The organism is Microbacterium sp. B19(2022), assembly GCF_012030385.1.
GTDB classification, from domain to species: Bacteria; Actinomycetota; Actinomycetes; order Actinomycetales; family Microbacteriaceae; genus Microbacterium; species Microbacterium oxydans_B.
This window is the reverse complement of sequence record NZ_JAAUVO010000021.1, coordinates 1-54,367: the sequence shown is the minus strand read 5'-3', so window position 1 is coordinate 54,367 and position 54,367 is coordinate 1. Positions and strand designations below refer to the sequence as shown.

63 protein-coding genes (1 of these 63 cut by a window edge) are annotated in these 54,367 nt (G+C 69.1%); 34 read left to right on the top strand and 29 right to left on the bottom strand.

The window, feature by feature from the left end; genetic code table 11:
- On the bottom strand, nt 1–277 hold the start of the coding sequence (locus HCX50_RS16850) for an MMPL family transporter (RefSeq protein WP_167635124.1). 1,856 nt of this gene lie to the left of the window's left edge; 277 of the gene's 2,133 nt are visible here — the first part of the coding sequence; the start codon lies at nt 275–277; the stop codon falls past the left edge of the window.
- 203 nt (nt 278–480) lie between these two features.
- On the opposite strand from HCX50_RS16850, the gene HCX50_RS16845 reads away from it, so the two are divergent.
- From HCX50_RS16845 to HCX50_RS16810, 8 genes are all read left to right on the top strand, one after another.
- On the top strand, nt 481–1,467 hold the full coding sequence (locus tag HCX50_RS16845; RefSeq protein WP_167635123.1) for an aldo/keto reductase: 987 nt from the start codon (nt 481–483) through the stop codon (nt 1,465–1,467).
- Nucleotides 1,468–1,497: 30 nt separating this feature from the next.
- Nucleotides 1,498–2,151: a YigZ family protein gene (locus tag HCX50_RS16840; protein ID WP_167635122.1), complete on the top strand. Its 654-nt coding sequence runs from the start codon at nt 1,498–1,500 to the stop codon at nt 2,149–2,151.
- A 70-nt stretch (nt 2,152–2,221) separates the two neighbouring features.
- Entirely contained in the window at nt 2,222–3,142 is a 921-nt protein-coding gene (locus HCX50_RS16835) for a J domain-containing protein (protein ID WP_029264336.1), read from the top strand.
- A gap of 31 nt (nt 3,143–3,173) precedes the next feature.
- Nucleotides 3,174–3,830, top strand: coding sequence for a histidine phosphatase family protein (locus HCX50_RS16830; protein ID WP_337750010.1), 657 nt, complete (start codon nt 3,174–3,176; stop codon nt 3,828–3,830).
- 56 nt (nt 3,831–3,886) lie between these two features.
- On the top strand, nt 3,887–4,852 hold the full coding sequence (locus HCX50_RS16825; protein WP_167635121.1) for a squalene cyclase: 966 nt from the start codon (nt 3,887–3,889) through the stop codon (nt 4,850–4,852).
- Between the two features lie 79 nt (nt 4,853–4,931).
- Nucleotides 4,932–5,354 carry a Fur family transcriptional regulator gene (locus HCX50_RS16820; RefSeq protein ID WP_029264333.1) on the top strand — a complete coding sequence of 141 codons (423 nt, stop codon included), beginning with the start codon at nt 4,932–4,934 and terminating at the stop codon, nt 5,352–5,354.
- Between the two features lie 66 nt (nt 5,355–5,420).
- On the top strand, nt 5,421–6,890 hold the full coding sequence (locus HCX50_RS16815; RefSeq protein WP_167635120.1) for a catalase: 1,470 nt from the start codon (nt 5,421–5,423) through the stop codon (nt 6,888–6,890).
- A 166-nt stretch (nt 6,891–7,056) separates the two neighbouring features.
- The gene (locus HCX50_RS16810; RefSeq protein ID WP_167635119.1) at nt 7,057–7,857 is read left to right on the top strand and encodes an alpha/beta fold hydrolase; all 801 of its coding nucleotides are present in this window, start codon (nt 7,057–7,059) and stop codon (nt 7,855–7,857) included.
- A gap of 128 nt (nt 7,858–7,985) precedes the next feature.
- Here the strand turns inward: HCX50_RS16810 and msrA are convergent, their stop codons facing one another.
- Both msrA and msrB read right to left on the bottom strand, forming a co-directional pair.
- Entirely contained in the window at nt 7,986–8,531 is a 546-nt protein-coding gene (gene msrA / locus HCX50_RS16805; RefSeq protein WP_167635118.1) for a peptide-methionine (S)-S-oxide reductase MsrA, read from the bottom strand.
- Nucleotides 8,528–9,016 (bottom strand): peptide-methionine (R)-S-oxide reductase MsrB, encoded by a 489-nt coding sequence (msrB, locus tag HCX50_RS16800; RefSeq protein WP_091030668.1) that lies wholly within the window; start codon nt 9,014–9,016, stop codon nt 8,528–8,530. Before msrB ends, msrA begins: the two co-directional genes overlap by 4 nt.
- Nucleotides 9,017–9,172: 156 nt before the next feature.
- Here msrB and HCX50_RS16795 point away from each other — a divergent pair, with 156 nt between their 5' ends.
- Genes HCX50_RS16795 through pnuC form a run of 3 tightly spaced genes read left to right on the top strand, consistent with a single transcriptional unit; the run spans nt 9,173 to nt 11,357 of the window.
- Nucleotides 9,173–10,090, top strand: a complete 918-nt coding sequence (locus HCX50_RS16795; protein WP_167635117.1) for a DUF808 domain-containing protein — start codon at nt 9,173–9,175, stop codon at nt 10,088–10,090.
- Nucleotides 10,091–10,113: 23 nt separating this feature from the next.
- The gene (locus HCX50_RS16790; protein WP_091030662.1) at nt 10,114–10,641 is read left to right on the top strand and encodes a GNAT family N-acetyltransferase; all 528 of its coding nucleotides are present in this window, start codon (nt 10,114–10,116) and stop codon (nt 10,639–10,641) included.
- Between the two features lie 2 nt (nt 10,642–10,643).
- Nucleotides 10,644–11,357, top strand: coding sequence for a nicotinamide riboside transporter PnuC (pnuC, locus tag HCX50_RS16785; protein ID WP_167635116.1), 714 nt, complete (start codon nt 10,644–10,646; stop codon nt 11,355–11,357).
- A 49-nt stretch (nt 11,358–11,406) separates the two neighbouring features.
- On the opposite strand, the gene HCX50_RS16780 is transcribed toward pnuC, so the two are convergent.
- The 6 genes from HCX50_RS16780 to HCX50_RS16755 all read right to left on the bottom strand — a co-directional run bounded on the left by HCX50_RS16780 (nt 11,407) and on the right by HCX50_RS16755 (nt 17,141).
- Entirely contained in the window at nt 11,407–12,144 is a 738-nt protein-coding gene (locus HCX50_RS16780; RefSeq protein ID WP_167635115.1) for an amino acid ABC transporter ATP-binding protein, read from the bottom strand.
- A complete protein-coding gene (locus HCX50_RS16775) occupies nt 12,141–13,007 on the bottom strand; it encodes an amino acid ABC transporter permease (protein ID WP_091030652.1) in 867 nt (288 codons plus the stop codon). Before HCX50_RS16775 ends, HCX50_RS16780 begins: the two co-directional genes overlap by 4 nt.
- Nucleotides 13,004–13,858 carry a transporter substrate-binding domain-containing protein gene (locus HCX50_RS16770; RefSeq protein ID WP_167635114.1) on the bottom strand — a complete coding sequence of 285 codons (855 nt, stop codon included), beginning with the start codon at nt 13,856–13,858 and terminating at the stop codon, nt 13,004–13,006. Before HCX50_RS16770 ends, HCX50_RS16775 begins: the two co-directional genes overlap by 4 nt.
- A gap of 75 nt (nt 13,859–13,933) precedes the next feature.
- Complete coding sequence (locus HCX50_RS16765) at nt 13,934–14,362, bottom strand: cupin domain-containing protein (protein ID WP_167635113.1); 429 nt, start codon at nt 14,360–14,362, stop codon at nt 13,934–13,936.
- A complete protein-coding gene (locus HCX50_RS16760; protein ID WP_167635112.1) occupies nt 14,359–15,702 on the bottom strand; it encodes an amidohydrolase family protein in 1,344 nt (447 codons plus the stop codon). Before HCX50_RS16760 ends, HCX50_RS16765 begins: the two co-directional genes overlap by 4 nt.
- Nucleotides 15,699–17,141 carry an adenosylhomocysteinase gene (locus HCX50_RS16755; RefSeq protein ID WP_167635111.1) on the bottom strand — a complete coding sequence of 481 codons (1,443 nt, stop codon included), beginning with the start codon at nt 17,139–17,141 and terminating at the stop codon, nt 15,699–15,701. Before HCX50_RS16755 ends, HCX50_RS16760 begins: the two co-directional genes overlap by 4 nt.
- Before the next feature lie 99 nt (nt 17,142–17,240).
- On the opposite strand from HCX50_RS16755, the gene HCX50_RS16750 reads away from it, so the two are divergent.
- From HCX50_RS16750 to HCX50_RS16720, 7 genes are all read left to right on the top strand, one after another.
- Nucleotides 17,241–17,801 carry an AAA family ATPase gene (locus HCX50_RS16750; protein WP_337750002.1) on the top strand — a complete coding sequence of 187 codons (561 nt, stop codon included), beginning with the start codon at nt 17,241–17,243 and terminating at the stop codon, nt 17,799–17,801.
- 60 nt (nt 17,802–17,861) lie between these two features.
- Nucleotides 17,862–18,110 (top strand): type II toxin-antitoxin system Phd/YefM family antitoxin, encoded by a 249-nt coding sequence (locus tag HCX50_RS16745; RefSeq protein ID WP_029264316.1) that lies wholly within the window; start codon nt 17,862–17,864, stop codon nt 18,108–18,110.
- Entirely contained in the window at nt 18,107–18,364 is a 258-nt protein-coding gene (locus HCX50_RS16740) for a type II toxin-antitoxin system RelE/ParE family toxin (protein WP_167635109.1), read from the top strand. Before HCX50_RS16745 ends, HCX50_RS16740 begins: the two co-directional genes overlap by 4 nt.
- A gap of 86 nt (nt 18,365–18,450) precedes the next feature.
- A complete protein-coding gene (locus HCX50_RS16735; RefSeq protein WP_205829328.1) occupies nt 18,451–19,836 on the top strand; it encodes an LLM class flavin-dependent oxidoreductase in 1,386 nt (461 codons plus the stop codon).
- A 67-nt stretch (nt 19,837–19,903) separates the two neighbouring features.
- Nucleotides 19,904–20,113, top strand: a complete 210-nt coding sequence (locus HCX50_RS16730) for a type II toxin-antitoxin system HicA family toxin (protein ID WP_167381543.1) — start codon at nt 19,904–19,906, stop codon at nt 20,111–20,113.
- Nucleotides 20,114–20,124: 11 nt separating this feature from the next.
- On the top strand, nt 20,125–20,532 hold the full coding sequence (locus HCX50_RS16725; protein ID WP_105712105.1) for a hypothetical protein: 408 nt from the start codon (nt 20,125–20,127) through the stop codon (nt 20,530–20,532).
- 109 nt (nt 20,533–20,641) lie between these two features.
- Entirely contained in the window at nt 20,642–21,184 is a 543-nt protein-coding gene (locus tag HCX50_RS16720) for a dihydrofolate reductase family protein (RefSeq protein WP_167635107.1), read from the top strand.
- A gap of 33 nt (nt 21,185–21,217) precedes the next feature.
- Here HCX50_RS16720 and HCX50_RS16715 read toward each other — a convergent pair whose 3' ends face one another.
- Both HCX50_RS16715 and HCX50_RS16710 read right to left on the bottom strand, forming a co-directional pair.
- Nucleotides 21,218–21,394: a hypothetical protein gene (locus HCX50_RS16715; protein WP_047522894.1), complete on the bottom strand. Its 177-nt coding sequence runs from the start codon at nt 21,392–21,394 to the stop codon at nt 21,218–21,220.
- Nucleotides 21,395–21,403: 9 nt separating this feature from the next.
- On the bottom strand, nt 21,404–21,775 hold the full coding sequence (locus HCX50_RS16710) for a DUF4406 domain-containing protein (RefSeq protein WP_167635106.1): 372 nt from the start codon (nt 21,773–21,775) through the stop codon (nt 21,404–21,406).
- Between the two features lie 54 nt (nt 21,776–21,829).
- Between HCX50_RS16710 and HCX50_RS16705 the strand changes: the two genes are divergently transcribed.
- Nucleotides 21,830–22,576: a DeoR/GlpR family DNA-binding transcription regulator gene (locus tag HCX50_RS16705; protein ID WP_167635105.1), complete on the top strand. Its 747-nt coding sequence runs from the start codon at nt 21,830–21,832 to the stop codon at nt 22,574–22,576.
- Nucleotides 22,577–22,607: 31 nt separating this feature from the next.
- Here HCX50_RS16705 and HCX50_RS16700 read toward each other — a convergent pair whose 3' ends face one another.
- Entirely contained in the window at nt 22,608–23,780 is a 1,173-nt protein-coding gene (locus HCX50_RS16700; RefSeq protein WP_167635104.1) for an exo-beta-N-acetylmuramidase NamZ family protein, read from the bottom strand.
- Between the two features lie 4 nt (nt 23,781–23,784).
- Nucleotides 23,785–24,651 (bottom strand): MurR/RpiR family transcriptional regulator, encoded by an 867-nt coding sequence (locus HCX50_RS16695; protein WP_244175903.1) that lies wholly within the window; start codon nt 24,649–24,651, stop codon nt 23,785–23,787.
- Nucleotides 24,652–24,800: 149 nt separating this feature from the next.
- Here HCX50_RS16695 and HCX50_RS16690 point away from each other — a divergent pair, with 149 nt between their 5' ends.
- The 5 genes from HCX50_RS16690 to HCX50_RS16670 are packed head-to-tail and all read left to right on the top strand — an operon-like array spanning nt 24,801 to nt 29,672.
- Nucleotides 24,801–26,087, top strand: a complete 1,287-nt coding sequence (locus tag HCX50_RS16690) for an ABC transporter substrate-binding protein (protein ID WP_091030604.1) — start codon at nt 24,801–24,803, stop codon at nt 26,085–26,087.
- A 54-nt stretch (nt 26,088–26,141) separates the two neighbouring features.
- A complete protein-coding gene (locus HCX50_RS16685; protein ID WP_091030601.1) occupies nt 26,142–27,098 on the top strand; it encodes a carbohydrate ABC transporter permease in 957 nt (318 codons plus the stop codon).
- Entirely contained in the window at nt 27,098–28,015 is a 918-nt protein-coding gene (locus HCX50_RS16680; protein ID WP_136041938.1) for a carbohydrate ABC transporter permease, read from the top strand. The genes HCX50_RS16685 and HCX50_RS16680 overlap by 1 nt, the downstream gene beginning before the upstream one ends.
- Before the next feature lie 10 nt (nt 28,016–28,025).
- A complete protein-coding gene (locus tag HCX50_RS16675) occupies nt 28,026–29,003 on the top strand; it encodes a serine hydrolase domain-containing protein (protein WP_337749994.1) in 978 nt (325 codons plus the stop codon).
- A 39-nt stretch (nt 29,004–29,042) separates the two neighbouring features.
- On the top strand, nt 29,043–29,672 hold the full coding sequence (locus HCX50_RS16670; RefSeq protein WP_167635102.1) for a hypothetical protein: 630 nt from the start codon (nt 29,043–29,045) through the stop codon (nt 29,670–29,672).
- A gap of 27 nt (nt 29,673–29,699) precedes the next feature.
- Here HCX50_RS16670 and HCX50_RS16665 read toward each other — a convergent pair whose 3' ends face one another.
- Together HCX50_RS16665 and HCX50_RS16660 are read right to left on the bottom strand one after the other, a co-directional pair.
- The gene (locus HCX50_RS16665; protein WP_167635101.1) at nt 29,700–30,617 is read right to left on the bottom strand and encodes a TY-Chap domain-containing protein; all 918 of its coding nucleotides are present in this window, start codon (nt 30,615–30,617) and stop codon (nt 29,700–29,702) included.
- Nucleotides 30,618–30,682: 65 nt separating this feature from the next.
- Entirely contained in the window at nt 30,683–31,405 is a 723-nt protein-coding gene (locus HCX50_RS16660; protein ID WP_205829327.1) for a MerR family transcriptional regulator, read from the bottom strand.
- Nucleotides 31,406–31,466: 61 nt separating this feature from the next.
- Between HCX50_RS16660 and HCX50_RS16655 the strand changes: the two genes are divergently transcribed.
- From HCX50_RS16655 to HCX50_RS16630, 6 genes are all read left to right on the top strand, one after another.
- Nucleotides 31,467–31,913: a DUF6194 family protein gene (locus HCX50_RS16655; protein WP_167635100.1), complete on the top strand. Its 447-nt coding sequence runs from the start codon at nt 31,467–31,469 to the stop codon at nt 31,911–31,913.
- Nucleotides 31,910–32,440, top strand: coding sequence for a putative immunity protein (locus HCX50_RS16650; RefSeq protein WP_167635099.1), 531 nt, complete (start codon nt 31,910–31,912; stop codon nt 32,438–32,440). The genes HCX50_RS16655 and HCX50_RS16650 overlap by 4 nt, the downstream gene beginning before the upstream one ends.
- Nucleotides 32,441–32,494: 54 nt before the next feature.
- On the top strand, nt 32,495–33,172 hold the full coding sequence (locus HCX50_RS16645; protein ID WP_167635098.1) for a response regulator transcription factor: 678 nt from the start codon (nt 32,495–32,497) through the stop codon (nt 33,170–33,172).
- Nucleotides 33,165–34,481 carry an ATP-binding protein gene (locus HCX50_RS16640; protein ID WP_167635097.1) on the top strand — a complete coding sequence of 439 codons (1,317 nt, stop codon included), beginning with the start codon at nt 33,165–33,167 and terminating at the stop codon, nt 34,479–34,481. Before HCX50_RS16645 ends, HCX50_RS16640 begins: the two co-directional genes overlap by 8 nt.
- A 78-nt stretch (nt 34,482–34,559) precedes the next feature.
- Complete coding sequence (locus HCX50_RS16635) at nt 34,560–35,390, top strand: PepSY domain-containing protein (RefSeq protein WP_167635096.1); 831 nt, start codon at nt 34,560–34,562, stop codon at nt 35,388–35,390.
- Nucleotides 35,391–35,513: 123 nt separating this feature from the next.
- Nucleotides 35,514–35,741 carry an RNA-binding S4 domain-containing protein gene (locus HCX50_RS16630; protein ID WP_167635095.1) on the top strand — a complete coding sequence of 76 codons (228 nt, stop codon included), beginning with the start codon at nt 35,514–35,516 and terminating at the stop codon, nt 35,739–35,741.
- A 9-nt stretch (nt 35,742–35,750) separates the two neighbouring features.
- On the opposite strand, the gene HCX50_RS16625 is transcribed toward HCX50_RS16630, so the two are convergent.
- Nucleotides 35,751–36,203 (bottom strand): hypothetical protein, encoded by a 453-nt coding sequence (locus HCX50_RS16625; protein WP_167635094.1) that lies wholly within the window; start codon nt 36,201–36,203, stop codon nt 35,751–35,753.
- Between the two features lie 98 nt (nt 36,204–36,301).
- Nucleotides 36,302–36,925, bottom strand: coding sequence for a LysE family translocator (locus HCX50_RS16620; RefSeq protein ID WP_167635093.1), 624 nt, complete (start codon nt 36,923–36,925; stop codon nt 36,302–36,304).
- A 98-nt stretch (nt 36,926–37,023) separates the two neighbouring features.
- On the opposite strand from HCX50_RS16620, the gene HCX50_RS16615 reads away from it, so the two are divergent.
- Nucleotides 37,024–37,479, top strand: a complete 456-nt coding sequence (locus tag HCX50_RS16615; RefSeq protein ID WP_029264299.1) for an Lrp/AsnC family transcriptional regulator — start codon at nt 37,024–37,026, stop codon at nt 37,477–37,479.
- A gap of 37 nt (nt 37,480–37,516) precedes the next feature.
- Here the strand turns inward: HCX50_RS16615 and HCX50_RS16610 are convergent, their stop codons facing one another.
- From HCX50_RS16610 to HCX50_RS16590, 5 genes are all read right to left on the bottom strand, one after another.
- Nucleotides 37,517–37,915 carry a hypothetical protein gene (locus HCX50_RS16610; RefSeq protein WP_051662217.1) on the bottom strand — a complete coding sequence of 133 codons (399 nt, stop codon included), beginning with the start codon at nt 37,913–37,915 and terminating at the stop codon, nt 37,517–37,519.
- Nucleotides 37,912–38,811 (bottom strand): RNA polymerase sigma-70 factor, encoded by a 900-nt coding sequence (locus tag HCX50_RS16605; protein ID WP_167635092.1) that lies wholly within the window; start codon nt 38,809–38,811, stop codon nt 37,912–37,914. The genes HCX50_RS16610 and HCX50_RS16605 overlap by 4 nt, the downstream gene beginning before the upstream one ends.
- A gap of 22 nt (nt 38,812–38,833) precedes the next feature.
- The gene (locus tag HCX50_RS16600; RefSeq protein WP_272953122.1) at nt 38,834–39,604 is read right to left on the bottom strand and encodes an SDR family oxidoreductase; all 771 of its coding nucleotides are present in this window, start codon (nt 39,602–39,604) and stop codon (nt 38,834–38,836) included.
- 100 nt (nt 39,605–39,704) lie between these two features.
- Nucleotides 39,705–40,295 carry a hypothetical protein gene (locus HCX50_RS16595; protein WP_167635090.1) on the bottom strand — a complete coding sequence of 197 codons (591 nt, stop codon included), beginning with the start codon at nt 40,293–40,295 and terminating at the stop codon, nt 39,705–39,707.
- On the bottom strand, nt 40,292–40,813 hold the full coding sequence (locus tag HCX50_RS16590; RefSeq protein WP_167635089.1) for a carboxymuconolactone decarboxylase family protein: 522 nt from the start codon (nt 40,811–40,813) through the stop codon (nt 40,292–40,294). The genes HCX50_RS16595 and HCX50_RS16590 overlap by 4 nt, the downstream gene beginning before the upstream one ends.
- A 163-nt stretch (nt 40,814–40,976) precedes the next feature.
- On the opposite strand from HCX50_RS16590, the gene HCX50_RS16585 reads away from it, so the two are divergent.
- Nucleotides 40,977–41,714, top strand: a complete 738-nt coding sequence (locus HCX50_RS16585; protein WP_167635088.1) for an SDR family oxidoreductase — start codon at nt 40,977–40,979, stop codon at nt 41,712–41,714.
- A 59-nt stretch (nt 41,715–41,773) separates the two neighbouring features.
- Here the strand turns inward: HCX50_RS16585 and HCX50_RS16580 are convergent, their stop codons facing one another.
- From HCX50_RS16580 to HCX50_RS16570, 3 genes are all read right to left on the bottom strand, one after another.
- Nucleotides 41,774–42,712, bottom strand: a complete 939-nt coding sequence (locus HCX50_RS16580) for an alpha/beta fold hydrolase (RefSeq protein WP_237682555.1) — start codon at nt 42,710–42,712, stop codon at nt 41,774–41,776.
- Between the two features lie 70 nt (nt 42,713–42,782).
- Nucleotides 42,783–43,526: an alpha/beta fold hydrolase gene (locus tag HCX50_RS16575; RefSeq protein ID WP_167635086.1), complete on the bottom strand. Its 744-nt coding sequence runs from the start codon at nt 43,524–43,526 to the stop codon at nt 42,783–42,785.
- 36 nt (nt 43,527–43,562) lie between these two features.
- Nucleotides 43,563–44,513 (bottom strand): alpha/beta hydrolase, encoded by a 951-nt coding sequence (locus HCX50_RS16570; protein WP_091030541.1) that lies wholly within the window; start codon nt 44,511–44,513, stop codon nt 43,563–43,565.
- A gap of 208 nt (nt 44,514–44,721) precedes the next feature.
- On the opposite strand from HCX50_RS16570, the gene HCX50_RS16565 reads away from it, so the two are divergent.
- Both HCX50_RS16565 and HCX50_RS16560 read left to right on the top strand, forming a co-directional pair.
- Nucleotides 44,722–45,477, top strand: coding sequence for an SDR family oxidoreductase (locus HCX50_RS16565; protein ID WP_091030537.1), 756 nt, complete (start codon nt 44,722–44,724; stop codon nt 45,475–45,477).
- Nucleotides 45,478–45,575: 98 nt separating this feature from the next.
- Nucleotides 45,576–46,331 carry an SDR family oxidoreductase gene (locus HCX50_RS16560; protein WP_091030532.1) on the top strand — a complete coding sequence of 252 codons (756 nt, stop codon included), beginning with the start codon at nt 45,576–45,578 and terminating at the stop codon, nt 46,329–46,331.
- Between the two features lie 58 nt (nt 46,332–46,389).
- On the opposite strand, the gene HCX50_RS16555 is transcribed toward HCX50_RS16560, so the two are convergent.
- Genes HCX50_RS16555 through HCX50_RS16540 form a run of 4 tightly spaced genes read right to left on the bottom strand, consistent with a single transcriptional unit; the run spans nt 46,390 to nt 54,338 of the window.
- Nucleotides 46,390–48,909, bottom strand: coding sequence for an FG-GAP repeat domain-containing protein (locus HCX50_RS16555; protein WP_167635085.1), 2,520 nt, complete (start codon nt 48,907–48,909; stop codon nt 46,390–46,392).
- 51 nt (nt 48,910–48,960) lie between these two features.
- Nucleotides 48,961–50,478, bottom strand: a complete 1,518-nt coding sequence (locus HCX50_RS16550; protein WP_167635084.1) for a beta-L-arabinofuranosidase domain-containing protein — start codon at nt 50,476–50,478, stop codon at nt 48,961–48,963.
- Nucleotides 50,471–53,047: a family 78 glycoside hydrolase catalytic domain gene (locus HCX50_RS16545; RefSeq protein ID WP_167635083.1), complete on the bottom strand. Its 2,577-nt coding sequence runs from the start codon at nt 53,045–53,047 to the stop codon at nt 50,471–50,473. The genes HCX50_RS16550 and HCX50_RS16545 overlap by 8 nt, the downstream gene beginning before the upstream one ends.
- A 19-nt stretch (nt 53,048–53,066) precedes the next feature.
- On the bottom strand, nt 53,067–54,338 hold the full coding sequence (locus HCX50_RS16540; RefSeq protein ID WP_167635082.1) for an ABC transporter substrate-binding protein: 1,272 nt from the start codon (nt 54,336–54,338) through the stop codon (nt 53,067–53,069).
- Nucleotides 54,339–54,367 lie beyond the last annotated feature (29 nt).

Genomic DNA, 54,367 nt, shown 5'->3' with positions numbered 1-54,367 from the left:
CGAGTGCAGCGAGGTCTGCATCGCCGAGGCGTCCGCCGTCATCGCGAGCCGCGACCAGCAGCACCGCGTGCTCGTCCGCGTCGGGGAACTGCTCGGCGAGCGCCGCCGCCCGAGCCGATTCGGAGTCCGGCGGAGCCACGTCGTTGCCCGAGGGGAGCGATGCGCGACCGAGCGCGCCGAGGAGCGCCGTGAAAGCCACGACCGCGATCAGCAGGGAGATCCACCCGCCGCGTCGAGAGGTGAGCCACAGCGGAAGGGAGCGGAGGGTGCGGAGCATGGGTCCAGTCCAGCCGCGACGGCGCCGAGGAGGATCGGGCGGGAGGGTGAGACGCGTCTCCATCGTTCGATGGATGCTCCGTACCGCCGCGGGAGGTTCCCGCGAACGGGGTTCCCTCAGGCCCTCCCTCATCGCGGCCTCCGGGCGTAGCGTCGGATCGACGGCCGCGGATCGCATCCGCGGCGAAGACGAAAGGACAGCTCATGCACACTCGCACTCTCGGACAGGGCCTCCAGGTCTCGGCGGTCGGACTCGGCTGCATGGGGATGTCGCAGAGCTATGGCCCGAACCCCGGCAGCCGCGACGACATGATCGCGGTGCTCCGGTCGGCGGTCGACCACGGCGTGGACTTCTTCGACACGGCCGAGGTGTACGGACCGTATGTGAACGAGGAGCTCGTCGGCGAGGCGCTCGAGCCGATCCGCGACAGGGTCGTCATCGCGACCAAGTTCGGGTGGGACATCCAGGAGGGGAAGAGCGTCGGGCTGAACAGCCGACCCGACCAGATCCGCCGGGTGGCCGAGGCATCGCTGCGGAGTCTGCGCACCGATGTGATCGACCTCTTCTACCAGCACCGCGTCGACCCCGACGTGCCGATCGAAGACGTCGCCGGCACCGTGGGCGAGCTGATCGCCGAGGGCAAGGTGCGCCACTTCGGACTCTCGGAGGCTTCGGCCGACACCATCCGCCGCGCCCATGCCGCGCATCCGGTGACCGCGCTGCAGAGCGAATACTCGCTGTGGACGCGCGAGCCCGAGGCCGAGATCCTTCCGGTGCTGGCCGAGCTCGGCATCGGGTTCGTGCCCTTCAGCCCGCTCGGCAAGGGGTTCCTGACCGGCACGGTCGACACCGCGGCGGACTTCGCGGCCGGCGACATCCGCGCCACCATCCCGCGCTTCACGGCCGAGAACCGGGCGGCGAACCAGGCGCTCGTGGCGCACGTCGCCGAGCTGGCCGCGACGAAGGAGGCCACCCCGGGCCAGATCGCCCTCGCCTGGCTGCTCGCCCAGCAGCCGTGGATCGTGCCCATCTCCGGCACCCGGCGCACCGCGCGCATCGCCGATAACGCGGGCAGCACCGCCACCGCGCTCTCCGCCGACGAGGTCGCCGACCTGTCGACCCTGGCCGCGCGCATCGGTGTGGCCGGCGACCGCTACAACCCGCAGCAGATGGCGTTCGTCGACCGTTGAGCCGCCGACGGCCTCGGTATCGTGAGGCGGGTGACCTCCGCCCGCAGCTACCCCGCGACCATCGCGTCCGCGGTCGAGCACGAGACGGTCATCCGCAAGTCGCGCTTCCTCACCCGCATCGAGCCGGTCTCGTCGGTCGAGCAGGCCGATGCGGTGATCGCCGGCATCCGCAAGCGGGCCTGGGACGCGAACCACAACTGCACCGCGATGATCACCGGGCTGCTCGGCGACCAGGCGCGGTCGTCGGATGACGGAGAGCCCTCGGGCACCGCAGGCATCCCGATGCTCGAGGTGCTGCGGCGCCGCGAGCTGACCGACGTGGTCGCGGTCGTGACCCGGTACTTCGGCGGCGTGAAGCTCGGGGCGGGCGGGCTCGTACGGGCATACTCCTCGGCGGTGTCGGAGGCGCTCGACCTGGCGGCCCTCGTGCGGAGGGAGGCGCTCCGGCAGGTGACACTCGAGGTGCCCCACGCGGATGCCGGGCGCTACGACAACCTGCTGCGCGAGTGGGCGGTGCATCACGGTGCGACCCTCGGCGAACCGACCTACACGGCGACCGCAACGCTCGAGCTGTGGGCTCCGGAGGCAGAACTCCCCCGGCTCGCCGACGACCTGGCCGCCGCATCCGCGGGAGCGGTCATCCCCGTGCTGGGCGTCGAGCGCATCGTCGACGTCCCCGACTGAACCCGGCGGGAACGGCGAAACCACAAGATCCGGCGGATATCCTGGATGCCGCGGTCGCGGAGGGAGAGCGATGTTCGACAGTCCGCTCTCGGCTTCGGCCTACGAGATCCTCGAGGTCGACCCCGGCGTCGATGACGTCGAGCTGCGCCGCGCCTACCGTCTGCGCCTGCGCCAGACCCACCCCGACACCGGTGGAGACGCCGCGATCTTCATCCAGGTGCAGCGCGCCTGGGAGCTGATCGGCACTGCCGAGGGCCGCGCCGCCTACGACCGCCGAACCGGTGTGACCCATGAGGCGGGCTCCGAGTGGAGCGGATGGCGGCCGCCGCCGACACGCACCGACACCCGCCCTCGCGCCCGGTCGTACGGCCACCCCGGTGGCTGGCGCCGTGAGCGCTATCTCGACCTCATCCGCGAATGGGCCGGCCGTGGCGTCGAGGTCCCCGATCCCTACGACCCCGCACTCGTGCGCTCGGCGCCTCGGGATCTGCGCCGGCTCCTCGCCGATGCGCTGGCGGAAGAGGCGACCGCGCGCACGGTGTCCGACCTGGGCATGGGCTTCACGGTGTGGCACGACGTCGCCGCGGGAGCCACCGCCGACGACAAGCTCGACCACGTGGTGCTCGGCCCGTCGGGTCTGTACGGCGTCATGTCGGAGGACTTCGGCGGGGTGGTCGGCTTCCGCCGCGGCGAGATCACCGGTCCGAGCCTCGGCACCCGCGCGCCCGTGACCGCCGCGCTCGGGCGGATGCGCACGGTCGCCAAGGCCGCCCGTGTGAAGTTCGGCGGTGCGATCATCGTGCTCCCCGACGACGACCTCTCCCAGGCGGTCACCCCGCTCGGCACGACCCGGGGCGTCCCGGTCGTGGTGGTGCGGCGCAGCGCGCTCGCGATGGTGCTGCGTCAGGGCGTTCCACAGGCGCGGGCCATCGGCGGCAACGAGCTGTTCGACGTGCGCACCCGACTGCAGCAGACCGTCCGCTTCGTCTGACTCCGACGCCGGCGGGGGTTACGGTGTCGTTGTGCCCGCAGACGAACCGATACTCGAACACCCCGCCCCCGAAGCACCGGCCGGAAAGCTGATCCTCCTGCGCCACGGCGAGACCGAATGGTCGCGGACCGGGAGACACACGGGGCTCACCGACATCCCCCTCACCGCGCGGGGAGAGGATCTGGCCCGTCGCGCCGGTGGGCTCGTCGCGGACTACGACTTCTCCCTCGTTCTGACCTCTCCTCTCGTCCGTGCGCAGCGCACCGCGGAACTCGCGGGCCTCCACGCCGAGATCGACCCGCTCCTCGTCGAGTGGGACTACGGCGGGTACGAGGGTCGCACCACGAAGGACATCCGTGCGGAGCTCGGCTACGGCTGGAGCACGTTCACCCACGGAGTGATCCCCGGACGCACCCCCGGCGAGACCGTGGAAGAGGTCGCCGCGCGAGCGTCGCGGGTGCTCACGCGGGTGCTCCCGGCGATGTCCCAGGGGGATGTCGCACTGGTGGCCCACGGCCACTTCCTGCGCATCCTGACGGCGGTATACCTGCGACTCGCTCCGCGCTTCGGCGCCCAGATCAGCTTGGATGCCGGATCGGTGTCGGTGCTCGGCTTCGCGCGCGAGCAGCCCGCCATCCTGTCGTGGAACTACGGCCCGGAGCTGCCTTCGGCACCCGCCGAATCCTGACGCGACGGCATCCGTCGGGGGTATGCGCATGCCGCGCCGAGGAGTAGCGTGCCCGCATGGCGATCTCGACGGAGACGATGCAGTGGCTGCTCGACGGGGACCCCGCGCTGCGCTGGCAGGTGGAGCGCGACCTGCTGCGGGAGCCCGAGCAGGTGTGGCAGGCGACGCGCGCCCGGGTGGCGACCGAGGGCTTCGGCGCCGCGCTCCTCGCCCGGCAGGACGACGACGGCCAGTGGGCCGGCGGCGCATACTTCCCCGCAGGTTTCTTCGGCAGCGCGGAGGCCGAGGAACCGGGGCAGCCGTGGACGGCCACGACCTGGTCGCTGAACACTCTGCGCGAGTGGGGCGTGGATGCCGCCGTGCTCGGCGACACCGCGGAGCGCCTGGCGCAGAACAGCCGGTGGGAGTACGACGACCTGCCCTATTGGGGCGGCGAGGTCGACGTGTGCATCAACTCCTACACGCTGGCGAACGGCGCCTGGCTGGGGGCGGATGTCGCCGCCCTCGCCGCCTGGTTCCCGGCCCACCGCCTGGACGACGGCGGGTGGAACTGCGAGGCCGAGGAGGGCGACTCCGTGCGGTCGTCGTTCCACTCCACACTCAACGCCCTGCGCGGAATGCTCGCCTACGAGAGACTCACCGGCGACACGTCGTTGCGCGAGACGCGGCACTCGGGTGAGGAGTACCTGCTGCGGCGTCGACTGCTGTACCGCGAGTCGACCGGAGAGCAGGTCGGCCCGTTCGTGGGGCGCTTCGTGTATCCGAGTCGCCATCGGTACAGCGCGCTCACGGCCCTGGACTACTTCCGCGAGGCGTCGCTTGTCGAGGGCCGCGCTCCCGACGACCGGATCTCGGATGCCGTCGAGCTGGTCCGCACCGCGCGACGGGCGGACGGCACGTGGACGCAGACCACTCCGCTCGCCGGTCGCACCTGGTTTCCGGTCGACGCCGGGGAGGACCACCCGTCCCGCTGGCTCACGCTGATCGGCACCCGCGTGCTCGACTGGGCCGGACGCGCCTGAGCCGGGGCCGCACCACCGCGGCGCAGCATCCTGATATGCGTTCTTTTGAGTTATTCAAATAACGGGGTACACTCGAGGCATGGAGACAGAACTCGACTCGGCGCTTCGCGTTGCCGGGCTTCGGGCGACCGCGGGCCGCGTCGCCGTTCTCGAGGCTCTCGACTCCATGGCCCATACGGATGCGGAGCGGGTCTACCGTGCCGTGTCCGAAGTGCTGCCGACCACGTCGATCCAGTCGGTGCACAACATCCTCGCGGACCTGACGACGGCGGGCCTCATCCGCCGGATCGAACCGGCGGGTTCCGCGGCGCTCTATGAGCGGCGCATCGACGACAACCACCACCACGTCGTCTGCACCTCCTGCGGTGCGGTCGGCGATGTGGACTGCGTCGTCGGCGAAGCGCCGTGTCTCACCCCGTCCTCGACGGGTGGATTCACCGTCCAGACCGCCGAGGTCACCTTCTGGGGCCTCTGCCCCAGCTGCCAGAACGCCGCGCAATAGCCGACCGACGAACACCCATCCACGGATGGGGGTATTCGTCGCGCCTGCGCGGAGAAGGAGAGAACCATGACGAAACCTGCCGATTCGTACCGTCCGTCCACCACCACGCAGGCCGGAGCCCCGATCGTGAGCGACGAGCATTCGCTGACTGTCGGCCCTGACGGCCCCACGGTCCTGCACGATCACTACCTGGTCGAGAAGATCGCGGCGTTCAACCGCGAGCGTGTGCCGGAGCGCAACCCGCACGCGAAGGGCGGCGGCGCCTTCGGCGAGTTCGTCGTCACGGAAGACGTGTCGGCCTTCACGCGGGCTGGGGTGTTCCAGCCCGGCGCCAAGGTCGAGGCGCTCATCCGCTTCTCGACGGTCGCCGGCGAGCAGGGCTCGCCCGACACCTGGCGCGACGTGCGCGGGTTCTCGCTGCGCCTGTACACGGAAGAGGGCAACCTCGACATCGTCGGCAACAACACCCCGACGTTCTTCCTGCGCGACGCGATCAAGTTCCCGGACTTCATCCACTCCCAGAAGCGCCTCGGCGACTCGGGCCTGCGCGACCCCGACATGCAGTGGGACTTCTGGACGCTCTCTCCCGAGACCGCGCACCAGGTCACCTACCTCATGGGCGACCGCGGCCTTCCCCGCAGCTGGCGGCACATGAACGGCTACGGCTCGCACACCTTCTCGTGGGTGAACGAAGCCGGCGAGCTCTTCTGGATGCGCTACCACTTCGTCTCGAACCAGGGCGTCGAGGCGATGGGCGCCGAGGAGGCGCAGCAGCTCGCCGGATCCGACGCCGACTTCTACCGCCGCGATTTGTTCGACGCGATCGCCCGCGGCGACCACCCCTCCTGGGACCTGTACGTGCAGATCATGCCGTACGGCGAGGCGAAGGACTACCGGTTCAACCCGTTCGACCTCACCAAGACCATCTCGCTCAAGGACTACCCGCGCATCAAGGTCGGCACGCTGACCCTGAACCGCAACCCGGAGAACTTCTTCACGCAGATCGAGCAGGCCGGCTTCTCGCCCAGCAACCTGGTGCCCGGCACCGGGCTCTCGCCGGACAAGATGCTGTTGGGCCGCATCTTCGCGTACCCCGATGCCCAGCGTCACCGCATCGGCCCGAACTACAACCAGCTGCCCGTGAACCAGCCGCACGCGGCCGAGGCGCGCAACTACCAGCACGAAGGTTCGATGCGGTACCAGCACAACGACGCCGCACACCGCACCTACCACCCGAACTCGTTCGGCGCAGCCGGGGGCCCCGAAGCGGATCCGACCGTGGCGCTCGAGGCGAACTGGGAGGCCGACGGCCAGCTCGTGCGCTCGGCGGCCACGCTGCACGCCGAGGACGACGACTTCGGTCAGGCGGGCACGCTCTACCGCGAGGTCTTCGACGGCGAGCAGCGGGCGCGGTTCCTCGAGACCCTCACCGGTCAGGGCCGCTCCATCACCATCGACGACATCCGCGAGCGGTTCTTCCAGTACTGGACGAACGTGGATGCCGAGCTCGGCGCCGCCCTGCGAGATCGGGTCTGATCCGCGTCATCCGCTGAGAACCCGTCTTCGCGCCGAGACCCCCTCCTGCCCACGTCGGCAAGAGGGGGTCTCGGCGTTACGGCGGGGTCTCGGGGTTGGAGGCGGGGTCTCGGCGCGGGGCCGTGGGAGCAGCGCCGCTGACGCAGAACCGGGCCAAGATGGAAGGGTGGCCACCCCCCTCTCCGACCTGACCAGCATGCCCGACCCGCAGCACGTGTACGCCGCCGACGGCACACGCCTGGCGACGTACACCTGGGGCGATCCGGATGCTCCGGTCGTCGTGATCGTGCACGGATTCGCGTCGAGCGCCCGCGACAACTGGGTCCTCACCGGCTGGGTGCGCGAGCTCGACCGTGCCGGCTACCGGGTGCTCGCGCTCGATCAGCGGGGGCACGGGCGCAGCGAGAAGCCGCACGATCCGGAGGGCTACCGCATCCGGACACTCGTCACCGATGTCGAGACCGTGATGGACACGTACCTCGTGGACGATGCGTTCTACGTCGGATACTCGCTCGGCGCCCGCGTGGGCTGGGAAGTGGTGCGCGAGCTGCCCCACCGCATCGGCCGGGCCGTGCTCGGCGGAGTGCCGGACGGCATCCCCCTGGCCCGCCTCGACCTGGACCAGGTGCGGGCGTACATCGCCGACGGCACCCCGGTCGAAGACCCCACGACGCAGAACTACATCGCGCTGACGGAGCGGGTTCCCGGCAACGACCTGCAGGCGCTGGTCGCGCTCGCGGAGGGCATGCGGTCGTCGGGCATGATCGACCCCGATCCATCGGATGCGCCGACCCGCCCGATCCTGTTCGCCACGGGGTCGAAGGATGCGATCATCGAGGGCTCACGGGCGCTGGCGTCCGCGGCGCCCGACGGTCGTTTCTTCGAGATCCCGAATCGGAACCACTTCAACGCTCCGGGCTCGCGGGACTTCAAAGAGGCCGCGCTGGAGTTCCTGAAAGAGGCGTAGCCGCGCGCACGCCCGCCCATTGCGAAGGAGTTCTCACGGAATGAAGGAGCGGATGCAGCATCCGCTCCTTCATGCCTTGAGTTCTCCTTCGTTCCGTGCGAGCGGCGTGAGGAGCTCGGGACCCCGGCCTAGACGGCGGAGCTCTCCGCACGCTTCGGCAGCACCCATCCCGCACGCGGGAAGTGACAGGTGTAGCCGTTGGGGTACTTGATCAGGTAGTCCTGGTGCTCTTCCTCGGCCTCCCAGAACGGGCCCTCGGGCTCGATCGTGGTGACGGCCTTGCCCGGCCACAGGCCCGAGGCGTCGACGTCGGCGATCGTGTCGCGTGCAACCGTCTCCTGCTCGGGAGAGAGCGGGAAGATCGCCGAGCGGTAGCTCGAGCCGATGTCGTTGCCCTGACGGTCCTTGGTGGACGGGTCGTGGATCTGGAAGAAGAACGCCAGGATGTCGCGGTACGTCGTCTTGGTCGGGTCGAACACGATCTCCACGGCCTCGGCGTGGCCGGGGTGGTTGCGGTAGGTCGCGTGTTCGTTCGAGCCGCCGGTGTAGCCGACGCGCGTGCCGATCACGCCGGGCTGGCGGCGGATCAGGTCTTCCATGCCCCAGAAACAGCCGCCGGCGAGGACGGCCGTCTCGGTCCCGGGCGTGCGCGTGATGGTTCCGGTGTCGGTCATGACTGCTCCTCAGAGGTGTCGGTGGTGGGGGTGTTCGGCGTCTTCGCGAAGAGGGGACTGTAGCGACCGTACCCCTCCTCCTCCAGCCTGTCAGCCGGGACGAAGCGGAGGGCCGCCGAGTTCATGCAGTAGCGGAGTCCGCCTTCGTCACGGGGGCCGTCGTCGAAGACGTGACCGAGGTGGCTGTCGGCGTTCGCGGAGCGCGCTTCGGTGCGCTTCATGAACAGCGAGCGGTCGGTGCGCGTGGTGACGGCATCCGCATCGATGGGCTTGGTGAAGCTGGGCCATCCGGTTCCGCTGTCGAACTTGTCGGTCGACGAGAACAGCGGCTCGCCCGAGACGACGTCGACGTAGATGCCGTCGTCGTGGTTGTTCCAGTACGCGTTGCGGAACGGCGGTTCGGTCGCGTCCTGCTGGGTCACCTCGTACTGCAGGTTCGTGAGACCGCTGACGGCCTCGGGGGTCTTGCCGTAGTCGTTCGACATGATCTGACTCCTTAGTCCGACGTCGCTGGCTGCGGCGTCATAGAAGGAGAACCGTGGACGGCGCCGTTTTGGTCCCGCAGGGCTGGGAGCGCGCTGTGAGTTTCTGCGGAGTCGATAGAGTTGCCTCCGCACTGCACACCGCCCGAGGGGAACCACATGTCCGTAGGACTGCTCGCCGTCGTCGACGACATCCTGAGCGCCGCGATGAAGGCCTCGGCCAAGGCGGCCGGTGTCGTGATCGACGATGCCGCGGTCACCCCGCAGTACGTGCAGGGCATCACGCCCGCGCGCGAGCTGCCGGTGGTCGGCAAGATCGCGCTCGGTTCGCTCGCGAACAAGTTCCTCATCATCATCCCGGCGGCGCTGCTGCTCACCGCCTTCGCGCCGTGGGTGCTGCCGTACCTGCTGATCCTGGGTGGCGCGTACCTGTGCTTCGAGGGCGCCGAGAAGGTGCTGGAGTGGTTCGGCGTGCAGCACGGCCATGCCGACGAGGGCGACCGCGACGAGAAGAAGCTGGTCCTGGGCGCGGTGCGCACCGACCTGATCCTCTCGACCGAGATCATGCTCATCTCGCTGGCGAGCCTCGAGAAGGGGCTCGACATCTGGGCGACGCTCGCCATCCTCGCCGTGATCGCGCTCCTGATGACGGGCGTCGTCTACGGCGCGGTCGCCCTGCTCGTGAAGATCGACGACATCGGGCTGAAGATGGCGAAGAACCCGGTGCGACGCGTACGGCACACCGGCACCAGGATCGTGCGTTCCATGCCCGCGGTGTTCCGCTTCATCAGCATCCTGGGCACGGTCGCGATGCTCTGGGTCGGTGGACACCTGGTGCTGGTGAACCTGGGCGAGGTCGGCTGGCACTTCCCGGTCGACGTGCTGCACGGCGTGGAGCACGCACTCCACAACCTCGGCCCGGTCGTCGTCTGGATCGTCGACACCATCATCTCCGCGATCGCCGGTCTCATCCTCGGGCTGCTCATCGTCGGGATCGTGCTGGGCATCGCGAAGCTGTTCGGCAAGACGCCGAACTTCCACGAGGGCGAGGAATCCCCCGCCGACGTGCACGTCTGAGTCGGGAAGAGAGCCACCCGCCGATGACAGACGTCCGAATCAGGGATGCGGAGACCGCAGACCTCGAGACGATCACCGCGATCCACAACCACGCGGTGCTGCACACCACCGCGATCTGGAACGAGGATGCGGTCGACCTCGCCGACCGCATCGCCTGGCTCGCCGATCGCACCTCCCGCGGCTACCCGGTGATCGTCGCGGTCGACGACTCCGGCGTGCTCGGCTATGCGTCGTACGCGCAGTGGCGTCCGCACAGCGGCTACCGGCACACGGTCGAGCACTCCGTGTACGTCGTCGGCGGTCAGCACGGCCGCGGCATCGGCACCGCGCTGATGGTCGCACTGGTCGAGCGCGCCCGCGCCGCAGGGATGCACGTCATGATCGGCGGAATCGAGAGCGGGAACACCGCGTCCATCGCCCTGCACGAGCGCCTCGGCTTCACCGAGGTCGGACGGATGCCGCAGGTCGGGGCCAAGTTCGGGCGCTGGCTCGACCTGAGCATGCTCCAGCTCGTGCTCGACGACCGCGCCGAACCCGGCGCAGCATCCTGACCATGGACCTGCTGCAGTGGTTCGTCGACGGGTTCAACTCGAGCTGGACGCTGCCCGGCGGGCAGACCCTCCTCGTCCGTGAGGTCGTCGGCAACGCGTTCGGCCTGGCGAGCGCGCTCGGCGGCATGCGCCGGAAGATCTGGGCGTGGCCGGTCGGCATCATCGGCAACCTGCTGCTGCTCACCGTCTTCCTCGGATCCGCCCTCAGCCCCGATCCCTCGCTGCCGCATCTGCTCGGTCAGGCCGGCCGGCAGATCATGTTCATCGCCGTCGCGATCTACGGATGGATTCGTTGGCGCAACGCCGAGGGTGGACAGATCGTGCCGAAGTGGGCGCCGACCGGGGCCCGCATCGGCCTGGTGATCGTGATGGTCGTCGGCACCGTCGCGCTGACCCCGCTGTTCCGCGCGCTGGGCTCATGGGAGCCGGTGTGGGCCGACGCCTGGACCTTCGTCGGATCCCTGCTCGCCACCTACGGCATGGCCAAGGGGTGGACCGAGTTCTGGCTGATCTGGATCGCGGTCGACGTGGTCGGCGTGCCCCTGCTGTTCAGCTCCGGGTACTACGCGACCGGCTTCATGTACGTCTTCTACGGCATCTTCACCGCGGTCGGATTCGTCATCTGGTGGCGGGCGCAACGCAGCGCCGCGCATCCGGTCGTGATCCTGCCGCCCGACCCGAACCCGCGACGACCGGAAGACGACGAACTCGCCTGAGCCCGCCGCTGCCGGATCCGCCGTCGACCGCGCTCAGTGCCGCACGCGCTCAGTGCCGGACGCGCGCGAGGAAATCCGCGGTCGCGGCCTGCTGCGGCGCATCGAACACCTGCGACGGCGGCCCCTGCTCGACGACCACGCCGTGCTCGAGGAACACGATGCGGTCGGCGACCTCGCGGGCGAACGACATCTCGTGCGTCGCCATCACGATGGTCGCACCCTGCTGCTTGAGCTGGCGCACCAGGTCGAGCACCTCGCCGACCAGCTGCGGGTCGAGCGCGCTGGTGATCTCGTCGAGCAGCAGCACCTCGGGCTGCGTGAGGATCGCGCGCACGATCGCCACGCGCTGCTGCTGCCCGCCGGAGAGCCGGTCGGGGTACTCGTCGGCCTTGGCGCCGAGCCCGAGCGTCTCGAGCAGCTCGCGCGCCTTGGCCCGCGCCTCGGTCTTGCGCATGCCGTGCACGCGGACGGCCGCGAGCGTGATGTTGTCGAGCACGGTCAGGTGCGGGAACAGGTTGAAGTGCTGGAACACGACGCCGATCCGGGCGCGCACGGCGTCGGCATCCACCCGCGGATCGGTGATGTCCTCACCCGAGAGGAAGATCTGTCCGTCGTCGATGCCCTCGATGAGGTTCATCGTCTTGAGCAGCGTCGACTTGCCCGAGCCGGAGGCGCCGATCAGCACGACCACCTCGTGCGTGCCGACGGCGAGGTCGATGCCGCGGAGCACGTCGTGGTCGCCGAAGCGCTTGCGCACTCCCCTGGCCTCGATCACCGGGACGCTCATACGACTCCTCCGGCCTGCTCGCGCTTGTTCATCCGTGCCGTGACGACGTCGGTCAGGCGGATCATCGGCCAGCTGAGGATGATGAACATGAGCCCGGCGACGATGTAGGGCGTGTAGTTGTAGGTGTCGGCGACCATCAGCTGGGCGGCGCGGACGGCATCGACCACGCCGAGCACCGAGATCAGGCCGACATCCTTCTGCATCGACACGAAGTCGTTCATGAGCGCGGGCACGACCTTGCGCACACCCTGCGGGATCACGACGATCCGGAGTGTCTGGCCGTGGGTCAGTCCGAGCGATCGCGCGGCGATGCGCTGCGACGGGTGCACGGCCTCCATGCCGGCGCGGAGCACCTCCGCCACGTAAGCGGAGTAGGTGAGGACGAGCGCGATCGTGCCCCAGAACATCGCGGGCATGCGCGGGAAGATCATCAGCGCCGGGATGCCGAAGCCGATCAGGTACAGCACGATCAGCAGGGGGATGCCGCGGAAGAAGTCGGTGTAGGCCGCCGCGAGCGCGCGCAGCGGGAAGAACACCGGACCGCGCAGCGAGCGCATGGTGGCCAGGGTCGTGCCGAAGATCGCGACGCAGACCGCGGCGATCACCAGTACCAGGAGGTTGACGAGCAGCCCCTGGAAGATCGGGCCGATGCTGTCGAGCGCGACCTGCGGGTCGAAGAAGGTCTGGCTGACAACCGCCCAGCCGGGGGTGTTGACGACGACGATGACCAGCACCGCCGCGACGACGAGACTGCTGATCAGTGCGATCAGGACGGACCGGGTGGTCGCCCGTCGCCGCAGGACGCGGCGCGACAGCTCGAGCTCGCTCGGCTGCCACGCCGTGTCGACGGGCTGTGAGGTCATTTGAAGACGGGGACGTCGACCGCGTCGCTGAGCCACTTCTGCTGCAGCTCGTCGAGCGTTCCGTCGTCACGCAGGGCGTCGACCGCGTCAGTCACGGCCGGCGTGAGCGCCGAGCCCTTGGGCAGCACGATGCCGAAATCGTCGCCACCGTCGGCCCCGGCGAACTGTCCGGTCACGACGCCGTCGTCGAGCTGTGCGCCGACGACGTAGAACGCACCGGGGAGGTCGGTGATCATGGCGTCGATCTGGCCACCCTTGAGGGCGAGCACGACGTCGTCGACCGAGTTGAAGACGCTGAGGTTCGCCTCGCCCAGCTCGGCCTTGGCGACCGTGTAGCTGGTGGTGCCGCTGGCGACGCCGACCTTGGTGGCCTTGAGCTCGTCGATGGTCGTCGCGGATGCCGCGGGCGAGTCGCCGACCGCGACCACGGCCTGCGTGGTCGTGTAGTACGGCGACGAGAAATCGACGGCCTTCTTGCGGTCATCCGTGATGGAGAACTGCTGCAGGTTGATGTCCCAGTCCTTCGGGCCCGGCGCGATGGCGCCGTCGAAGGTCGTGCGCACCCAGACGATGTCGTCGGCCTTGTAGCCGAGCTGCTCGGCGACCGCGTTCGCGACCGCACCCTCGAAGCCCTCGCCGTTGGAGGGGTCGTCGTCGACGAACCACGGCTCGTAGTTGGGCTCGCCGGTCGCGATCGTGAGCTTGCCCTCGGTCACGGTCTGCAGGCCCGAATCATCACCGCTGCCGGATCCGGTCTCGGCAGCGGGGGCGCTGCAGGCGGCGAGGGTGATGGCGAGGGCGACCGCAGCGGCAGCAGCTGCCGCGCGGCGGAGGGAGGGAGCGAAGGGCACGATGACTCCAGTGCGAGAAGGGTGTGGTGGAGACGGCGAGGCAGGCGGGTCTGCTTCTGCAGAGACGGTCTGCCTCTACAGAGTAGGCGATTCGGCGAGACGCCAATCGGCGAAATCGAAACCTGGAGACACGAAGCACGAGACCAGTGCCTCGTCGGCATCGAGCGGGCGGGCGGCCTGCCAGATACCGGCGGGAACCAGCACCTGGGCGGCATCGTCGGGGCCGAGTACGACCGTGGTCGCCGCGCCCGGTTCCGCACCGTCGCCGCCGAGGCTGAGTTCGAGTCGCCCCGGACCGTGCCAGAGCCACAGTTCGTCACTGGTCACGACGTGCCATTCGCTGCGCTCGGTGGGCAGCAGCAGGTAGTGGATGCAGGTGGCGGCCGGGCGCGGGCCGTTCGGCGTCTCCACGGGCAGCGGGCTCGTCCACGTACGGCGGAACCAGCCGCCCTCGGGGTGGGCGGCGAGGTCGAGGCGCTCGGCGGTGGCGGGGCGCTGTGTCATGCGGAACCTCCGGATGCGGGTTCGACGGGTCGGGATTCGGCGGGTACGGATTCGACAGCGGCGCGCCCGAAGGACTCGACTGCGAAGCGCACCTCACCGGAGACGACCGTCGCTGCGGCGCGGCCGGCTCCGTGCTCGACGAGTTCGGCGACGGCATCCGGGCCGGCCGGGATATCGAAGAAGGTGAGGTCCGCGAGTGCGCCGACGGCGAGGTATCCGGTGCGTTCGGGGCCGACGTCGATCCCCATGGCGTGCGCGCCGCCGAGGGTCGCGGCACCGAGCAGTCGCGCGTGCAGGTCGCGGTCGGTGTAGCCCTGCGACCGGGCGATGCGGGCGAGCTCCGCCACATCGGCGAGCACGTCGAGCGAGGGGCTGGACGACAGGGAGTCGGTGCCGACGGCGATCGGGCTACCTTCGCGCAAGTACGCGGCGATGGGCGGCTCCTCGAGTCCGATGACAGCGTTCGAGCGCGCGCACAGTGCCACGGTCGTGCGGCGCTCGCGCAGGATGGCACGGTCTCGGGCGCTCATGTACACGCCGTGCGCGATGTGGCAGTCGGGCCCGAGCACGCCGAGCTGGTCGACGAACTCGGTGGCGCTGGTGCCGAATCCGGCCTTGCGCAGCTCTTGGAAGCTGGCGAGACCGGCCGTGTGCCAGGCCTGCGGATGCTCGTGCGCGAACTCGCTCTCGAACGCGGCCTCGCCGAGGTGGATATGGATGCGTCCGCCGCGCTCGCGCACGATGTCGGGGATCTCCAGCAGCGGCTCGATGTCGAGCGAGTAGGGGGCGTGCGGCGAGAGGCCGGTTCCGGGCGGGGTGGGCAATGCGTCGAGGGCCTGCTCGACCTGCGCACGTCCGGTGCGCGCCCAGTCGTCGTTGGTCCAGCTCATCACCTCCCAGTAGGTGATGCCGTGCAGTCGGGCGTCGTGCAGGGCGGTCGCCGCCGCGCGGTCGGTCACGACGTCGGCCACCGCTGTCGTGCCCGAGCGCAGCGCCTGTGCCGCGCCGTCGGCGGCATCCGCGGCCCAGTCGCGCCCGCCCTCGTAGACCGGGTCGAACGCCCGCACCCAGTCGTCGAACCCGTCGTACTGTCCGCGGCCGACCGAGGCCATGCCGGTGTACTGCAGGTGGGTGTGCGCGTTCACGAGACCCGGGGTCAGCACGCCGGGCCAGTGCACCTCGTCGGCCTCGATCCCGCGCTCGGACAGCGACCGCAGCACCCACTCGCGCTCGCCCACGTGCATGATGCGGCCGTCGCGCACGGCGACCGCGCCGTCGACGATCGGTGGCGCGGTGATCGGCACCACGAGCCCGGCGGAGTAGACGGTGACGACGGTCATGCGGATGCTCCCCGGAATCGCGGCGAGCGCCACTCGCGCAGTGCATCGACCTGCGCGGGGCTGCGCTCGTCGATGCGCTCTCCGCGGACGGCGAGTGCGGCCGTGCCGATCGTGGTGTCGGCCTCGGGCGGGAGCGGATGCACTCCGGCGGGCAGGTCGTGCGTGAGCAGATGCTCGACGGCGAAGAGCTGCACCGCGAACGACAAGTCCATGATCTCGATCGGGTTGCCCTCGCCGGCCGACAGGTTCACGCAGCCGCCGCGGGCGATCACGAGGGCCCCGTCTCCGGTGCGTTCGACGAACGGAGGGGCTTCGCCGTTCTCGCCTGCATACGGTCGCAGCGTCGAGGGATCGAGGTCGATCTCGTGCGGAACGCCGCCCGCGACCGCGACGACCGCCGCCGTGCGCAGGACTTCGACGTCGACCGTGTGCGGAGCGCCCGTGGCCGAGACGACGAGTGTGCCCGGTGCGAGGTCATGCAGCCGACCGATGCGGTGGCCGTCGTGGGCGGCCCGCAGTGCGCGGACGGAGTCGGTCTCGGTGACCGCGACCTGCACGCCGAGTGCCCGCAGGTGCGCGGCGACGCCCTCGCCGACGGGGCCGTATCCGACCACGACCGCGGGCTGGTCGCGGATGTCGATGCCCGCGGCATCCAGCGCATCGGCGATCGCGAACACGCACGACTGGCCGGTGCCGTAGCGGTTGTCGAAGGAGGTCTTGGTGAGGGCGTCGTTCACGGCGATGACGGGGATCTCGAGCACGCCTTCGCGCTCCATCAGCCGCAGCGGGGTGAGTCCACTCGTCGTCTCCTCCGCCGCGCCCTTCATTTCTCCGGCTAGGCCCTCCTCATGCGCGAGGCGGATCAGATGCGAGCCGTCATCGAGCAGCAGGTCGAATCCGCGGCGCAGGAACGCCACGGCGGCGGCGCGTTCGGCCACACCTGAGAGGGTCGGGTCGCCGTCGACGGGGATGCCCCGGGCGCGCAGCACCGCCGCGACCTCGACGTCGATCTCATCGGGGTGCGCGTAGACGGAGACCGTGGCTCCGGCATCCCGCAGCAGCAGGGCGAGTTGGGCGGTCTTGGGTTCGAGCACCATCGCGATGCCGATCCGGACCCCGCGCACCGTCCCCTTCTCGCCGAGGCGCCGGGCGAGGTCGGAAGAGACGGGCATGTGACGTCCGGCCGCATCGACGCGGTCTTCGGCCGTCTTCCGCACCGGCAGCGGGTGTCCGTCGAGCAGGATCTCGGGCGTCTCCCCCGTCACGAACGTCACGCCGTCGTCGCCGAGGTGTGCACCGAGCGCCGGCAGTAGGTGACGCAGTGCATCGGCCACGGCATCCGTCCCGATGACCGAGAAGTCCCGACCCGACACGAGCAGGTTGGTCTCGCGGGCGAAGCGGCGCACCAGACGCTGGGCGGTCACGGTCTCGTCGGTCACCTGTCAAGGGTAGAGCCCGTGGGGGCGGGTGAATGCCAGCAGATGACGCCACGCGATCCGCCCGAATGTGAGACTTGAGGGATGACGGCCGTGGGATCAGTGGACACTCGCCTTGTCGTGTTCCGCGGCGACTCCGGTTCGGGCAAGACGACGACGGCGACATCGCTGCGTCCGCTGCTCCGCGCCAAGACCGCGGTCATCCATCAGGACCATTTCCGGCGCACGCTTCTGGCAGGCGGCGAGAAGGCGTCTCGATCGGCCGACGCCGCCGCACTCATCGACACCGTCGCCCGCCAATCGCTGGACCTGGGGTACGACGTCATCCTCGACGGGGTCTTCAACCTCCGGGATTATGCCGGGCGGTTGGAACAGCTGTGGCGGGACCATCGAGGCGTCACTCGCATCTACCAGTTCGACGTCGGGTTCGAGGAGACCGTCCGACGCCACGAGACACGAGAGCTGCGCCACGCCTTTACTCCGGAACAGATGCGCGCGTGGTACGACGGCTGGCAGCCGCTCGAGTTCGTGAAGGAAGGCCGCATCGGGCCGGCGGAGACGCTCCCTGAGATCCTCGCCCGCATCGTCGCGGACTTGCGCGAGGGCAGCTCCTCCCCAATCGCCGATTCTCGGAGGCCGAAGGATCGATTCGCGGATTCGTAGATGCCACCGCCTGGCCGCGGCATCATGTACATCTCGGACTTCAAGATGTACAATTTGCCCATGTCCACGATCAGCGTCGCCGACGCGCGCAACAACCTCTCGACGGTCATCGCCCGCTCCCAGGAGGAGGCCGTGTTCATCGAGCGACGCGGTCAGCGTGCCGCAGTCGTGGTCAGCCCGGAGCAGTACGAGCGGATGATCGAGGCACTCGAAGATGCCGAAGACGTGGCCGCGTTCGACGAGGCGATGGCCGAAGAAGGCCCGGACATCCCCTGGGATCAGGTGAAGGCCGACCTGGGCTGGACGTGAGTTATCGGATCGAACTGCGCCCCGCTGCGGTTCGAGCACTGAAGAAGGTCGACCATCAGGATCGCGACCGGATCCGCGGGGCCATCGCGCTCCTCGGCGAGAACCCCCGCCCGCCGGGAGCGAAGGCGCTGCAGGGACGCAACGGACTGCGCGTCCGCGTCGGGAACTACCGCATCATCTACACGATCGACGACGACGTGCTCATCGTCGCGGTCGTCACGCTGGGTCATCGGCGGGACGTCTACGAGCGCTGACCACCCTGCCCGGCACACCCCCCGGAATGTGTCCGCGCATTTCGGGGGCCCTGGACCACCCCGCGCCGTTCGCCTTTCATGGGGGCATGACCCGTCAGATCCGCTTCAACGCCTTCGACATGAACTGCGTCGCCCACCAGTCGTCCGGCCTGTGGCGGCACCCCGACGACCGGTCGCGGCAGTACAACACGATCTCGTACTGGACGGATCTGGCGAAGCTGCTGGAGAGCGCGACCTTCGATGGCGTCTTCATCGCCGACGTGCTCGGCACCTACGACGTCTACGGCGGCACGAACGAGGCCGCGATCCGCAACGGCGCCCAGGTGCCCGTGAACGACCCGATCCTGCTGGTGAGCGCGATGGCCGCGGTCACCGAGAACCTCGGATTCGGCATCACAGCCGGCACCGCGTTCGAGCACCCTTACCCGTTCGCGCGACGTCTGAGCACGCTCGACCACCTGACGCAGGGTCGGATCGGCTGGAACGTCGTGACCGGATACCTGCCCAGCGCCGCCCGCAATATGGGCCAGGAGGATCAGCTCGCGCACGACGACCGTTACGACCACGCGGACGAGTACGTCGAGGTGCTCTACAAGCTCTGGGAGGGCTCGTGGGAGGACGACGCCGTGGTCGAGGACCGCGAGCGGGGCATCTTCACCGACCCGTCCAAGGTGCACCCGATCGGGCATGAGGGAAAGCACTTCAGCGTTCCCGGCATCCACATCTCCGAGCCGTCGCCGCAGCGCACACCGGTGATCTACCAGGCCGGAGCGAGCCCGCGCGGAGTGAAGTTCGCGGCCGAGAACGCCGAGGCCATCTTCGTCGCCGCCCCTTCGAAGGAGGTGCTCGCCGGCACCGTGAAGCGCATCCGCGATGCCCTGGAAGCCGCCGGCCGCGACCGCTACGACGCGCGCGTCTACACACTGCTCACGGTGATCACCGCCGCGACGAGCGAGGAGGCGACCGCGAAGCACGCCGAGTACCTCTCGTATGCGAGCCCCGAGGGCGCGCTCACCTTCATGTCGGGCTGGATGGGCGTCGACCTCTCGCAGTACGCCGAGGACGAGCCGGTCGGGAACGTCGAGTCGAACGCGATCCAGTCGGTGCTGCAGCACCTCAAAGAAGAGGCCGACCTCGGCCGCGAATGGACCGTCGGCGACTTCGGACGCCACAACGCCATCGGCGGCCTCGGCCCCACGGTCGTCGGGTCGGGTGTCGAGATCGCCGACGAGCTGCAGTCCTGGGTCGAAGAGACCGACATCGACGGCTTCAACCTCGCCTACGCGGTCACGCCCGGCACCTGGCAGGACGTGATCGAGCACGTGATCCCGGTCCTGCGCGAGCGCGGCGTCTACCCGAACGAGTACACGCCGGGCACGCTCCGCAACAAGTTGCAGGGCAAGGGAGACCGTGTGCAGGACACGCACCGCGCCGCGAAGTACCGCGTCGGGGCGTTCGCGCCGAGCGCCTGAGAGCAGTACTCCGGAATAGAACAAGCAGTATTTGTACTCGCAGTACAAGCGTCATTAGCATAGAATGATGACCAAGCCGCAGAGGTACCGGGATGTCTCGCGATTCCTCCGCGGGCAAGGCTGGCAGAACACCCGCACACGCGGCAGCCACCACATCTGGCAGTCCGGAGACCGAACGCAGACGCTGTCCATCCCGGTCCACGGTGACACAGTAAAAGCCGGAATCGTCCGCCAGGTGCAGACCGCGTTCCCGAACACTCCGAGCGCATGGAATTGAAGGGCAGAGACATGACGACCAGACTCAGTGCCCGCGCCTCCCGCGATGACGACGGATCGTGGACGATCGAGATTCCGGAGCTCACCTCCGAGACGCCCAGCGGCGCAACGATCGTGGCGACGGGCAGCGCGCTCACTTTCCGCGGAATCAAGAAAGCCGCCTCCGACCTCGCGTCCGTCTGGCTTGATGTCGAGCCCACTGATGTCGAGGTCGACGTCGTCATCGATGCGCCCAGCCGAGTTATGCAGTTGCTCGCGGAGAGCAATGACGCGACGGCCGCCGGAGAGGCGGCGATAGAACGAGCGGACAGGCTCCGGCGCGAAGCAGCTCGTGCGCTCCGCGCCGATGGCTACCCTCTCGAAGCAGCCGGCGCTATCCTCGGCGTCACGTACCAGCGGGTGCAGCAGCTCGCCAGCTAGTACGCGCACGTTGCTGAGGCGCCCCGGTGGCGCCGGCTGGGGGCGGGTTGGATCACCAGCACTCCGACGACGCAAGTCGCTCGACTCACCTCCACGGAAGGAGCAGATCATGGCTCGAGTGATCGTCCACGCGACCGTGACCCTCGACGGGTTCCTGGCGGATGGGGACGGCGGAGTCGACTGGATGTTCGGCCGCCCCTCCGCTCCCGAAGACGATGTCGTCGTCGAGAACGTCATGAAGAACATTGGCGCCATCGTCGGCGGGGCGAACAAGACGCAGACCATCGACGACGGAGAGATCCCCTACGGCGGCATGCTCAAGGTGCCGGTCTACCTCATGACCCACAGCGAGCACGAGCCGATCGAACGCGACGGGATCACCTACACGTTCGTGGTCGACGACATCGCGCAGGCGGTCGAGTCAGCCGCGCAGGCGGCGGGAGACAAGTGGGTCAGCCTCCTCGGAGGGAGCATCTCGCGACAGTGTCTCCAGCTCGGGCTCGTCGACGAACTCCACCTCGACGTCGCGCCGGTCCTGCTGGGCGGCGGCATCTCGCTGTTCGCCGGTCTCGGGCAGCGCATCGAGCTGGAACGCCTGGAGACGTCGGCCTACGCGAGTGAGACCCACCTTCGCTACCGCGTCCTCCGCTGAGACATCTCACCGAGAACGCGTCCGACGAATGCGTCAGTCGTCGCTGCGGCTGAAGATCCCGCGCAGAACGAGGAACACCACCACGGCGACGACCGCGACGATCGCGAGCTTGAAGATGAACGCGAGCACCGAGAACAGCGCGCTCACGATCCACCACGCGATCACGACGGCGAGGATGACGCCGAGGATGGTCCAGATGTTCTTGGTCATACCTCCAGCCTACGGAGTCGAGGCTGAGGGGATCTCCTCGAGCGAGCGATAGACGGGCAGTCCGCGCTCCTGGGCGATCTCGACATCCTTGTCCGCACCCGACGACTCACCGGGAAGGCGCAGCACGGCGTCGCAGTGCTGCAGCATCCGGTGCGCCGTCTCGTACATCACATCGCCGTCGCCATCACAAGCTTCGGCGGCATCGAGGGTGCGCAGGATCGGCAGTGCCACCCATTCGCCGATCATCGGCACGTGGCCGAGACGGAAGATCGGCCCGGAGGCCTCTTCGAGGCGCGCCAGGTTCCGGGCGATGAGTTCGGGGTCGCCGCCGGTACCCGAGCGGTACGGACCGGCGATCAGGATCAGGAGTGGTTTTGTCATGGAGATGACTGTAGTCTGAATCATGCAAGAACGTCCAACTTCGTGAGGAAACATATGCTGGCCGCGCAACGCAAAGACCACCTGCTCGCCCTCCTCGACCGCGACGGACGGGTGGTGGCGAAAGCCGTCGCCGACGAACTCGGGGTTTCGGAGGATGCCATCCGCCGCGACCTCCGTGAGCTCGCCGACGAGGGAAAGCTCCTCCGCGTGTACGGCGGCGCGCTTCCGCTCGCCGCGCCCGAACCCCCGGTTCGCGAACGCACCGCGCTGGCGACCGAGAGCAAGGAACGCGTGGCCCGCGCGGCCGTGGCCACCATTCGCCCCGGAGCGACGATCGTCCTCGATGCCGGCACGACCACGCTGGCGATGGCCCGGATGCTGCCCTCCGGCACAGGAATCACCGTCATCACGGCGAGTCCCGCCGTCGCCCTCGCCGTCGCCGAGCACTCGGACGCGCGGGTGATCATGATCGGCGGCGAACTCTCCCGACACTCCCTCGTAACGGGCGGCGGGCTGGCGATCGAGGCGATCCAGCACCTCGCCGCCGATACCTTCTTCCTCGGCGCCACCGGCATCGATCCCGAACGCGGCCTCACCACGGGCGAACTCGACGACGCCGTGACGAAGCGCGCACTGGCCTCGCGCTGCACCGAGACCGTCGTGCTCGCGAGCGAGGAGAAGATCGGCGCCGTCGCGCGCTACCCCGTGCTGGCACTCGATGCCGTCACCGCGATCGTCGCCGACCCCGCCGACACCAACCCGCTCATCGCGGAGATCGAGGGACGGGTCGGAGGAGACTGACCCCGCTTCGGGCCCGAGACGGGCGGGAACCTCAGACGTAGAGCAGATCCTGGGCGACCGCATCCCTCCACCCGGGAACGGCGAGGCGTGCGGGATCGTCCCATTCGCCGCCGACGATCTGCGCGAACGCCCCCTCGACACCGAAGAGCTTCTCGAGCGGGGTCCAGTCGGACTCCCCGGGCATGGGCACGAGGGAGCGCTCCTCGAGCATCCCGGGGTGGATCTCCTCGATCAGCGACAGCAGGCGCACGCCCGTGTGCACGGGCCGCAGCGCCTCGGCATCCGTGACGTGCAGGATCACTCCCTCGCAGGCGTCACCGGCGTGATCGCGGACCAGCGGTGTGAAGCCGTAGGGAACCGCGGTGATGCCGGGAAGCCGGGCCGCCGTGATGGCTGCGGCATAGCGCTCCCCGTCGATGAAGGGCGCCGCGATCACGCGGAACGGCACCGCGGTGCTTCGCCCCTCCGAGACGTTCACGCCCTCCGCCAGGCAGGTGCCGGGGTACAGCAGGGCCGTCGTGGGGCTGGGGAGGTTCGGGGACGGCGGCATCCACGTGCCCTCATCCACGCGGCGAGCCGTATCGCGAGACCACCCGTCCACCGTGACGACTTCGAGTTCGACATCGATCCCGCGCGTCCGCACCCAGTGGCGGGCCAGCTCGCCGATCGTGAGACCGTGCCGAATCGGCATGCTCCAGCGTCCCACCAGGGACTGCGCCCGCTCGTCGAGCATCGGTCCTTCGGCCCGGTCGAGGCGGCCGCCGATCGGGTTCGGACGATCGAGCACCACGACCGCCACACCGGCATCGGCGCACGCCTCGAGCACGTGGCTCATCGTCCAGATGTACGTGTAGAACCGGGCACCGACGTCGGGCAGATCGATCAGCATCACGTCGAGGTCGGCCAGGTCGGAGGCGGCAGGACGCACGGCGTCGCCGTACAGACTGCGCACCTCGACGCCGGTGACCGGATCGACGAGATCTCCGACGAGTTCACCCTCTCGCGCACGCCCGCTGAGTCCGTGCTCGGGACCGAAGAGCCGAGTGAACCGCCATCCGGTCTCGGCCAGCGGCTGCCGTCCGCGTCGGAGATCGGAGGTGAGCGCGAGGTCGTTCGTGACCATCCCGACGCGACCCCCTTCGAGGCGCGCGAGCAGATCGGGACGGATGTCGCGTCGGATCAGGCGGTCGATGCCGAGAAGCATGGGATCAGTCGATTCTGTGGTCGGTGACGGCGTTGTAGGTGCGCTGCAGGTTGTCGGAGATGGTGTCGTAGTCGGCCTGCGCGATGCGGGTGAACAGGAAGTCGAGCACTGCGAGCTGGGCGATCCGACTCGCCATCGCGCCGGATCGGAACGTCGACTCCGAGACCGCGGTGACGAGGACCAGCGAGCAGACCCGTGCGAGCGGAGACCGGGGATTGTTGGTGATGGCGATGGTCGTCGCCCCGGCGCGGGCTGCGACCTTGGCCGACTGGACGATCTCGAGAGTGCGACCGGAGTGCGAGATCGCGACCGCGACATCCCGCTCGTCGAGGAGTGCGGCACCGGTGAGCGCGAGGTGGAGATCGGTCCGCGCCTGCGCCACGAGTCCCGCGCGGTGCAGCTTCTGCTCCAGGTCCTGCGCGGCGAGGCCGCTGGAGGCCGCGCCATAGATGTCGATGCGGCGGGCGGCGCGCACCGCATCGACGCAGCGCTCCAGTTCGTCGATGTCGATCTGCCGTGCCGTGCGTTCGATGGCCGACGCCTCGGCGAACGCGATCTTGCGCACGGTGGTGAGCGCGTCGTCGTGCCGGCTGACATCGCTCTCCGACACCTGGAACCGCTCACGGTCGGAGGCGCTGCGGTCGAGCTCGGTCGCGAGAGCGAGGCGCAGATCCGGGTACCCGGAGAACCCGAGGCTCTGCGTGAAGCGGGCGATGCTCGCGACCGATGTACCGCAGGCGGCGGCGAGATGGGTGATCGAGTTGTCGACCACGCTCTGCGGATCGGCGAGCACGTGCGTGGCGATGCGGCGCTCGGTGGGCGTGAGCGCGGACAGGCGCTGATGGATGGCGGTCATCGCACTGGTGGACACGGCACCAGGATGACACGACCATGTTACGAATGGAAGTAATTTTCGGAAAGGGCTTGAGTTTCTGTAAAAGATTCCCCAAAGTGGGCGGAGGCTTTCACAGCAGAGATGCCCCGGTCCCGCCGACGGCTCTCACAACCGAGAGGAACACCATGCGATACCGCACCACCCGACTCGCGTTCACCGCAGGTCTCCTGGTCACGGGGCTGGCCGTGGCCGGATGTGCACCCGCGGCTTCCAGCGGAGAGGCCGGCGGCGAGGACGTCACTCTGAAGATCTGGTCGTGGCAGGCTTCTTCCTCCCCCAAGTGGGAAGCCGTCTTCGACAAGTACGAGGAATCGCACCCCGGCGTGACCATCGAGTTCGAGGGCTACCAGCCGACCGAGTACAACCAGATCCTCGCAACCGGCCTCGAGGGCAGTGACGGCCCCGACATCGCCATGCTCCGCGCGTACGGCGGCATCCAGCCGGCGATCCAGTCCGAGCAGATCGTCCCGATCGACGACATCGTCGACGGGCTCGACCAGTTCGATCCGACCGTGCTGCGCGCGGCTCAGGGCAAGGACGACGGCAAGACCTACGGCGTGCCCTTCGCGTACCAGACGATGCAGATGTTCTACAACAAGACGATGTTCGACGAGATGAAACTGAAGGAGCCGAAGGACTGGGACGAGTTCATCGAGCTCCAGGAGAAGCTCCTCGACGAGGGCGTCACCCCGATGGCCCTCGGCGCCCGTGAGGACTGGGTCCTGCCGATGTTCCACGACATCGTCGGTTCGGCGAACTACGGCGGTGCCGACTTCGAGGAGAAGGTGCTCGCCGGCGACGTCGACTTCACCGACCCGGCCTACGTGTCGTCGCTCGGGATCGTCAAGGACATGCAGAAGTACCTCGACAAGAACGTCAACGCGATCGCCGTGGCGGATGCCGTGCTGCAGTTCACGTCGGGTCAGGCCGCGCAGTGGCCCGGCGGCTCGTTCGACCTGCCGACCTTCCAGAACTCGGCACCCGACACCGAGTGGGGCGTCTACGAGGTGCCGCCGGCTCCGGGCAGCGCGCTCGACCACGCCGTCACCCCCGGCTACGCCGACGGCAGCTTCGGCATCAACGCCTCCAGCGACCAGCAGGAGGCCGCGACAGAGCTGCTGAACTGGATGACCACGAAGGAGTTCGGCCAGCTCGTCGCCGACGAGGTCGACCAGTTCTCCGCCCTGCCCGGTGTGAAGTACTCCGACCCGCTGATGCAGGAGATGAACGAGCAGTACACCGCCAACCCGGCGCCGTACCTGCTGCTCGTCGACTTCCGTTACGGCGACCCGACCGGCACGGCCGTGCTCGGACCGGACATCCAGGCGATGTTCCTCGGAGACAAGACCCCCGAGCAGCTCGGCACCGACCTGCAGACCGGGATCTCCACCTGGTTCACCCCCGCATCCTGACCCGACCGTGAGGGGCGCCGGCCTCGGCGCCCCTCACGCAGCGAAAGAGGCATCATGGCCCTGACCCTCCCCCTCCGCCGGGAGAAGACACGGCGCTCACGCGCGGGAATCGCGCTGTCGACCCCGACCGCGACGCTGTTCGTCCTTCCCGCCGCGGTGCTGTTCGCCGTGCTCATCCTCTATCCGATGCTCGCCGCGCTCAGCTATTCGTTCTTCGACTGGCAGGGAACCAAGCAGGGCGGTTTCGCCGGCGTCGCGAACTACATCACCCTCCTCACGAAGGAGCCGTACGCCTCCGAGCTGTGGAACGCGTTCGGACACAACCTGCTGCTGTTCGCGGGCGCACTCGTCTTCCAGAACTCGCTCGGCCTCGGCATCGCGACGCTGCTGCACCGTCGCAAGCGCACCAAGCGCTTCTTCCAGACGATCTTCGCGCTCCCCTACCTCGTGAGCCCGATGGTCATCGGCTACCTGTGGTCGCTCATGCTCTCCCCGCTGTTCGGTCCCGTCAATGCGATCCTCCGCGGCGTCGGGCTCGAGAGCCTCGCCCTTCCATGGCTCGGCGACCCGCAGCTCGCGATCTGGGTGATCGTGCTCGTGAGCGCCTGGCAGTGGATCGGCTTCCCGATCCTGCTCTACGGCGCAGCGCTCGGCGGCATCCCCGAGGAGATCGAAGAAGCCGCCGCCCTGGACGGCGCCACCGCAGGCAAGCGCTTCCGGTACATCACCCTCCCGATGCTCACGCCGACCATCGGCATCATCACCGTGCTCACCTTCATCGGCAGCATGGAGGCCATGGCGATCCCGTTCGCGCTCGCGGGCTCGAACGGCGCCCCGGCCGGATCCACCGACGTGATGATGCTGCTCTTCTATCGCACCGCGTTCGAGTCGGGGAACCCGAACTCGATCGGCGTCTCCTCCGCGCTCGCGACCGTCCTGTTCATCTTCATCATGGTGATCTCGGTCGTGATCACCTCCACGATGCGTCGCGCCGAACGAAAGCTGTTCTGATGAGCACCGCCACCGAACCCCGCACCGAGCCGACAACCGAGGCGATCGTCTCGGGCCGCCCCTCCGCACCGCGTCGCCGCACGAGCCGCACCTCGGACACCCCGTTCATCGGGCGGCTGTTCGCGAACATCTTCCTCTGGGGATATGCCCTCATCGCGATCGGCCCCCTGCTGCTCATGCTCAACAACTCGCTGCGCACCCAGCAGCAGATCGCGACCGAGCCGCTGGGCCTCCCGGTGCCGCCGACCTTCACGAGCTTCCAGAGCGCGTGGATCACGGCATCCTTCGACACCTACTTCCTCAACTCCATCACCGTCACGGTCGGGTCCGTCATCGTCACGACGGTGGTGTCCGTGCTCGCCGCGTACGCGTTCGCCCGGGCGAGGGCGAAGTTCTTCCGCGGCATCGAGGCGGTCTTCCTCTCCGGGCTCATGCTGCCCGTGCACCTGGCGATCCTTCCGCTGTTCTACCTGCTCGACTCGCTGAAGATGACCAGCAACGTATTCAGCCTGATCCTCGTCTACGGCGCTCTCGGCATCCCGTTCACGACGTTCGTGCTGACGGTGTTCTTCCGGGCGCTGCCGATCGAGCTGGAAGAAGCCGCCCGCATCGACGGAGCCGGTCCGTTCCGCACGTTCATACAGATCCTGCTGCCGCTCGTGCGGCCCGCCCTCGCGACCGTGATCGTGTTCCGCTTCGTGCCGGTGTGGAACGACTTCTTCTATCCGTTGATCCTGCTGCGCGACCGCGACTCCTACACGCTGCCCGTCGGGCTCACCCGCTTCTTCGGCGAATACTCCACCGACTGGCCGCAGTTGTTCGCCGGGCTGACGATCGCGACGATCCCGCTGATCGTGCTGTTCCTGCTCGCGACCAAGCAGATCATCAACGGGCTCACCTCCGGAATGAGCAAGTGAGGCGCCCGTGGTGAACGGCGCGCCGGGCTCGGCGTGGGCCTCGTTGCGGAGCACGCACCGAGGGGGTGCCGAGGAGCTGACGCTGCTCGGCACCCCCGCGGACGACGACCCCGAGCCGCTCGGCGCTGATCATCTGTTCGACCTGGCCTCGCTCACGAAGATCTTCACGACCGTTGCCGCGCTACGCCTGGCGGATGCCGGGATGCTCGACCTCGATGAACCGGTCGCGCCCGTGCTGCCGGTCGGCACGGGCACGGGTGCCGCGCTCATCACCCCCCGGCACCTGCTCACGCACACCGCTGGGCTTCCGGCCGAAGGCGGCGCGTGGCGATCGGGGCTCGCGGGCGAAGAACTGCGCTCCACCGTGCTGCGAAGTACACTGCGCGCCGAGCCGGGCACCGCGCACCTCTACTCGGACGTCGGATTCATCGCCGTCGGTGAGCTGATCGAGCGGGTCTCGGGCCGCTCTCTCGCGGAGCTCGTCGCGGACGCGGCCACGGTCATGGGCGCGGAGGCACTCACCTGGAGCCCTTCAGTGACCCGTGCGGTGGCCACCGAAGTGCAGCCGCATCGCGGGCTGGTCCGGGGAGAGGTCCACGACGAGTTGGCGCACGCGCTCGCTCGCCCCGCGGGTCACGCCGGGCTGTTCGGGACCGTGCACGACGTCGCCGCCCTCGCCCGCACGATCCGCGACGGCGGCGAGGGGGCTCGTGGGCCGGTTCTCTCTGTGGAGAGCGTGCGCCTGATGGTGACACCGGTCGTCACCGCGGCGGCGGGCTACGGCCAGGCGGTCGGTCTGCGGGTGCGGGACTCGGCGTGGATGGGCGAGGTGCACGCCGTCGGCCACACCGGCTTCACCGGCACCGCCTTCGCGGTCGATCTCGACTCCGGAGGCTGGGGCGTGCTGCTGACGAATCGCGTGCATCCCTCACGGGAGGGCGCCGATGTGACCGCGGTGCGCCGGGACTTCTTCCGGACGATCGTCTGAGGTCCCCGCCTGCCCTTCGCGCTCCAGTAGCGTCTTCCCATGAGCTTCACGCCCCTCCGGTCCCGGTCGCGCAATCTCTACACCTGGTTCGCCACACGCCCTGATCTCTTCGTCTCCGAGCGCTCGCCCCGCAAGTCGGCGACCTGGCTCGTGATCGCCGGGCTCATGGTGGTCGTGATGCTCCTCGTCTACCTCAACCCGGAGTCGACGGCCGAGCTCCTCGGCGGCCGCGTGCGCAGCGGACTCGCGATCGCCGGTGCCTTCTTCCTCCCGCCGGCTGTCTTCGTCGCCGGCATCGTGATGTTCTTCGTCAGCGCCCGACGCTGGCGGATCAAGGGCGGAGGCGTCCTGACGAATCCGGTGATCCACGGTGTCGCCGCGGGATTCCCGCTCGATCAGACCGTGTCCGCGCTGCAGCGCGGCAGCTCCGACAGCGCCGGCATCGTCGCCGCACTGAAGGACGTGATCGAACACCGGGGCGATGACCGACTGCTGACCATCTGGACCTCCGACGCCGATCGGGCGATGTACATCGGCGTGATCCGCGTCGCGGGGAAGGAGCTCTGGATCGACTCCGAGCCGGTCGCCGTGGACCCCGCGCTCTTCTTCGACGCGAAGGAGCTCAACCGCACCGCGACGCGGGAGCAGGCCGGCCTCGGCGGTCGCTGAACCGCGCCGGCGTCCCGAAGGCGCTGATCAGACCTGGGCGGGACCGAGCCCTGGGAACTCAAGCGAGGTCTGCTCCGGATCCCGCCACGCACGGTGCACGAGGGTGCCGGGGCTCGTCGCTCCATAGGCATCCCGCAGCGCGGCGACGCATCGCTCGGCGAGTTCCCGGAAGTCGCTCGCGTACGCGGGCAGCGGGAGCTCCGAGGTCCAGTTCGGCTGCGCGGCTCCCGGCTCGTTCCATCCGGCGGCTCGCAGCACCGCCTCATCGGCATCCGCGACCAGATCGCGCGCCGGCGCCTCAGCGTAGAGCGTCTCGGGGTCTCCGGCGAACTGCACGTAGCGCAGCGGGTCGCCATCGACCGAGACGATGAGGAACACGCCGTCGGTCACACCGCGGAGCGCCGTGATGAGGCGAAGAGTGAACGTTCCCCAGGCCGACGGCTCGGCGTCGGACGGCCGCGGGACCGGGCGCTGCGCCACGCCGTCTCGGGTCGACTGCGCCCACGGCATCGGCTCGGGTGTGCGCGTGGTCGTGAAGACGAGGTCCCGGTCGTCGGCGGGCACGAACTTGAGCCACGACTGCAGCTCGAGCCGCTCGAACCCGAACCTCTCGAACCCCTGCTCGGCTGCGCGCGGATCGCGGGTGTCGAGGCGTACCAATGTTCCGTCGCCGGGCTCGACGGTGACCGGGATGCCGCGATACGTGCCGCGGTGCGCGACGCGGAAGCACTCCAGCTGTTCGTCGGGTGCGATGTTGCGGACCCACCCGTTCCCGATCTTCCGGAAGCCTTCGACCGGGGTGGGGCTCCAGAGCGCCCAGTTGCCGCCCGGGCTGGCGAGCGGGTACTCCGTGTCCCCGGCGCGGACGTATCGTCCCGACTTCTGCATGGTCAGCACCCCGGATTCCGGATCGGCGCCGCGAGCACGCGCATCATCTTCGGCCACCGCATGCTGCACGTCATACGAGCCACCCTAAGCGAGCCGTCCGACCTCGCGGTCGACGACGACCGTCAGTCTCCCTCGCCCCGATCGGCGAGCAGCGCGTGCAGGTGCCCGGCGGCCGCGAGGAGCGCGACGCTGCGTCGTGTGAGCGCGACCAGCCGGTCCTGGAGGATGCGCTGCACCTCGCCCGTGTCGGCATGCTGCCGCACGTGTTCGAGGATGCGCGAGATCGCAGGGATGCCGTAGCCACCCGCGCGCAGGGCGGCGACGATGCGCGCCTCGGTGATCGCCGCCGCGCCGTACGACCGCGTGGATGCCGTGCCGCGAAGCGGATGTACCAGCCCTTCCCGCTCCCAGTGACGCAGCGCGGACGGGCGGATGCCGAGAGCCTGCGCGAGTTCGCCGATGGTCATCGCGTCCGCGTCATCGAAGTCGTCGTCAGCCTCGACCAGAGCGACATCGAGGCCGTGCAGGGCCTCGCGCACCCGGGAGCGATCGTCCGCGAGGCCGACATGCACCTCGTCGATGCGCTCGGCCGCGGCGTCGACCGAGGCGCCGATCAGAGTCGGCATCAGTCGCCGGGCGGGCACAGGGCCGATGGCGGCCGCCATCGCACGATAAGCGCGCGCGGCGGTCTCGTGCCGCCCTGCGTAGCGGCGATAGCCGTTGGCTCCGCGCTCGGCCGGAGGGATGACCCCGAGCCACTCCAGGTCGCGCACCTGCTGCGTCGAGTAGCCCACGCGTCGTCCGAGCGCAGCCGTCGTGATTGCATCCTCTTGAGGGTTTGACATTAGATTCACCCTCCTTTCGGCATCAAAGTCCACATAAGCACGTGAACCTCATCATTGAGGGATGACAATGCAGGAGATCATCGAAACAGTCCGTGGCTTCGACGGCGCCCTCGTCGTCACCCCCGAAGAGGGCAGCGACTTCCCCGCGCTTTCCTGGGGAGACGCCTACTTCTATCACGCACCGGACGGGCGGATGCCGGAGCGCACCCAGCCGTACGGAACGATCATCACGAAGGACTACCCCGACGACACGACATCCGTGCTGGATGCGCCAGGGCGGTTCCGCGTCAACATCAACGTCGGCCGCGAGCGCGCGGTGTCACTCGTCGCCGTCGGCCCCGCGCCGACGGAGGTCGACGTGTTCCACCGGCATCCGCTCTACGGTGCGGCCGGGTGGGTGTGCGTGATCGACCCGGGCGAGCGAACCGAGGGCGCCGTGCTCGATCTGCTCCGCCAGGCGCACGAGTCCCTACGACAGCGGGCCGAGCGGCGGGCGAGGCGAGCATGACCACTCCCCAGGGCATGACCGAAGCCGACCGGCGGATCGTCGCGGTGTGGGCCGCCGACTGCGCCGAGCGGGTGCTGCCTCTGTTCGAAGCGGAGGCGCCGGACGACGACCGCGCCAGAGACGCCATCGCGAGAGCTCGGGCCTTTGCCCGGGGCGAGCTCACCGCCGCCGGCGAGATCCGTCGGCGATTCGTCGCGGGCAGGGCTGCGCACAGTGCGAGCTCTCCGGCAGGGGCTGCAGCCGCCCGTGCCGCCGCGCAGGCCGCGGGCGTCGCACACATGGGCGCCCATGCACTCGGAGCGGCGGCATACGCCGCGAAAGCCATGGAGCTGGCGCATCCGTCGAATCCATCGGCCCGCGCCGAGGAGGTGCGCCGGCAACTCGCCGCCCTCTCCCCTGAGGCATCCGCCGCTCTGCGCGCACTCCCCCCGCTCGGCGAGGATTCCGCGGGCCCTCTCGGCCCCGGCCTGCTCGCCACCGGCACGCTGGGCGAGGTGATCCGCGAGCTCCAGGCTCACCTCCGCTGACGCGTCCTCCCGAGCTTCAGCCCCGATTCAGCCTCTACCGGCCACACTGGAGGAATGCGGATCCTGGTGGTGGACGACGAGGTGCGCCTGGCCGAGGGTGTGCGCCGCGGCTTGGAGGCCGAGGGCTTCGCCGTCGACGTCGCGCACAACGGCGTCGACGGACTCTGGCGGGCGCGGGAGACCCGGTACGACGCGATCGTGCTCGACCTGATGATGCCGGGCATGAGCGGCTGGAAGGTGTGCGAGGCGCTGCGCGCCGAGGAGAACTGGACGCCCGTGCTGATGCTGACCGCCAAGGACGGCGAGTGGGACCAGGTCGAGGCGCTCGAGACCGGAGCCGACGACTACGTCACCAAGCCGTTCTCATTCGCGATCCTCGTCGCCCGCCTCCGCGCCCTCGTGCGCCGCGGGGCCGTCGCGCGCCCCGCGATCCTGGAGGCCGGCGACCTGCGACTCGACCCCGCCGCGCACCGGGTCTGGCGCGGCGATACCCCCGTGACCCTCACCGCACGGGAGTTCTCGGTGCTGGAGTACCTCATGCGCCACCGGGGTCAGGTCCTGTCGAAGCGCGCACTCATCGAGGGTGTCTGGGACGACGACTTCGACGGCGACCCGAACATCGTCGAGGTCTACGTCGGACACCTGCGCCGCAAGGTCGACAAGCCGTTCGGCCGCGAGGCGATCGAGACGATCCGCGGTGCGGGCTACCGGCTGGCGGCCGACGGTGGCTAGGCGCAGCTGGCGCTCGGTGCGCGGGAGGACCACGCTCGGGGCGACGGTCGTCGTCGCGGTGGCCCTGCTCATCGGCGCGTTCTCGTTCTACGGCGTGCTCAGCGCCAGCATCCACGGCAGCACGGAGCGGGCGGCCGAACAGCGCCTCGACGAGCTCGCCGAGCGCAGCGACGGACCGGGCCGCGGCGGGATCGACTCCCTCGAGGACGAGTTCGTGCAGCTCGTCGGCCCGGACGGATCGGTACGGGCGGCCAGCGAAGACGCCAGGGAAGCGCTCGGTTCCGCGGCCCTGCCCGTGTCCGACGACCCGCAGACGCTGACCGTCGACGGGGAGCAGATGCTCGTCGTCTCGGACGACCTCGATGACGACCAGACACTCGTGCTGGCCGTGTCGATGGATGACGACGCCGAGACCCTGACGACGGTCGCGACCCTGCTCGCCATCGCCGTCCCCCTGCTCCTGCTGCTCGTCGCGGTGACCACCTGGCTCGTGGTCGGCCGCGCACTCCGTCCGGTCGAGCGCATCCGCGAGAAGGTCGACGGCATCACCGCCGAGCGCCTGCACCAGCGCGTGCCGGTGCCCGAGACCGCGGATGAGATCGCGGCGCTCGCGACCACCATGAACGGGATGCTCGATCGACTCGATGCCGCGGCCACCGCGCAGCGACGTTTCGTGTCGGATGCCTCGCACGAGCTGCGCTCTCCCCTCGCGACCATCCGTCAGCACGCCGAGCTCGCGCAGGCTCACCCCGACGTGACGAGCATCGGCGAGCTCGCGGAGGTCGTCTCGGAGGAGGGGATGCGCCTGCAGGGCATCGTCGAGTCCCTGCTGCTGCTCGCCCGCCTCGACGAGGGCGCGAGCACGCACGACGAGGCAGTCGACCTCGACGACATCGCGCTCGGTGAGGTGCGCCGGCTGCGCGCGGCCGGATTCGATGTCGACGGCTCCGGCATCCGGGCGGCCAGGGTGAACGGTGATCCCCGTCTGCTCGGGCAACTGGTGCGCAACCTCGCCGACAACGCCGTGCGGCACAGCCGCGGCCGGGTCGCGATCGGCGTGACGCCCTCCGGCGGGCACGTGTTCGTGACGGTCGAAGACGACGGCACCGGCGTGCCCGCCGAGGAGCGGGAGCGCATCTTCGAGCGCTTCGTGCGCCTCGATGACGCGCGCAGCCGCGACGCCGGTGGCAGCGGACTGGGTCTCGCGATCGCCCGCGGCATCGCCGCATCTGCCCGCGGGACGCTCGCGGTCGACGACTCCCGCTGGGGTGGCGCCCGCTTCGTCGTCACGCTGCCGCTCGGCGCCTGAGCGCGGATCCCCCCGTTCCTGAAGACGGCTTCAGGAGGCTTCAGGGAGGCTTCAGCGCCCGCGCGAGACCATCAGGACATGGACGACAAGACACCCACCCCGGACCAGACTCCCGACCAGACTCCCGCGAGCACCCCGGATGCGCAGACCGTCCCGGTCGCGCCCGCTCCCCCCGCCACGGCTCCGACAGTCGACGCCGGGCAGCACCCGACGTTCGCCGCGGCCGAGCCGGTCGCCGCCCCCGCCGCATCCGAGGCCAAGCCCGGACGCAAGCGCGCCCTCCTCATCGGCGGCGGCATCGCTGCGGCCGTGATCCTCGCGGGCGGCGGCATCGCAGTCGGCGCGGCGATCGGCGACGAGTTCGGCGACGACGACGACCGCTCTTCGATGTCCGACGGCCCCCGTCACGACGAAGGAGCGCCCCAGGGCGATCACGACGACGATCGACAGGACGACGACAGCACCTCGTCGAACGACCGCGGCCCGGTGACCGGCATCGGCACGGCATCGGCCGACGAGCTCATCGAGATCGCGGATGCCGCACGAGGCGCCGCCGAGGGCGAGGTCACGTCGATCGATGCGAAGCGCGACGGCACCTGGGAGGTGCAGCTCACGACGACCGACGGGACCGAGACCGACGTCCGCGTCGACGAGAACCTCGCGGCTTCCGTCATCGAGACCGATCCCGCTGACGGCGACGACACCGGTCCCGCGCTCACCCTCGACGACGCGGCGATCCGCTCGCTGGTCGATGCCGCGCTCGCCGAGGCCGACGGCATGATCACCGACCTCGATGTGGACGGCGACGACGTGAGCCCCTACGACGCGTCGGTCCTCACGTCGGACAACCGTTCGATCGACATCGACTTCAGCGCCGACTTCGCCGTCGTCGGAACCGACATCGACTGAGCCGAGGGCCTCGTCCCCCCGCCGTCCTGCGACGTCCGAAACGCCCGATGCCGCCGTTCCTCCCCCGGGGGCGGCGGCATCGTCATGCGCCGGGGCGGACACGGCGACGGATAGCATTCAGGGATGAGCACCTCCGGACCGATCGACGACATCTCCATCGGCGGCGAAGTGATCCGCCTCGGACAGTTCCTCAAGTTCGCCGGCCTCCTCGACTCGGGCGGCAACGCCAAAGAGGTCATCATCGACGGGTATGTGACCGTCAACGGTGAGGTGGATCGACGCCGCGGACGCCAGCTGCGCGACGGCGACCTGGTGTCGTTCGAAGGCCGAACGGTGCGCGTCCGTCCCTGACGCGGGAGCTCAGCGGACGTCGCACGGCAGGACCTTCCGCACGGTCACGACGATCAGGGCGATCAGCAGGCCGACCAGAGTCACATCGGCCACGATGTACGCGTAGTGCGCCCAGTTGGTCCCGGCGGCCGCGAGTCCCGCGATCACCAGATCGCTGCGCTGATTCAGCACGGGGCGGATGACGGCGACCTCGACGAGGTAGACGAGCCAGATCGCGCCGAGGATCCCCAGCGTCGCGCGCCCCGCCCGCGCGCGCACGCTCACCACGGTGAGGACGATCAGCACCACGCCCGCGAGCACGTTCAACGCCGTGAACACGAGCCGCCCGATGCCCAGTCCGATCGGGATCGTGACACCCGGCGCCAGGAACTTCAGCGGCGCCTCCAGGAACGAGAGGGCGATGATCGCGCCGAGCAGGAACGCCGGCAGCAGCAGACGGAGCGCCGTGGTGGTCCGTGCCATGCCTGTCACCGCTTCCCGTCGCCCACAGATGGATCCGCGTCCGACGCTACCCCGGCCCTGTGATCGAGGCGTCGCCGAGCACCGTGCTTAAACGCTGCTCACAACCACTCGAACACCTGCTCCACGAGGATTCCGACGCCGATGACGGTCATCGCGATGCCGGCGAGGCGGGTGACCAGCGAGCTCGCGCGCGGCCGGGTGCGCAGCAGGCGGCGGGCGAGCAGTCCGACCGTCGTGTAGACGACCGCGATGTTGAGCAGGTGCAGTCCGCCGAGCGCGAGCATCTGCGTCGTCGACGACCAGCCGTCCGGACTCGTGAACTGCGGCAGCAGGGCGAGCAGGAGAAGCAGTCCCTTGGGGTTGATGCCGCTCACTCCCGACCCTCGCAGGAACTGCGACCATCCGCCGGTCGCGATCGGCTCCCCGCTCTCGGCGATCGGAGCCGGGCGGCTGGCGAGCGTCGTCGCGCCGAGGAAGATCAGGTAGAGCGCCCCGACCACGGTCAGGGTCGTGAGCGTGACCGGATACGCGGTGACGAGCGCGCCGAGCCCCAGCGCAACGGCGACGATGACGACCGTGTAGCCGGCGAGCATCCCGAGGATCGACGGCGCGATCGAGCGGGCCCGCAAGCCGGCCGAGATCGCGTACGCCCAGTCGGCGCCGGGGGTCAGCGCGAGCATGACCGCGACCAGCCAGAACTGCATGACCAGTGCGATATCCATGGGTCCTCCTCAATCCGAGGAAGAGACTACGAAGGATTCTGCGAAAGGTGCTTCGATTCTTCGCGTACTCGCGACCGATTCCTGCAAGACTTGTCGCCATGGATGCACTTGACCGGGAGATTCTCTCGCTGCTGCAGGATGACGGCCGGATGAGCGCGACGAACCTCGCTTCGCAGGTCGGTCTGAGCCTCTCCGCCTGTCATCGACGGCTCAAGGAGCTGGAACAGTCCGGGGCGATCGAGCGGTACCGCGCGGTGGTGGCTCCGAAGGCGGTCGGGCTCACGTTCGAGGCCATCGTGTTCGTGACGATCGGGCGCACCGACAAGGACACCATCGTCGCGTTCGAAGAGGCGGTCGTGGCCATCCCCGCGGTCGCCGAGGCGCAGCGCCTGTTCGGCGACCCCGACTACATGCTGCGCATCCTCACCCGCGACATGAGCGCGTACCAGGAGCTCTACGACAGCACCCTCGGAGCGCTCCCCGGCGTGCAGCGGCTCACCTCGACCATGGTGATGAAGCGCCTCGGCGCCGACCGCGCGGTGCCGATTCCCTGAGGCACCCAGCGACGGCACCGCCGGCGGACGCGCTCCGCTATCGATTCCAGTGACGCAGCTTGTCGGGGTTGCACACGATCCAGATGTTGGACAGCAGACGTGATCGCATTTCCGCCGTGAGTGCGGCGACGACACGCTCGTCGCGGACGAGTGTGAGCCCGGGGACACCGTTGATCGATGCGGTAGCGATGAAGGTCCCCGGCGTCATCAGCGCACGCAGCTCCGCGGCAGCCGCCTCCGGCCCCGTCGCCGGCATCGGACCGGTTGGAACGTGACCGCCGCTGTCGATGACGACCTCGACCTCCGGGTGGAGCAGCGCCTGGATCGCCTCCTCGTCCAACGAGCAGAGCGCGCTCGCGAGCGACTCGACGGTGTCGACATCGGCAGCATCATGACGGCGCCGTCGCAGCCACGCCGGGTAGTGCTTGCGGGTCATGCGGTGACCGCGGTGACGTGCCCAAGCTTCTGCGGACTCATCACCCAGAGCAGCTGCAGGATGCCTTCGCTGGACGTGGTCACCGTGACCATGGTCGTGACCGTCCCGTTCTCGACGAGAGTGGCCGCGGGCTGGCCGTTCACCTGCACCCAGTCGATGGTCTTCCCGATCCAGAAGTGGTGCGCGAACGCCGCGACGAACTTCGCCACGCGCCCGCGACCTATCACGGGGATACGCGCAGCGAGCTTGACGCCGTTGCCATCGGTGTAGCTGACGACATCGGCGGCGAAGAGCGCCTCGAGCTCGTGCGCATCGCCCTTCTGAGCAGCCGTGAGGAACGCCTCGAGTAGGCGGCGCTGAGCCACCGGATCGACGTGGGCGTTGCGCGCCGACGACAGGTGCGCCCGCGCCCTGCTGACGAGTTGCCTCGCGCTCACGACGCTGCTGGAGATCACCTCGGCGATACGTGGGTACGGATAGTCGAACGCCTCGCGCAGGATGTAGGCCGCCCGCTCGGTCGGCGTCAGCTTCTCCAGCGTCAGGAGGATCGCGAACTGCAGCGCTTCGGCCCGCTCGGCACCGAGCGCCGGATCGTCATCCGTGTTCACCGGCTCGGGGAGCCACGGACCGATGTACGTCTCCCGCCGCGAGTGCGAGGACTGCAGCACATTGATCGAGAGGCGGGTGGTGATCGTCGTCAGGAACGCCACGGGCTCCTGGATCTTGCTGCGATCCGTGTTCTGCCAGCGGATCCACGTCTCCTGCACGATGTCCTCCGCGTCGGCGACCGTGGTCAGCATCCGGTACGCGATGCCGAAGAGTCGTCGGCGGTGCGTGTCGAAGATCCGTACTGCCTCGTCGAGGTCGGCGGCCTCGCCGAATCCGCTGTCGGCCATCGTCACGCCCTTCCCCCTGTCTTCATCGGAGTCCTGCGACAAGGCGTCGGCCTTCTTCGTGAACCCAGGTATCGAGGGTCGTGGACGCGAGACGCAGCGGAGACCGAGGAAGCAGCAGGTCTCCGGAGATGTTGAAGCCCAGGGTAGTGGTCTCCGCGTCCTCGACGACATAGCGCGGGTCATGGTCGACGCGGAGTACCCGACGCACGAAGTCCGGCAGAGGCATCTGCTCGGGGCCGCCGAAGTCGACCGCGCCGCCGAGCGGATCACCCATCGCCAGGTCGACGAGCGCTTCGGCCACGTCGGATGCCGCGACGGGCTGCACCGCTTTCGGAGGAAGATGCACCGTGTCCTGTGCGGTGTTCCACTCGGCGATCTGCCGCGCGAAGTCGTAGAACTGCGTGGATCGGAGGATGGAGTGGGCGATCGGCCCCGACCGCACGAGGTTCTCCTGCACGCCCTTGGCGGCGAAGTAGCCGTCTTCCCCGGCGTGATCCGCGCCGACGATCGACAGCACGACGTGGTGCTTCACTCCCGCGCGCTCCTCCGCCTCCAGCAGACGCTGCGTCGTGGTCTCGAAGAACTCGCGTGCGGCGGCACCCGACACGTCCGGGGCGTTGGTGACGTCGATGACGGCATCCGCGAACTCGAGCGCCGCATCGAGGCCCTGCCCCGTGCGCGCATCCACGCCGCTCGCCGGCGCAGCCACCACGACCGCCTGAGCTCGACGTTCGAGTCTCTCGACGACCATCCGGCCCACTTGGCCGGTCCCACCCAACACGACGATCCGCATCTCGCTCGCTCCGTTCCTGGGTCCCGCACCGTGCGCGCAGGGGGGTTCTCTTAACAGTGACCGGACAGCACCTCGAAGTGTGACAACAGTCGGAGAACTTTCACGTGGCAGCCCGGATCCGTCGTCGTTCGTAGATCAGGGTCGCGGTCAGCAGGAGCGCCCCGATGACGATGCCCGCGGTCTGGGCGGGCAGCTCGGAGACGGAGAAGACACCGACGAGCACCAGGGTCACGAGGGCACCGCCGAGGACGGCGTTCACCGCGCCGACCATGCTGGCCATCGTGAACAGGAACGAGGACCGCGCGTACCGCACCCCGAGCTCGCCGGACTGGGGCGTGTCGAGCGCGATCAGCTCGGGACCCCTCGGATGCAGACTGACGAAGTACTCGCGGATCCGCTCCATGCGTCGACGCGCAGTGATGTTCTCCACGCTCGTGTCGACGAGTCTCACGACCGTGAACCATCCCAGTGCGAAGATCGCCGGCAGGACGGTGAACGCGAGAATTCCGATCAGCGCGGGCGAGTTCGCGGCGAACCCGATGGCCACCAGACCGCTGGACAGGGTCGACAGGTAGATGGAACTGCGTGTTCCCGCTTCGCTGATCGTCGAGCTCGCAGCCGACTGGAGCACGAACAGCTCCGTGCCGACCGCACTGTTCAGGGCCGAGACATCGGGCCTCTCATCGGTCATGACGCGGCAGCGTGCTCGGGAGCCACTTCGTAGTGACTCGTGATCGCGACGCGGTTGAACGCGTTGATGACGATGGCCAGCCACCGCACGGCCGCATGCTGTTCCGCCGAGAGCGCGTCGGCCGGGTCGTGGCGGGAGGAGCGCCCCGACTGGTGATCGGCCACGAGCGTCACCATCTCGGTCACGGCGAGAGCGGCCATCTCGATGGGGGTGAAGTAGTCGGTGTCGCGCCACGCTCCGAGCACGGCGAGCCGGTCCGCGGTCTCCCCCACGCTGACGGCGTCGCGACTGTGCATCCGGAGACAGAAGGCGCAGCCGTTCAGCTGCGATGCGCGGATACGGATCAGCTCGATCGTCTTCTGTTCGAGACCCGTCTTCAACGCGGCCGTGTTGGCCTCTTTGCCTGCCAGGAGAAGCGCCTGATAGGCCGCCGGGACGGCACGCTCGAGTCGAAGAGGGCCGTGCTGGTGCTCGTCTGCCGCGCCGACGGGGGCGCCCTGCTCGCTGATGGTCGACATGTTCACCTTCCGGATCGTGGGGCGCGATATCGCCCTGTCCACAGCAGAGACCGGGCGGGGGACCCGGTTGTGACAGGCCTTGAGCGAACAGCCCCTCCGAGGTGTCACAGGGCGAAGTGGTTCGCGGTCACATTGGCGTCCGAGAAAAGATCAGGAGAAGCAGATGGAAAGCAGTCTCAGAAGCAAAGTCGTGCTCGTGACCGGTGCGTCGTCGGGAATCGGCCGGGCCACCGCGCTCGCCCTGTCCGGTGCCGGAGCACTCGTGGTGGCGGCCGGGCGTCGTGCAGAACGCCTGCAGGCGCTGGTCGAGGAAGCGCCGGGAGAGATGGTGGCCATGGAGTTGGATGTGACCAGCCCGGACTCCGTGGACCGGGTGGTCTCCGCGGTCGTCGCCCGTTTCGGCCGGCTCGACGCCCTCGTGAACAACGCGGGTCTGATGCTCGCCGGCATGATCCTGAATGCGGATACGAACGAGTGGGTGCGGATGGTGGAGACGAATCTGCTGGGTTCGATGCGTGTCGCCCATGCGGCTCTCCCTCACCTCATCGAGTCACGCGGCTCGTACGTGCAGGTGTCTTCGACATCGGGGCGCATCGCGTCAGCCGGCGCCGCCGCCTACTCGGCGACGAAGTTCGGCATCACCGCGTTCGCCGAATCCTTCCGCCAGGAAGCCACGCCGTACGGGGTGCGGACGATCGTCGTGGAGCCGGGCTTCGTCGCCACGGAGCTGACGGATCACACCACCGACCCGGTGATGCGCGAGGCGGCCGATCGCATCGGCGAGTCGATGCGCACCCTCCAGCCCGAGGACATCGCCGCGGCGGTCGTGTACGCGCTCGATCAGCCCGATCATGTGGCGGTGAACGAGATCCTGGTGCGCCCCACCGATCAGGTGCACTGAGGATCCCTCCGTGTCGCGAAGGTGCGCCGCCGTCGTCCTGACGGCGGCGCACCTTCGACTTACGGAGTTCCGGCGCCGTCCCCCGGCGGCTCCGCGACATCGGCCACCGCCTGGGCGAAGGCGTGCGGCGCCTCGGCCGGGAGGTGGTGCCCTGCGTGCGGGACCCGGCGATGCTCGCGCGGCCCGGTGAACAGGTGCGCCTGTGGGGTGCCGTCGGTCGCCGGGAAGTTGCCGTCCGCCTCGCCGTCCAGCGTGATGGTTGGGACGCTGATGGGCGGCGCCGAGGCCAGCGCGTGCTCGAGGTCTTCGTACTTCGGCGCCCCCGGTGCGAGTCCGAGCCGATGACGGTAGGAGTGGATCACCACGTCGACGTAGTCGGGGTTGTCGAACGCGGCGGCGGCACGATCCATCTCGGCATCGCTGAACGCCCACTCCGGCGAGTTGCGGCGCCAGATCACGTCGGCGATCTCGCGCCGGTTGGCGTCGAGCCCTCGGCGTCCGCGATCGGTGGCGAAGTACCAGAAGTACCAGAATCCGGCTTCCAGATCCGGACGGATCGGCGTCTGCGAAGCGGCGATGTTCTGGATGAGATACCCGTTCACCGAGACGAGGCCCGAGATCCGCTCGGGCCACAGCGCCGCGACGACGCAGGCGGCGCGCCCGCCCCAGTCGTACCCGGCGAGGACCGGCTCGTCCAGGTCGAGGGCGTCGATGAACGCCAGGAGGTCGGACCCGAGCGCCGCCTGCTCTCCGGTCCGAGGTGCGTCCCGATCGCGGAACCGTGTGTCGCCGTGGCCGCGCAGATACGGGACGATCGCCCGGTATCCCGCTTCGACGAGCATCGGCGCGACTTCGACATAGCTGTGCACGTCGTACGGGTAGCCGTGCAGGAGCACGACGGGATCCGCCTGCGGATCGCCGAGGTCGAAGTAGGAGACGGAGAGGTCTCCCGCATCGACACGGCTGGCGGCGGGGAACGGTGAGGGGGCAGTGGTCATGGTCATTCCTTCTCTGGCCGATGGCGCGGCGCCCCGCACCGCGGCGGCAGTGCGGGGCGCCGCGGTCATGTCAGGCCGCGCTCGACGTCTGACTCGCGACGTACGCTTTGCCCGCGGAGGCGATGACCTCGGCGACGATGTCGGGGTTCGACACCAGGGCGGCGTGCGATGCCCCCGCGATCTCACGCGTCCCCTGCGAGGAGGCGCGCTCCGCACCGGCGCGGAAGACGGCGACGGGGATGTTGAGGTCCTGGTCGCCGAACACGTGCCAGGACGGGATGCTCTTCCAGGCCGGGTTCGCGGCGGTGACCGCATCCGAGAGCGCCGCCTCTGTGACGGGGCGCTGGGTCGCGGCCATGAGTGCGGCGACGTCGTCCGCGACATCTGCCGCGAACTGGTGGTGGAAGGCTTCCGTGCGAATGGCGAGCTCGTTGCCGCCGGTCGCCACCGGGTAGGCGGTGAGCGTCTCGCCGAGGGTGCTTCCCGGTGCGCTGCTCGACAGGTCGAGAGCGCTCTGGCCGGTCTCCGGGACGAACGCCGAGACGTAGACGAGACCGACGACGGCAGGGTTGTCGGCCGCGGCCTCGGTGATCACGATGCCGCCGTAGGAGTGGCCGACGAGGATGACGGGTCCGCCGATGGAGGCGATCACGTCGCGCACGTAGGCGGCGTCGACGGCGAGGCTGCGCAGCGGGTTCGCGACCGCGACGACCGTCACGCCGTGGCTCTGCAGCCGGCCGATGACCGCATTCCAGGAGGCGGATTCGGCGAACGCGCCGTGGACGAGGACGATGGTGGGCTTCTCGATGGACATGGTGTCTTCTTTCTTCTGGGGTGGGGTCGTGCGGGGTCAGGCGGCGGTCAGGGCTTTGCGGAGCACATGGATGGCCTGCTCGATGGCGGCCGTGGTGGCGGCGGAGCTGCGCAGCGGGTTGAGCATCATGAAGTCGTGGATCGTGCCGTCGTAGCGCACGAGGGTCGTCCGCACGCCGGCCTCGATGAGCTTGCGGCCGTACGCCTCCCCCTCGTCGCGGAGCACATCGTTCTCGTCGACGATGAGCAGGGTCTCCGGCAGCCCCTCGAGTTCGCTGATCGGGGCGCGCAGCGGGGAGGCGGTCACGTCCTTGCGGGCTTCCACGTCGGGGAGGTAGCAGTCCCAGAACCAGGCCATCGCATCGGCGCGCAGGTGGTAACCCTCGGCGTACTCGCGGTAGCTCTCGGTGTTCTGGCCGGCGTCGGTGACCGGGTAGTACAGCGACTGGTGAAGGAAGACGACGTCACCGCGCCGCTTGGCGAGGATCGCCACGACGGCGGCCATATTCCCGCCGACCGAGTCTCCGGCGATGGCGAGCCGGGACGCGTCGAGGCCACTACTCGCACCGTCGTCCATGATCCATCGCGCTGTGGCATAGACCTGCTCGATGGCGACGGGGTGGTGCACCTCCGGCGAGCGGTCGTACTCGACGAAAACGATCGCCGCTTCCACGCCGTTCGCGAGTTCACGCACCAGACGGTCGTGCGTGCCGGAGTTGCCCAGCACCCAGCCGCCGCCGTGGACGTAGAGCACGACGGGGAGGTCACCAGTCGCGCCGGCGGGCTTGACGATGCGCACCTGCACGTCGCCGACCTCCGCAGGGACGGTGATCCACTCGTCGGCGACGTCAGCTTTCGCGATGGGGCCGGCCTGGACGTCGTCCAGCAGTGTGCGCGCGCCGTCGACGCCGAGGTCGGCGAGGAACGGGGGCTTTCCCGCGGCATCGGCGAAGGCCCGGGCTTCGGGCTCGAGTACATGGTCGGTCATGACAGGTCCTCTCGTGTGGGGTCGAGCCGGTTCGGATCGTCGCCGATCATGTGGCTCATGCAAGACAGGACCAGGTGAGGCCGAAGAATGTGACGACATCTTCGGAGCCGGTCGGCCACCCGTCGGTCGGTGTCACAACCGGTGCGCCTGCGCGGTCATGTTCGTACGGAGAGGATCCGGAACGGGCAATCGGCAACGAGGGAGAGACATGAGAATCACGGTCATCGGCGGAACGGGATTGATCGGAACGAGGCTCGTCCGCACGCTGCGAGCGAGCGGACATGATGTCGTCGCCGCCGCTCGCGCCACCGGCGTCAATTCATACACGGGCGAAGGACTGGAGGATGCTCTGACCGGCGCGGACGTCGTCGTCGACGTCTCGAACTCCTCGTACACCGACGAGGAGGCCGCCCGCGACTTCTTCTACACCTCGACGATGAACCTGCTCACCTACGGCGAGGCCGCCGGAGTCCGCCATCACGTCGCACTCTCCGTCGTCGGCACCGACCGTCTGGCCCGTGCGGAGGGCGGTTACTTCGTGGCGAAAGAGCAGCAGGAGCGGATGATCGTCGAGTCGCGACGCCCATACTCCCTCGTGCACGCCACCCAGTTCTTCGAGTTCATCCGCAACATCACCGACCAGGCGGCGCGCAGCGGCGCCGTCCGTGTCGCGGATGTGCTCGTGCAGCCGATGGCCGCCGACGATGTCGCCGAAGCGGTCGCTCGCACGGCCGTCGGCGAACCGCTCTTCGGCATGGTGGAGTTCGGCGGTCCGGAGGTCTTCAGCCTCGAACAGATCGCCGCCCAGGATCTCCGGGCCCGGCAGGACGAGCGTGAAGTGGTCGCGGACCCTCTCGGCACCTATTTCGGAGCGCGTCTGCAGAACCGCGATCTGCTCCCCGAAGCGACCGCGACGATCGCTCCCACGAGGTACCACGAGTGGCGTATCGCGGCGACCGTCTGAAGACCAGACCGTGCGCGATGGCATCCGTCACAACGAGGGCTGCCACTCGGTCATAGCTGATGGGCACCCCTTCGGCGCCCCGGAAAGGAAGGCATGAAATGGCAAAGATCGTCGTCATCGGAGGAACCGGCCTCATCGGTTCGAAGGTCGTCGCGAAGCTGAGCGAGCACGGCCACGAGGCCGTCGCCGCCTCTCCCAACACCGGCGTCAACTCGCTCACCGGCGAAGGACTCGCCGAGGTCCTGGTCGGCGCGAACACGGTCGTCGACGTCTCCAACTCGCCGTCGTTCGAGGCCCAGGACGTCCTGAAGTTCTTCACCACCTCCACGCGCAACCTGCTGGCAGCCGAGGCGGAGGCGGGCGTGACCCACCACGTCGCGCTCACCATCGTGGGCACGAACCGCCCGCAGCACATCGACTACTTCGCCGCGAAGGTGGCGCAGGAGCAGCTCATCCGTGAGTCGGGCATCCCGTACTCCCTCGTGCACGCCACGCAGTTCTTCGAGTTCGTCGGCAGCATCGCCGATATCTCGACGGAGGGCGACACTGTGAGCCTGCCGGGCGCGCTGATCCAGCCCATCGCAGCCGAGGACGTGGCGACCGCCGTCGCGCGCGCTGCGGCGGGCGAACCGGCCGGCGACGTCGAGATCGCGGGCCCCGAGGCCATGGGCATGGACGAGTTCGCCCGGCGCGCGCTGACGTTCCGTGGCGACGCCCGCACGGTGGTCCGCGACGACACCGCTCCGTACTACGGCGCCGTGATCGAGGAGCGCACCCTCATCCCCGTCGAGGGCGCGCACATCTTCGAGACGACTCTCGAACAGTGGCTGCCGCTGAACCCGCCCCGCAAGTAACAGACCGCACGACGAAGCGGGCACCCTCCTCGACCGAGAAGGGTGCCCGCTTCGTCGCCTACTGGTAGGTGACCGTCGCGTCCCACGCCGTCGTGTCGTACGCCGCGGTGGAGCGCGCCTGGGTGACGAACTCCAGACGGTCGCCGGCCGCGACCGTCACCGGCACCCGGAACGTGCGCGCCGCGGCAGTCGTCAGAGTGATGCCCGTCGTGCCGGTCGGCCAGATCTGAGTGTTGTTCTTGAGGATGCGCACGACCACTCCGTCACCACCCGCCTGCGGCTTGGAGACGACCCCTGTGACCACCGTGCTGCCCGCAGTCGGGGCGACATAGACGCGCGCGGCATCGGCTCCGACATCCGGATGCTGTGCGTCGGACCGGACCATGGTCCAGGTGGCCGTCCCCTTCCACCGGGTGTTGGTGGCATCCCACGTCATCGGCGCGATCACTCGTGAGCCGCTCGGATAGGTCCACTGCTCGTACGACCACCCTCCGGCGCCCTGGGTGCTGGCGAAGTCGGACTTCGCATGATGCACGGCGTCCGGATGCTTCAGCTGGCGCACGAAGTCCTTCGTCATGTTCCAGTACATCGAGTTGTCGATCACACCGTCGGTGTTGGTCCACTTCTCGGCGGGTGCCACGAGACCGCTCGTGTCGGCGATCTGCACCGATGTCTCCTCGGCGAACTCGTTGAACGAGTTGATCACGACGCTCTCGGGCGGGGTCGGCCGGTCGAGCACCCGCCGCCAGGTCTTCTCGATGTAGTAGAGCCCGTTCTGACGCGAAACAGGGGTGTAGCCGGGCACGTTGTTGTTCCACCCGGGCATGGTGAGCATGACCTCGTCGTTCGACGGCGAGCCGTCCGGGCCGAGCTGCCAGCCGTACTCACCCGGCAGCGCGCTCGAGGCGAAGCGCACGGTGAAGTGGTTCGACGCACTCTTGTCGCCCGTGTAGGAGCGCCACGCGTTCTGCGTCGAGACCGGCGCGTAGACCACGAGCAGCGGCTTCCCGTCGACTTCGTGGTAGTGCTCGGATCCGCCGATCGTGGGATCACCGGCGAACTCGGCCCAGGTCTGGGCCGCTTCCTGCTCGATCGTCACGGGGGTGCCCGTCCACTGCACCCGGCCGATGGCGAAGGCGTATCGGATGTCGCGCTTCGCGGGTTGCGCGTTGTGCACCGCGATGCGCGCCGCGACGTCTGCCGCCCGGTTGAGGATGGCACCGCTGACGTTGTTCAGACCGTTCGTCTCGTCAAGCAGGAGCCAGTCGATCTCCGCGCCGGAGATGGTGTTCAGGTGCTCGTCGATCACCGCCGAGTTCCCGCTGTCGTACGTCTGGTAGCTACCGAGGGTATACGGGACGTACCGGATCGCCGGCTTGCCGGGGAATCCCGCCCAGGTGTTGGTGGAGACGCTGTCCGCCGAGCGATATCGCAGAGCGTTCCAGGTTCCGCCGCCGACTCCGGCGGTGAAGGCGACGGTCGCCTTCCAGCCGTAGCGGTCGCCGGTGATGTTCCCCTGCAACAGGCGCGTCGCGCCCACCCCGAACCCCGTGTGCAGCGCGATGTTCTCCGGCGAGATGGCCTTGAGCGCGCGATCGTATTCGCGGCCCATCAGGTCGCCGCCCACACCGTCGCCCGTGACGTCGGCGTGGAAGTAGACGTAGGGTTCCGCGTAGCCGTCGCCGTTGCCGTCCGTGACGAACTGGTCATTCGATCCGATGCCGTGCGTGGTGGTCCACGCGGCGGGGGCACCGAACGCGGAACCGGTCGACGGAGTCGTGTACCAGGACCCGTCCCACGCGGCGAAGTACACCGCATCCGCCTTGCCGTCTCCCGTCGTGTCGGCGAGGAGCTGGCGGGTCGTGTTACCGCCGAAACCGGTCCGCCAGGTCGTGAGGGCGGCGAAGCCGGTGCCCGATGAGGCGCCGGCGTGCCACGTGCCACTGTTCACCGCTCCGGAACCGTTGGTGAAGGTGGCGAGATCCGCGCGGCCGTCTCCGGTCACGTCGGCGACGAAACGTGCATTGGCGCTCGCCCCGGTGTTCGCCCTCCAGAGCGTGTACTGCTGGAACGACGTCCCCGACGAGAGCGCGACATACCAGTCGCCCGGCTGCCCGTCGCCGTTGCCGTCAGTGGCGAAGTACGCGACCGCATCCGCGCGGCCGTCACCGTTGACATCGGCCATGAAGCGCTCACTCGACCCGGCTCCGTGGCCGGACACCCAGGCGGTCGCGGCCGCGAAACCGGTGCCCGTCGAGAGCCCCACCCTCCACACACCCGTGGCATCGAACGTGACGGCGTCGTCCTTTCCATCGCCGTTCACATCGGCGAGGAACTGGCTCGCACTGGAGGCGCCGTGGCCCGTCGCGGAGGTGATCGGCAGTGCAGGGACCTTCGAGTACCAGGTGGCGTACCAGATGCCGACATTCGGCGTAGCGGCCGCGGTCGCGGTCGCGCCGGAGGTGGTGGCGTCGGTGGCCGCATCGACGGCGCCATCCGCGGCGACAGCGGGCGACACTGCGCCCGTGGCCACGAGCGCGACCGCGGCGAGCGCCCCGATCAGATTGCGATATCTCATGTGTGCTCTCCTTTGAGCGTCCGGCATCGGTGCCGGTCCGGTGTTCGGCTGTTATCGACGCCGCCCGTCGACGTCGAGAGTGAGGATCAGGCGGGGGCCGGCCACGCCGAGGAAGGTGCCCGCGAAGTCGGTGAGCGGCCGCGGCGGCGCGTCGGGATCGTGGGCATCGCGCACCAACAGCACCGGACCCACCCGCTCGACATCCGCTTCGGTGAGCTGTTCGCGGTGCGGCGAGAAGACGAGCTCGACGACCGCGGTCGCCCCGATCCGAGCCGGGAGGGTCACGGTGCGAACCACGTCTTCGACGGCGATCTCGATCACGAACTCCCCGGTCGTCTCCGGCGCTTCGACGACCGTGAAACCGACCGTCGTGTCTGCGGGGTAGCGCGTCTCCTGGCGGATGCGCCAGACGCCGGCGTCCGTGTGCACCACGTGCGTGCCGGGGTACAGGTCGGTGACCACCAACACCTCCCCGTGCAGCCGGGCTGCGGTCTCCCGAGCCTCGAGCAGCCCGATCGCCCCGCGGATCGTGCAGCACCAGTGCGCATCGGGTTCGACCGCCGCGAGGATCGGATCGCTCGCGGTGGCGATCGTGTCGAGCCCGAAGCTGCCGTCGAGGCGCTCGGCGAAGGACAGCCCGTTGTGCGCGATGCGGGCGGCATCCACTCGGTACCGGCCATCGCCGGTCAGCTCGTGGAGGGATCCCGCGACGCCGATCGAGTCGACGATCGCGCACGGCTCCGTCCAGCTGTCGGGGCGGCCGAACCAGTTGAAGGTGGCGTGATTGAGCGTGCGCCCCTCGCGCGCATACGTGTCATAGAGCACGGTCGCGACATCGGCGGCCTGTGCGTCGCCGGTCGCGACCGACCAGTCGGCGAGGTTGCGGGCGGCGGCGAGCACCGCGTGCAGCTGGGCCCGGTGCGCGACGACATCCAGGGTGCTCACGGTCTGCGTCAGTTCGACGATGAGATCGGCGAGATCGGAGCGCCCGCTGAGGAGGGCCGCCGGCACGAGCGCGTTCAAGGACAGCAGCACGCACCACACGTCGCTCGAGACGGCCCACCCGCCGATCACCTCGGTGGCGGTGCCCGATGGCGCACCGCCGTAGGTGGGGACGACGCGCGCCCACGGATAGTCGCGGCGCCGGAGAGCCGGGGCGATGAGCGCGTCGATCACGCGGAACGCGGCCCTCCGGGAGCGTTCGTCGCCGGTGACGTGGAAGAACTGCAGCAGCCCCGCGGCCACCCACCCATGGCAGGCGACCTGCTGCTCATCGCTGACCTCCCCGACCTCGGGGCCGAGATACCCGCGCGGCACGAGCACATCGAGCATCGCCTCGTTCAGCTGCGTCGCACGCTCGAGGGTCGGCATTCCGGCCCGCGCGTACCGGGAGAGCGAGAGCAGCAGGCGCCCGGCGAGGTCTCCCGGCCAGTCACTCTCGAGAGTGCTCCGCATCACGTCGGCCACCTCGTAGTCGTCACGCAGCAGCCTCTGCACCGAGGCGCGGAGCGCGTGATCCTCCTCGAGTGCCGACACGAAAGCCGGCGTGCCGGAGCGCACGTCAACCATGAGCGCTCACCTCCGCCGTGGCCATGACCGTGTCGGCATCGTCCGCAAAGTAGACGTGCGTACCGGGGCCGACGTCATGCGCCGCGACGCCCGGGATCAGCACGCTCGCCTGCCCGTCGACCGGAACCTCGATCTCCACACGCACGCCCGCCCCTTCCCGGCGCCATGCCACCCGGTAGGTGCCGCGCACCGAGTGGTAGACCGATGCGGCGCTCGGTACCGCGGCCAAAAAGACCGGCGCGACCACGGCGTATCGCCACGCGATGGAGGTCGGACTTTGACGAAGACCCGCGACATCGCTCTGCAGCCAGTGGTCGATCATCCCGAGCATGAAGTGGTTGTTGGAACCCTCGCCGACGGTGAGCCTCTCGGCCGACCAGGTCTCCGCGAGGGCGGTCACCCCGCGCGAGAGCTGCATGCCGTATCCGGGAACATCGGTGCGCGAGATCGTGCGATGCACGAGCTCGGCATGACCGCGCCGGTGCAGCAGATCGACGAGCAGCGCGAAGGTGACCTCGCCGACGGTGAACGCGTCGCCGTCGGCAGCGATGCGCTCGAGCAGCGAGGCGAAGAAGGCGTCGGATGCCGCGCCGTCACCGCGCTTCTCGGCGATGTCCGTGAGGATCACGAGCTCGGTCTGACTGGCATCGGCGCCGGGAGCCTCGTGTCGCCGGAGCGCGTGGAGCACGGAACCCGCCAGCGCCCGGAGCTCCGACGCCCACGCCTGCTCGCCCACGATCTCCGCGATCACCTCGGCGGACTCGAGCACGCGCAGGAACCCGTGCGAGGCCACGAGTTCGCGGGGGGCCGAGGCGTCGATGGCGATCCAGTCGCCGAGGCCGAAGTCGATCAGCCCCGCCACCTGACGGCTTGCGAGATAGGCGACGTACGCCTTCATGGCAGCGACGTTGTCTTCGAGCACGCGTCGGTCGCCGTACTCCCGGTAGTGCGCGAGCGGGAGATGCACGATGACGCCACCCCAGTTGACGTCGAAACGGAACGCATCGTCATCGTCGAGGTAGGCGTGTCCGCTGAAGTCGACGAACTCGGGGACCGTATTCGGAATGGCCCCGGAGGGCAGCTGGGCCGTCCTCGCGTGATGCAGCATGTCGCGCAGGTGCGCTTCGACGTCGTAGCCGCGCGCGATCGCGTCGAAGCAGAAGTGCAGCTGCTCCAGCCAGCCGAGCTTCTCGCGGTGCGGGCAGTCGGTGAAGACGCTGTGCATGTTCCCCTGCACGGCGCGGTCGATGACCTCGTGCAGTCGCTGGAGGAACGGATCGCCGCTCATGAAACCGCCGGCGCGCGTGTTGGCGGCCCGGATGACGTGAGCGGAGACTTCGATCCCCGCGCTGGGTCCTCGGAGCTCGACGTACCGGAAGCCGTGATAGCCGAACCGGGGCGACCACGAGCCCGCTGTTCCCGCCGGTATGCGCACCCTGTCGAAGATCGGCGTTCCCGTGCTGTCCTGGTCGACGCCGTCGCCGCTGATCAGCTCGGCGGGGTGCAGTTCCACGACACGGTCCTCCGCGGCGGGCTGCCACCGGACCTCGGGCACGCCGGCGACATTGACCCCGAAGTCGACGACACGTCCCCGCGAGCCCTCCCAGGCGGTGCTCGCCTCCCGCGTCTCCACCACGGCGAGGGGCGGATGCTCCGGCCACCAGATCTTCGGGGAGGGGGCGCCGGCCGCGACCGCGACCGTGTCGGCGCCGTGCTCCCACGGTTCGGGGACGCCCGCGTCGTAGTCCTCGCCGCCATACCAGTGCGCGGCGAGCGTCGCGCCGCGGCCGGTGCGCGTGTGCCCCGCCGTGGTCGTCGTGACGCGGGGGCTCGCTCCGAACTGCTCGATCGCGGCGAGCAGGCGGGGAGCCTGATGCTGCGCGGCGAACTTCCGGTAGCGCGCGGGGTCGTCCGAGATCCAATACGGACCCGATGCCATCTCGATCGTCACCGTGTGCGGCCCCGGGGCGAGCAGGCCGAGGTCGTGCGTCGCCGCAGACGCCTCCGTGCGCAGGTCGCTGTAACCGGGGCCGAGCAGGCCGTCGCGTCGCAGACGTCCGTCGACGCGCACCTCGACCACCCCTGGGGCTGCCAGGTGAAGGAGCGTGCGGGTGTCGGAGGCGCGGGACTCGATGTCGAAGGCGAACCACACCGTGCGGTCGTCGCCCTCGGCGCGAGCGCGCGCCACCGCGGGATGGGCGACCCACTGCGCCCCCGTCGATTCGAGATCGGGGGCGGTCGTGAAGCCGCGCGGGGCATCCCACGCGATTCGACCTTCTCGCCGCACTCCCACCCGCCACTGCACGAGCCGGCCTGCCGGTCGGGGCAGCACGATCGACCGCGCATCGGCGCTCAGCACGTGCAGGTGATCGGTGGCCGAGTCAGCGTCGAGTTCGACGACGATGAGGTCGTCGGGCCGCAGCGGCTGGTCGGCGCTCCAGCTCAAACGCACCGACGTCGAGTCGACCCCGAGTGGAGAATCGAGCCCGTTGACGCGCAGGCGGGAAAAGGTGTTCGGCATCAGCTCGTTCTCCGTGAGGACGGGCAGCGCGGGTGGCGGGCCGATCACGGCCCGCCACCTCACGTGCTCAGTTGTCGGCGAGGTCCTTGGCGAAGGCCGCATCGAGCCGTTCGGCCGCGACCTCAGGCGAATCGGAGCCGAGGATGACCGTCTGAGTCACCTCGTTCAGTTCGAGCTGGGTCGCCGTCCCCGGCCATCCCTGGTCGGGCCAGGTCGCCGTCTTGCCCGACACCACGTACTCCAGCACCGTCGCCTGGTTCGGGCTGTCCGGCGAGAAGGAGTCGTTCGGGAGCGAGGGTGCCCCCTTCGACGCGGTCGCGTAGGCGTTCTGCGCATCCGCCGTCGCGAGGAAGTCGATGAACACCTTCGCGGCATCCTGGTTGTCCGACTTGGCGTTGATGCCGAAGCCCGAGGAGTCGGCGGCGGCCAGGTAGTTGTCGCCCGAGTCGTCGACCGGGAACGGGGCGATCGAGAAGGTGGCGCCCTCGGGTGCCACGTCTTCCAGCGACGTGGTGTCGGAGAACGCGAACGTGGCGAGCGCCTGACCGGTGGCCACCTGCTCGAACGAGACGTTCCACTCGGTGCCGGTCGGCCCCTCGTTGAAGCAGCCGGCGGCGAGCATCTCCTGCTGCATGGCGAAGGCGTCGACCCATTCCGAGTCGGCGAAGGACTGGTCGCCCGCGATCTGCTCGACGGTGAAGTCGGGGTTCGGGCCGTAGAGCAGCGGCGCCAGCATGGCGTAGCTCGGGATCGAGCTGCCGCCCTTGAGGAACATCGTGTACGCGACCTTGCCGTTGTCCTTCGCGGCGGCGCACAGGTCGAGCACCTCGGAGTAGGTCTCGGGAATCTCGAGGCCGAGCTCCTCCATCGTCTGGTCGTTGTACACGGGCCCGAGGCCGAGCGCGCCGATCGGCACCGACAGCAGCTTGTCGTCGTTGCTGAAGAGGTTGTTCTGCGTGGGCGACAGCTCGCCCGCCCATTCGGCCCCGCTGAGGTCGACGAGCTGGCTGGCTTCGTCGAGCGGAACCACGCTCACGACGTTGCCGGCGCCGGGGAAGGTGCGGATCACGTCGGCGGCGGTGCCGGCGGCGAGACCCGTGCGGAGGAAGGTGGGATAGTCGCTGCCACCGTCCTGGATCTCGACGGTGATGTCGGGGTGGGCCGCCTCGAACTCTTCGACGACCGCCTCCAGCGGAGCGACGTTGTCGGTGGCGATGGTGAGCGTCTTCTGGTCGCCGGTCGATCCCGTGTTCGTGGGTTCGTCTGACGTCGAGCAGGCGGTGAGGGCCAGGACGGCGACGATGCCGACAGCCGCCGCGGGTGCACTGCGTTGTAACATGCGGGTTTTCCTCTCGGGTGGGGCAGGGT

Coding starts and splice junctions, on each gene's coding strand:
- HCX50_RS16625 (WP_167635094.1), bottom strand. CDS start 36,203: ATGGCACGGACCACCACGGCGCTCCGTCTGCTGCTGCCGGCGTTCCTG.
- HCX50_RS16635 (WP_167635096.1), top strand. CDS start 34,560: ATGGACGACAAGACACCCACCCCGGACCAGACTCCCGACCAGACTCCC.
- HCX50_RS16605 (WP_167635092.1), bottom strand. CDS start 38,811: ATGGCCGACAGCGGATTCGGCGAGGCCGCCGACCTCGACGAGGCAGTA.
- HCX50_RS16575 (WP_167635086.1), bottom strand. CDS start 43,526: ATGTCCATCGAGAAGCCCACCATCGTCCTCGTCCACGGCGCGTTCGCC.
- HCX50_RS16745 (WP_029264316.1), top strand. CDS start 17,862: ATGTCCACGATCAGCGTCGCCGACGCGCGCAACAACCTCTCGACGGTC.
- HCX50_RS16580 (WP_237682555.1), bottom strand. CDS start 42,712: ATGACCACTGCCCCCTCACCGTTCCCCGCCGCCAGCCGTGTCGATGCG.
- HCX50_RS16735 (WP_205829328.1), top strand. CDS start 18,451: ATGACCCGTCAGATCCGCTTCAACGCCTTCGACATGAACTGCGTCGCC.
- HCX50_RS16650 (WP_167635099.1), top strand. CDS start 31,910: ATGACCACTCCCCAGGGCATGACCGAAGCCGACCGGCGGATCGTCGCG.
- msrA (WP_167635118.1), bottom strand. CDS start 8,531: ATGACCGACACCGGAACCATCACGCGCACGCCCGGGACCGAGACGGCC.
- HCX50_RS16720 (WP_167635107.1), top strand. CDS start 20,642: ATGGCTCGAGTGATCGTCCACGCGACCGTGACCCTCGACGGGTTCCTG.
- HCX50_RS16630 (WP_167635095.1), top strand. CDS start 35,514: ATGAGCACCTCCGGACCGATCGACGACATCTCCATCGGCGGCGAAGTG.
- HCX50_RS16600 (WP_272953122.1), bottom strand. CDS start 39,604: ATGCGGATCGTCGTGTTGGGTGGGACCGGCCAAGTGGGCCGGATGGTC.
- HCX50_RS16555 (WP_167635085.1), bottom strand. CDS start 48,909: ATGAGATATCGCAATCTGATCGGGGCGCTCGCCGCGGTCGCGCTCGTG.
- HCX50_RS16550 (WP_167635084.1), bottom strand. CDS start 50,478: ATGGTTGACGTGCGCTCCGGCACGCCGGCTTTCGTGTCGGCACTCGAG.
- HCX50_RS16725 (WP_105712105.1), top strand. CDS start 20,125: ATGACGACCAGACTCAGTGCCCGCGCCTCCCGCGATGACGACGGATCG.
- HCX50_RS16690 (WP_091030604.1), top strand. CDS start 24,801: ATGCGATACCGCACCACCCGACTCGCGTTCACCGCAGGTCTCCTGGTC.
- HCX50_RS16825 (WP_167635121.1), top strand. CDS start 3,887: ATGGCGATCTCGACGGAGACGATGCAGTGGCTGCTCGACGGGGACCCC.
- HCX50_RS16585 (WP_167635088.1), top strand. CDS start 40,977: ATGGAAAGCAGTCTCAGAAGCAAAGTCGTGCTCGTGACCGGTGCGTCG.
- HCX50_RS16790 (WP_091030662.1), top strand. CDS start 10,114: ATGACAGACGTCCGAATCAGGGATGCGGAGACCGCAGACCTCGAGACG.
- HCX50_RS16705 (WP_167635105.1), top strand. CDS start 21,830: ATGCTGGCCGCGCAACGCAAAGACCACCTGCTCGCCCTCCTCGACCGC.
- HCX50_RS16835 (WP_029264336.1), top strand. CDS start 2,222: ATGTTCGACAGTCCGCTCTCGGCTTCGGCCTACGAGATCCTCGAGGTC.
- HCX50_RS16570 (WP_091030541.1), bottom strand. CDS start 44,513: ATGACCGACCATGTACTCGAGCCCGAAGCCCGGGCCTTCGCCGATGCC.
- HCX50_RS16815 (WP_167635120.1), top strand. CDS start 5,421: ATGACGAAACCTGCCGATTCGTACCGTCCGTCCACCACCACGCAGGCC.
- HCX50_RS16620 (WP_167635093.1), bottom strand. CDS start 36,925: ATGGATATCGCACTGGTCATGCAGTTCTGGCTGGTCGCGGTCATGCTC.
- HCX50_RS16560 (WP_091030532.1), top strand. CDS start 45,576: ATGGCAAAGATCGTCGTCATCGGAGGAACCGGCCTCATCGGTTCGAAG.
- HCX50_RS16680 (WP_136041938.1), top strand. CDS start 27,098: ATGAGCACCGCCACCGAACCCCGCACCGAGCCGACAACCGAGGCGATC.
- HCX50_RS16715 (WP_047522894.1), bottom strand. CDS start 21,394: ATGACCAAGAACATCTGGACCATCCTCGGCGTCATCCTCGCCGTCGTG.
- msrB (WP_091030668.1), bottom strand. CDS start 9,016: ATGTCGAACGACTACGGCAAGACCCCCGAGGCCGTCAGCGGTCTCACG.
- HCX50_RS16540 (WP_167635082.1), bottom strand. CDS start 54,338: ATGTTACAACGCAGTGCACCCGCGGCGGCTGTCGGCATCGTCGCCGTC.
- pnuC (WP_167635116.1), top strand. CDS start 10,644: ATGGACCTGCTGCAGTGGTTCGTCGACGGGTTCAACTCGAGCTGGACG.
- HCX50_RS16595 (WP_167635090.1), bottom strand. CDS start 40,295: ATGACCGATGAGAGGCCCGATGTCTCGGCCCTGAACAGTGCGGTCGGC.
- HCX50_RS16710 (WP_167635106.1), bottom strand. CDS start 21,775: ATGACAAAACCACTCCTGATCCTGATCGCCGGTCCGTACCGCTCGGGT.
- HCX50_RS16700 (WP_167635104.1), bottom strand. CDS start 23,780: ATGCTTCTCGGCATCGACCGCCTGATCCGACGCGACATCCGTCCCGAT.
- HCX50_RS16610 (WP_051662217.1), bottom strand. CDS start 37,915: ATGACCCGCAAGCACTACCCGGCGTGGCTGCGACGGCGCCGTCATGAT.
- HCX50_RS16670 (WP_167635102.1), top strand. CDS start 29,043: ATGAGCTTCACGCCCCTCCGGTCCCGGTCGCGCAATCTCTACACCTGG.
- HCX50_RS16615 (WP_029264299.1), top strand. CDS start 37,024: ATGGATGCACTTGACCGGGAGATTCTCTCGCTGCTGCAGGATGACGGC.
- HCX50_RS16775 (WP_091030652.1), bottom strand. CDS start 13,007: ATGACCTCACAGCCCGTCGACACGGCGTGGCAGCCGAGCGAGCTCGAG.
- HCX50_RS16845 (WP_167635123.1), top strand. CDS start 481: ATGCACACTCGCACTCTCGGACAGGGCCTCCAGGTCTCGGCGGTCGGA.
- HCX50_RS16685 (WP_091030601.1), top strand. CDS start 26,142: ATGGCCCTGACCCTCCCCCTCCGCCGGGAGAAGACACGGCGCTCACGC.
- HCX50_RS16590 (WP_167635089.1), bottom strand. CDS start 40,813: ATGTCGACCATCAGCGAGCAGGGCGCCCCCGTCGGCGCGGCAGACGAG.
- HCX50_RS16780 (WP_167635115.1), bottom strand. CDS start 12,144: ATGAGCGTCCCGGTGATCGAGGCCAGGGGAGTGCGCAAGCGCTTCGGC.
- HCX50_RS16565 (WP_091030537.1), top strand. CDS start 44,722: ATGAGAATCACGGTCATCGGCGGAACGGGATTGATCGGAACGAGGCTC.
- HCX50_RS16765 (WP_167635113.1), bottom strand. CDS start 14,362: ATGACACAGCGCCCCGCCACCGCCGAGCGCCTCGACCTCGCCGCCCAC.
- HCX50_RS16820 (WP_029264333.1), top strand. CDS start 4,932: ATGGAGACAGAACTCGACTCGGCGCTTCGCGTTGCCGGGCTTCGGGCG.
- HCX50_RS16795 (WP_167635117.1), top strand. CDS start 9,173: ATGTCCGTAGGACTGCTCGCCGTCGTCGACGACATCCTGAGCGCCGCG.
- HCX50_RS16660 (WP_205829327.1), bottom strand. CDS start 31,405: ATGTCAAACCCTCAAGAGGATGCAATCACGACGGCTGCGCTCGGACGA.
- HCX50_RS16645 (WP_167635098.1), top strand. CDS start 32,495: ATGCGGATCCTGGTGGTGGACGACGAGGTGCGCCTGGCCGAGGGTGTG.
- HCX50_RS16730 (WP_167381543.1), top strand. CDS start 19,904: ATGACCAAGCCGCAGAGGTACCGGGATGTCTCGCGATTCCTCCGCGGG.
- HCX50_RS16760 (WP_167635112.1), bottom strand. CDS start 15,702: ATGACCGTCGTCACCGTCTACTCCGCCGGGCTCGTGGTGCCGATCACC.
- HCX50_RS16655 (WP_167635100.1), top strand. CDS start 31,467: ATGACAATGCAGGAGATCATCGAAACAGTCCGTGGCTTCGACGGCGCC.